48 protein-coding genes and 1 pseudogene (1 of these 49 running past the window's edge) are annotated in these 57,671 nt (G+C 70.2%); 15 read left to right on the top strand and 34 right to left on the bottom strand.

All coding sequences use genetic code 11. From position 1 onward, the window contains the following. The 4 genes in view from E1262_RS15755 to E1262_RS15740 are tightly spaced (at most 4 nt apart) and all read right to left on the bottom strand, a layout consistent with a single transcriptional unit that may run on beyond the window. Positions 1-181, bottom strand: partial view of an HAD family hydrolase gene (locus tag E1262_RS15755; protein ID WP_203453915.1) — the beginning only. The gene continues 509 nt to the left of window position 1, outside the view; 181 of the gene's 690 nt are visible here — the first part of the coding sequence; it begins with the start codon at positions 179-181; its stop codon lies off the left edge, out of view. 4 nt (positions 182-185) lie between these two features. Then, positions 186-692, bottom strand: coding sequence for a GNAT family N-acetyltransferase (locus E1262_RS15750; RefSeq protein WP_132104091.1), 507 nt, complete (start codon positions 690-692; stop codon positions 186-188). Next, positions 689-1,789: a winged helix DNA-binding domain-containing protein gene (locus tag E1262_RS15745; protein WP_132104090.1), complete on the bottom strand. Its 1,101-nt coding sequence runs from the start codon at positions 1,787-1,789 to the stop codon at positions 689-691. Before E1262_RS15745 ends, E1262_RS15750 begins: the two co-directional genes overlap by 4 nt. Positions 1,790-1,792: 3 nt before the next feature. After that, positions 1,793-3,466 carry a DUF885 domain-containing protein gene (locus tag E1262_RS15740; RefSeq protein ID WP_132104089.1) on the bottom strand — a complete coding sequence of 558 codons (1,674 nt, stop codon included), beginning with the start codon at positions 3,464-3,466 and terminating at the stop codon, positions 1,793-1,795. 83 nt (positions 3,467-3,549) lie between these two features. Between E1262_RS15740 and E1262_RS15735 the strand changes: the two genes are divergently transcribed. Both E1262_RS15735 and E1262_RS15730 read left to right on the top strand, forming a co-directional pair. Further along, positions 3,550-4,011, top strand: a complete 462-nt coding sequence (locus E1262_RS15735; protein WP_132104088.1) for a hypothetical protein — start codon at positions 3,550-3,552, stop codon at positions 4,009-4,011. 19 nt (positions 4,012-4,030) lie between these two features. Beyond that, on the top strand, positions 4,031-4,717 hold the full coding sequence (locus E1262_RS15730; protein WP_203453914.1) for a hypothetical protein: 687 nt from the start codon (positions 4,031-4,033) through the stop codon (positions 4,715-4,717). On the opposite strand, the gene E1262_RS15725 is transcribed toward E1262_RS15730, so the two are convergent. After that, positions 4,702-6,192, bottom strand: a complete 1,491-nt coding sequence (locus E1262_RS15725; RefSeq protein WP_132104086.1) for an MFS transporter — start codon at positions 6,190-6,192, stop codon at positions 4,702-4,704. The genes E1262_RS15730 and E1262_RS15725 overlap by 16 nt on opposite strands. Positions 6,193-6,260: 68 nt before the next feature. Here E1262_RS15725 and E1262_RS15720 point away from each other — a divergent pair, with 68 nt between their 5' ends. Beyond that, positions 6,261-6,743, top strand: coding sequence for an MSMEG_6728 family protein (locus tag E1262_RS15720; protein WP_132104085.1), 483 nt, complete (start codon positions 6,261-6,263; stop codon positions 6,741-6,743). 158 nt (positions 6,744-6,901) lie between these two features. Here E1262_RS15720 and E1262_RS15715 read toward each other — a convergent pair whose 3' ends face one another. From E1262_RS15715 to E1262_RS32125, 4 genes and pseudogenes are all read right to left on the bottom strand, one after another. Next, on the bottom strand, positions 6,902-7,336 hold the full coding sequence (locus tag E1262_RS15715; RefSeq protein ID WP_132104084.1) for a MarR family winged helix-turn-helix transcriptional regulator: 435 nt from the start codon (positions 7,334-7,336) through the stop codon (positions 6,902-6,904). Continuing rightward, positions 7,333-7,797, bottom strand: coding sequence for a MarR family winged helix-turn-helix transcriptional regulator (locus E1262_RS15710; RefSeq protein ID WP_132104083.1), 465 nt, complete (start codon positions 7,795-7,797; stop codon positions 7,333-7,335). Before E1262_RS15710 ends, E1262_RS15715 begins: the two co-directional genes overlap by 4 nt. Positions 7,798-7,838: 41 nt before the next feature. Further along, complete coding sequence (locus tag E1262_RS31335; RefSeq protein WP_238992949.1) at positions 7,839-7,988, bottom strand: hypothetical protein; 150 nt, start codon at positions 7,986-7,988, stop codon at positions 7,839-7,841. 83 nt (positions 7,989-8,071) lie between these two features. Beyond that, positions 8,072-8,128: pseudogene (locus E1262_RS32125) on the bottom strand (hypothetical protein); the annotation flags it as partial. Positions 8,129-8,227: 99 nt separating this feature from the next. Here E1262_RS32125 and E1262_RS15700 point away from each other — a divergent pair. From E1262_RS15700 to E1262_RS15690, 3 genes are all read left to right on the top strand, one after another. After that, positions 8,228-9,448 (top strand): sensor histidine kinase, encoded by a 1,221-nt coding sequence (locus E1262_RS15700; RefSeq protein ID WP_162605929.1) that lies wholly within the window; start codon positions 8,228-8,230, stop codon positions 9,446-9,448. 5 nt (positions 9,449-9,453) lie between these two features. Next, positions 9,454-10,143, top strand: a complete 690-nt coding sequence (locus tag E1262_RS15695; protein ID WP_203453913.1) for a response regulator — start codon at positions 9,454-9,456, stop codon at positions 10,141-10,143. A gap of 115 nt (positions 10,144-10,258) precedes the next feature. After that, positions 10,259-12,364, top strand: coding sequence for an MMPL family transporter (locus E1262_RS15690; protein ID WP_132104080.1), 2,106 nt, complete (start codon positions 10,259-10,261; stop codon positions 12,362-12,364). Positions 12,365-13,099: 735 nt separating this feature from the next. On the opposite strand, the gene E1262_RS31330 is transcribed toward E1262_RS15690, so the two are convergent. The 6 genes from E1262_RS31330 to E1262_RS15660 form a co-directional block, all read right to left on the bottom strand. Next, complete coding sequence (locus tag E1262_RS31330) at positions 13,100-15,262, bottom strand: ABC transporter ATP-binding protein (RefSeq protein WP_132104079.1); 2,163 nt, start codon at positions 15,260-15,262, stop codon at positions 13,100-13,102. Positions 15,263-15,272: 10 nt separating this feature from the next. Further along, entirely contained in the window at positions 15,273-16,451 is a 1,179-nt protein-coding gene (locus E1262_RS15680; protein WP_132104078.1) for an ABC transporter permease, read from the bottom strand. Positions 16,452-16,461: 10 nt separating this feature from the next. Next, entirely contained in the window at positions 16,462-17,403 is a 942-nt protein-coding gene (locus E1262_RS15675) for an ABC transporter permease (RefSeq protein WP_132104077.1), read from the bottom strand. Then, positions 17,397-18,710 carry a BNR repeat-containing protein gene (locus E1262_RS15670; protein ID WP_132104076.1) on the bottom strand — a complete coding sequence of 438 codons (1,314 nt, stop codon included), beginning with the start codon at positions 18,708-18,710 and terminating at the stop codon, positions 17,397-17,399. The genes E1262_RS15675 and E1262_RS15670 overlap by 7 nt, the downstream gene beginning before the upstream one ends. Before the next feature lie 64 nt (positions 18,711-18,774). After that, a complete protein-coding gene (locus tag E1262_RS15665) occupies positions 18,775-20,853 on the bottom strand; it encodes an ABC transporter substrate-binding protein (RefSeq protein WP_203453912.1) in 2,079 nt (692 codons plus the stop codon). A gap of 77 nt (positions 20,854-20,930) precedes the next feature. Next, positions 20,931-21,842, bottom strand: coding sequence for a LysR family transcriptional regulator (locus E1262_RS15660; protein ID WP_132104075.1), 912 nt, complete (start codon positions 21,840-21,842; stop codon positions 20,931-20,933). A 174-nt stretch (positions 21,843-22,016) separates the two neighbouring features. On the opposite strand from E1262_RS15660, the gene E1262_RS15655 reads away from it, so the two are divergent. The 3 genes from E1262_RS15655 (at position 22,017) to E1262_RS15645 (ending at position 25,625) form a co-directional block, all read left to right on the top strand. Continuing rightward, positions 22,017-23,153, top strand: a complete 1,137-nt coding sequence (locus tag E1262_RS15655; RefSeq protein WP_132104074.1) for a mandelate racemase/muconate lactonizing enzyme family protein — start codon at positions 22,017-22,019, stop codon at positions 23,151-23,153. 97 nt (positions 23,154-23,250) lie between these two features. Then, positions 23,251-24,333 (top strand): LamG domain-containing protein, encoded by a 1,083-nt coding sequence (locus E1262_RS15650; protein ID WP_132104073.1) that lies wholly within the window; start codon positions 23,251-23,253, stop codon positions 24,331-24,333. A 68-nt stretch (positions 24,334-24,401) separates the two neighbouring features. Continuing rightward, the gene (locus E1262_RS15645) at positions 24,402-25,625 is read left to right on the top strand and encodes a Gfo/Idh/MocA family protein (protein ID WP_132104072.1); all 1,224 of its coding nucleotides are present in this window, start codon (positions 24,402-24,404) and stop codon (positions 25,623-25,625) included. A gap of 111 nt (positions 25,626-25,736) precedes the next feature. On the opposite strand, the gene E1262_RS15640 is transcribed toward E1262_RS15645, so the two are convergent. From E1262_RS15640 to E1262_RS15610, 7 genes are all read right to left on the bottom strand, one after another. After that, the gene (locus E1262_RS15640; protein WP_132104071.1) at positions 25,737-26,516 is read right to left on the bottom strand and encodes an NAD-dependent epimerase/dehydratase family protein; all 780 of its coding nucleotides are present in this window, start codon (positions 26,514-26,516) and stop codon (positions 25,737-25,739) included. Beyond that, positions 26,513-27,361 carry an SMP-30/gluconolactonase/LRE family protein gene (locus tag E1262_RS15635; RefSeq protein WP_162605928.1) on the bottom strand — a complete coding sequence of 283 codons (849 nt, stop codon included), beginning with the start codon at positions 27,359-27,361 and terminating at the stop codon, positions 26,513-26,515. The genes E1262_RS15640 and E1262_RS15635 overlap by 4 nt, the downstream gene beginning before the upstream one ends. A gap of 68 nt (positions 27,362-27,429) precedes the next feature. Next, positions 27,430-28,302, bottom strand: coding sequence for a fumarylacetoacetate hydrolase family protein (locus E1262_RS15630; RefSeq protein ID WP_132104069.1), 873 nt, complete (start codon positions 28,300-28,302; stop codon positions 27,430-27,432). Between the two features lie 99 nt (positions 28,303-28,401). Next, a complete protein-coding gene (locus E1262_RS15625; RefSeq protein WP_132104068.1) occupies positions 28,402-29,649 on the bottom strand; it encodes an RNA polymerase sigma factor in 1,248 nt (415 codons plus the stop codon). Further along, on the bottom strand, positions 29,646-29,987 hold the full coding sequence (locus tag E1262_RS15620) for a YciI family protein (protein WP_132104067.1): 342 nt from the start codon (positions 29,985-29,987) through the stop codon (positions 29,646-29,648). The genes E1262_RS15625 and E1262_RS15620 overlap by 4 nt, the downstream gene beginning before the upstream one ends. Before the next feature lie 98 nt (positions 29,988-30,085). Beyond that, positions 30,086-30,721: a GNAT family N-acetyltransferase gene (locus tag E1262_RS15615; protein ID WP_203453911.1), complete on the bottom strand. Its 636-nt coding sequence runs from the start codon at positions 30,719-30,721 to the stop codon at positions 30,086-30,088. Further along, positions 30,718-31,275 carry a mycothiol transferase gene (locus E1262_RS15610; RefSeq protein WP_132104066.1) on the bottom strand — a complete coding sequence of 186 codons (558 nt, stop codon included), beginning with the start codon at positions 31,273-31,275 and terminating at the stop codon, positions 30,718-30,720. The genes E1262_RS15615 and E1262_RS15610 overlap by 4 nt, the downstream gene beginning before the upstream one ends. A 59-nt stretch (positions 31,276-31,334) precedes the next feature. Between E1262_RS15610 and E1262_RS15605 the strand changes: the two genes are divergently transcribed. After that, positions 31,335-32,294: a helix-turn-helix transcriptional regulator gene (locus E1262_RS15605; protein ID WP_132104065.1), complete on the top strand. Its 960-nt coding sequence runs from the start codon at positions 31,335-31,337 to the stop codon at positions 32,292-32,294. A gap of 89 nt (positions 32,295-32,383) precedes the next feature. On the opposite strand, the gene E1262_RS15600 is transcribed toward E1262_RS15605, so the two are convergent. The 6 genes from E1262_RS15600 to E1262_RS15575 all read right to left on the bottom strand — a co-directional run bounded on the left by E1262_RS15600 (position 32,384) and on the right by E1262_RS15575 (position 41,829). Beyond that, entirely contained in the window at positions 32,384-33,973 is a 1,590-nt protein-coding gene (locus tag E1262_RS15600) for an ATP-binding protein (RefSeq protein WP_203453910.1), read from the bottom strand. A gap of 166 nt (positions 33,974-34,139) precedes the next feature. Next, entirely contained in the window at positions 34,140-35,618 is a 1,479-nt protein-coding gene (locus tag E1262_RS15595) for a class I SAM-dependent DNA methyltransferase (RefSeq protein ID WP_203453909.1), read from the bottom strand. A 60-nt stretch (positions 35,619-35,678) separates the two neighbouring features. After that, on the bottom strand, positions 35,679-36,611 hold the full coding sequence (locus tag E1262_RS15590) for a GIY-YIG nuclease family protein (protein ID WP_132104062.1): 933 nt from the start codon (positions 36,609-36,611) through the stop codon (positions 35,679-35,681). Continuing rightward, positions 36,611-37,885: a restriction endonuclease subunit S gene (locus tag E1262_RS15585; protein ID WP_132104061.1), complete on the bottom strand. Its 1,275-nt coding sequence runs from the start codon at positions 37,883-37,885 to the stop codon at positions 36,611-36,613. The genes E1262_RS15590 and E1262_RS15585 overlap by 1 nt, the downstream gene beginning before the upstream one ends. Further along, complete coding sequence (locus E1262_RS15580) at positions 37,882-40,701, bottom strand: type I restriction endonuclease subunit R (protein ID WP_132104060.1); 2,820 nt, start codon at positions 40,699-40,701, stop codon at positions 37,882-37,884. Before E1262_RS15580 ends, E1262_RS15585 begins: the two co-directional genes overlap by 4 nt. A 135-nt stretch (positions 40,702-40,836) precedes the next feature. Continuing rightward, a complete protein-coding gene (locus E1262_RS15575; protein ID WP_203453908.1) occupies positions 40,837-41,829 on the bottom strand; it encodes an aldo/keto reductase in 993 nt (330 codons plus the stop codon). Between the two features lie 104 nt (positions 41,830-41,933). Here E1262_RS15575 and E1262_RS15570 point away from each other — a divergent pair, with 104 nt between their 5' ends. Next, positions 41,934-42,794 (top strand): helix-turn-helix transcriptional regulator, encoded by an 861-nt coding sequence (locus E1262_RS15570; RefSeq protein ID WP_162605936.1) that lies wholly within the window; start codon positions 41,934-41,936, stop codon positions 42,792-42,794. Here E1262_RS15570 and E1262_RS15565 read toward each other — a convergent pair. Further along, entirely contained in the window at positions 42,760-43,713 is a 954-nt protein-coding gene (locus E1262_RS15565) for an ArsR family transcriptional regulator (protein WP_132104058.1), read from the bottom strand. The genes E1262_RS15570 and E1262_RS15565 overlap by 35 nt on opposite strands. A gap of 160 nt (positions 43,714-43,873) precedes the next feature. On the opposite strand from E1262_RS15565, the gene E1262_RS15560 reads away from it, so the two are divergent. Continuing rightward, positions 43,874-44,158 (top strand): hypothetical protein, encoded by a 285-nt coding sequence (locus E1262_RS15560; RefSeq protein WP_132104057.1) that lies wholly within the window; start codon positions 43,874-43,876, stop codon positions 44,156-44,158. A 46-nt stretch (positions 44,159-44,204) separates the two neighbouring features. Here the strand turns inward: E1262_RS15560 and E1262_RS15555 are convergent, their stop codons facing one another. Further along, on the bottom strand, positions 44,205-46,847 hold the full coding sequence (locus tag E1262_RS15555) for a replicative DNA helicase (protein WP_203453907.1): 2,643 nt from the start codon (positions 46,845-46,847) through the stop codon (positions 44,205-44,207). A gap of 366 nt (positions 46,848-47,213) precedes the next feature. Here E1262_RS15555 and E1262_RS15550 point away from each other — a divergent pair, with 366 nt between their 5' ends. Continuing rightward, positions 47,214-48,551 (top strand): MATE family efflux transporter, encoded by a 1,338-nt coding sequence (locus E1262_RS15550; RefSeq protein WP_203453906.1) that lies wholly within the window; start codon positions 47,214-47,216, stop codon positions 48,549-48,551. A gap of 254 nt (positions 48,552-48,805) precedes the next feature. On the opposite strand, the gene E1262_RS15545 is transcribed toward E1262_RS15550, so the two are convergent. After that, positions 48,806-49,783, bottom strand: coding sequence for a helix-turn-helix domain-containing protein (locus tag E1262_RS15545; RefSeq protein WP_132104055.1), 978 nt, complete (start codon positions 49,781-49,783; stop codon positions 48,806-48,808). 128 nt (positions 49,784-49,911) lie between these two features. On the opposite strand from E1262_RS15545, the gene E1262_RS15540 reads away from it, so the two are divergent. Both E1262_RS15540 and E1262_RS15535 read left to right on the top strand, forming a co-directional pair. Continuing rightward, positions 49,912-53,265, top strand: coding sequence for a S8 family serine peptidase (locus tag E1262_RS15540; RefSeq protein WP_132104054.1), 3,354 nt, complete (start codon positions 49,912-49,914; stop codon positions 53,263-53,265). A gap of 80 nt (positions 53,266-53,345) precedes the next feature. Next, a complete protein-coding gene (locus E1262_RS15535; RefSeq protein ID WP_132104053.1) occupies positions 53,346-55,328 on the top strand; it encodes an ABC1 kinase family protein in 1,983 nt (660 codons plus the stop codon). A gap of 4 nt (positions 55,329-55,332) precedes the next feature. On the opposite strand, the gene E1262_RS15530 is transcribed toward E1262_RS15535, so the two are convergent. The 3 genes from E1262_RS15530 to E1262_RS15520 all read right to left on the bottom strand — a co-directional run bounded on the left by E1262_RS15530 (position 55,333) and on the right by E1262_RS15520 (position 57,583). Continuing rightward, positions 55,333-55,638: a thiamine-binding protein gene (locus tag E1262_RS15530; RefSeq protein ID WP_132104052.1), complete on the bottom strand. Its 306-nt coding sequence runs from the start codon at positions 55,636-55,638 to the stop codon at positions 55,333-55,335. A gap of 18 nt (positions 55,639-55,656) precedes the next feature. Next, positions 55,657-56,757: a hypothetical protein gene (locus tag E1262_RS15525; RefSeq protein ID WP_132104051.1), complete on the bottom strand. Its 1,101-nt coding sequence runs from the start codon at positions 56,755-56,757 to the stop codon at positions 55,657-55,659. A gap of 187 nt (positions 56,758-56,944) precedes the next feature. Next, complete coding sequence (locus tag E1262_RS15520) at positions 56,945-57,583, bottom strand: response regulator (RefSeq protein WP_132104132.1); 639 nt, start codon at positions 57,581-57,583, stop codon at positions 56,945-56,947. Positions 57,584-57,671: the final 88 nt, after the last annotated feature.

Raw genomic sequence — 57,671 nt, 5'->3', positions numbered from 1 at the left:
CCAGGCCGTCGCGCCAAGCGGCGAAGTGCAGGTCCTGCAGCTCGAACCAAGCCGCGGTCAGGTCCGGGGTGGCCGGGCCGTGGAACGTAGCCAGCCAGGTGCCGAAGCCGCGGGCGGCGGAGCCGGAATGGTCGAAGAGCGTGTCGTCGAGGTCGAACACCACAGCCGCGAGCTCAGCCACGTCGTCACCCTACGACGGGCCGGATCCAGAGCCGCTCACCGTCGTCGAACCGTTCCGTCGGCCGAAGGCCGGCGCGCTCGGCGACGGTCATGGACGCCTGATGCTCGGGGTGCACGTGCGCGGTGATGGTCCGCACCCCGCGCTCGTCGAGCCATGCGACCAGGGCGACGGCCGCCGCGGTGGCGTAGCCCTGCCCGTGGAACGCGGCGCCGACGACCCAGGCGATCTCCGCCTGCCGGCCCTCGTCGGTGACGGTCGCCTGGACGGTGCCGACGGCGCGGCCGTCGGGCGTGCGGCGAATGATCCAGTTGAGCCACTCCTGCCGTCCATCGGGCGACCGGCCGGCGACCAGCCGGGAATACCGCGACCGCAGCTCCGGCAGCGACGGCGGCGTACCTCCGATGAACGTGTAGAGCGCGGGGTCGCTCAGCACCTCGACCATGTCGGCCGCATCGTCCACGGTGAGCGGGACGAGCTCGAACCGGTCGGTCGCGATGAGACCGGCGCTCACAGCACGCTCACCGCGACGACAGCGCGTGCTCCCAGGAACCCGCCCAGTTCGTCGGCCGCGTCCTGTAACGACCGCGACTCGGCGACGTCGAACGGCCGGTACAGCACGGCATCGACGATCACCTCGTCCTTCCGGACGGTGCGCTTCCACCGGCCGGCCACCTGGGTGTCGACCGTGATGACGCCGTTGGGCAGGGCGAGCTTGTCCGACGCCGCGGCCACCAGGCCACTGAGGTCGAGCAGGTGCTTGCTCCGGGTGTAGCCGACGATGTACTCGTCGTAGGCCTGAAGCAGCCGCACCGACGGCGACGGGGGCGGCGACGGAGGGTCGCCCGGCGCGGACCAGTAGGTGAGGCCGTCGACCTCGGTGCTCTCGAGCGCGTCGCCGGCGAGCGCCAGCCCGGTGGCGATGTCGGCGCGGGTGAGACTGGACCACCACGACAGGTCCTTCTCCGTCGCCGGGCCGTGGCTGGTGAAGAACCTGCGGACCAACTCGGCCAGCGCCACCTCGCGGTCCAGGCTCGCCGCCTGCGGCGCGCGCTCGTCGAGCAGAGCGTAGGTGTGCTGCTTGCCCTTGAGCGGGCCGCTGCAGATCACCCGCTCGAGTTCGGCGTGGATGAGGATGTAGCCGAGCCGGACGCGCAAGGCCGTGATGCCGTTGCGGTTCAGCATTGTCGCGACCTCGGTACGGGTCAGGTGGTTCCCGCCCGCGAGCGCTTCGGCGATCAGGTCGGTGGCGCGGCGCAAGACCCCGGCGTCGAGGTCGGTCACCCGGTAGGCGTAGGCGTTCAGCGCGTGCACCCGCGGCGCGGTCAGCTCCAGTAGCCAGCGGATGTCGGCCGGCGTGACGAAGTGCCACGTCGGGCGCAGCACGTGGGTGCGCAGGATGACGCCGTCGTCGAAGGCGCGGTCGAGGTCGGTGTCGGTGATGCCGGGGCCGAGCCGCTGGGCGACCGCCCACTTGGCCGGGTGGTAGTCCTGCGACTGCAGGGCGCCGAACCAGCCGACCACGTCCGCGGCTCCGGTGAACGGGGCCGGCTGCGCGACACCCAGCCCGACGGTGCCGGCGCGGCGGCGCGCGAGCTGGAGGCCGTCCACGCCTCAGCCCTGCCGCACGGCCCAGGTGCGGACGACCTCGTCGAGAACGCCCATCGGCAGCGGGCCGTTGCCGATGACGACGTCGTGAAAGGCCTTGACGTCGAACCGGTCGCCCAGCGCCGCTGCGGCCTCGGCGCGGATGCGCTGGATCTCCAGCCGGCCGACCATGTACGCCAGCGCCTGACCGGGCGCGGAGATGTAGCGGTCGACCTCGGTCTCGATCTCGACCCGGCTGGTGGCGGTGTTGGCGACGATGAAGTCGACGGCCTGCTGCCGGCTCCAGCCCTTGGCGTGCAGCCCAGTGTCGACGACCAGCCGGCAGGCCCGCATGGAGTCCTCGCTGAGCATGCCCAGCCTGGCGATGTCGTCGGAGTACAGACCCATCTCGTCGGCCAGCCGCTCGGCGTAGAGGCCCCAGCCCTCGTCGAACGCGGTGACGGAGGCGAGCCGGCGCAGCAGCGGCAGGTCGGTGAGCTCCTGAGCGATGGTGAGCTGGAAGTGGTGGCCGGGCACGCCCTCGTGGAACGCGACGGACTCTGCGCTGTAGCGGTCGCGCTTCTCCGCCTCGTACGTGTTCGCGTAGTAGGTGCCGGGACGGCTGCCGTCCATGGCCGGCTGCATGTAGTAGGCACCGGGAGCGCCGGGCGCCTCGGCCGCGGGCACCGCCTCGACGACGCAGCTCTGCGACGGCAGCCGGCCGAACCATTGCGGCGCGACCTGCTCGGCCCGCCGGATGGCCGAGCGCGCGGCCCTCAGCAGCTCGTCGGCGTCGCGCCAGCGCAGGGCGGGATCGGTGCGCAGCCGCCGCAGGATCTCGCTCAGCTCGCCGGTGCCGAAGACCCGGCCGCCGACGGCCGCGTACTCCTCGGTGAGCCCGGCCAGCACGTCGAGACCGATCTGGTGCAGCTCGTCGGGCGTGCGGGTGGTCGTGGTGTGACCCTTGGTGAGCTTGGCGTAGAACTCGTCGCCGCCCGGCAGCCAGCACAGCCCGCCGCGGTCGTCGGGCCGGCCGTGCGGGGCGACGTCGGCGGCGACGGCGTCGCGGTAGCGCCCGACCGCGGGGTGGACGACCTCGGCGAGCAGGCGGTCGCGCTCGGCCCGGAACCCAGCGGCGTCGACGCCGCTGCCGGGAGCCGGCTCGGGCCGGCGGAGTGGGTCGTCGTCGGGGCCGGCGAGGTAGCGGGTGAAGTGCTCGACGGTGGCCTCGGCCAGCCGGCGCACGGGCAGCCGGCCGGCGGCGATGCCGGCGCTGTGCCGCTCGGCGATGGCGTCGAGCAGCGCCGGCAACCCGGCCAGCCGCGCGAGGTAGCCGTCGGCGTGTGCGGGTTCGGTGATGCCGATCATCGGCAGGAACGAGAGCGTGGCGGGCGCGGGCGCGAAGAACGAGTCGGTGACGGTGTACTCGACGCCGCGCACGGCCAGCCGGTCGCGCTCGGTCTCGATCTGCTGCAGGATGACCGCCCGGGTGATGCGGTCGGCGGCGTCGAGCCCGGCTGGGTCGACGGCCTCGGCGCGCGCCGCGATGCCGGCCAGCCGGGCGTCGACCGCCGCCTCGCCCGCCTCGGTGTAGTCGGTCAGCCGGTCCTCGCGGTCGCGGAAGCCCAGCAGCGATGCTTCGAGCGGGGCCGCGTCGAACAGGGCGTCGATGAGCTCGTCGGCGAGCTGGGCGATGGTCATGCGGACTCCCACTGGTCGGCTCGTGGGACGACCGTATCCCGGCGGGCCGACATCGTTCGACGCTGTCGGGGTATGGCCGCAGGATGAGTGCGACTTCGCTCCCACCTGACCGCGCCGGCCCCCGCCACGTGGACCCCGCGACAGTGGTCGCGGTCGGCGAACTGACCGAGGCGCTGGAAACGGTCGAGGTGGCCCGCGGCCACCTGTACGCCTTCCACCAGCTCACCGGGTCCGCGGACTTCAAGGTCGAGAGCGCCATCGCGAAGCTCCGGCAGGCCGGGCATTCCGAGCTGGCCGCGCGGCTGGAGACGGACCTGCTGGGTCGCAACGTGCTGCCCGGCCGCTGGTCGTTCCAGGTCATCCAGGACTACGAGGACACCTACTACGAGCCTTTCCGCGATTTCGAGCGGGCCGGGCGGGAGCTCGTGGGCGGCCGGCGGCATCTCTACGAGGCGTGGCTCAAGCAGCGCCGGCGCAGTCCCGGGCGCAGCGGGCACGAGGCGACACCCGACGAGCCGGCCGCCGGTCCGCCGCCACCGGGCTGACGACATGGCGGGGCGGATCGTGCCGGTCACGCGTCTGGCCGAGCCGGCGGGGGCGGCGCTGGGCGCGCTGTTCGGAGGCATGGCGGCGCTGCGAGGGGGCAAGCCCGTGCATCCGGACGGGCACGTCTACGGCGCGGTCGTCCGGCGCACCGGCTCGCCGCGGCGGTGGGGGTCGTCGTGGCTGGACGACGCGGGCGAGGACCGGGGCATCGCCCGGCTGTCCAGGGCGGCCGGTCTGCCCGAACCGCTCCCGGACGTCCACGGGCTGGCCGTGAGTTTCACCGGCATGGACGGCCGGCGGCACGATGTGCTGCTCGCCACGACCGGCCTGGGCCGCTGGACGCGCTTCGCGCTGCGGCCCACGCGTCGGATCCGGGCGCCGTACGGCTCGCTGATGCCGTACCAGGCACCTCGCGGCCACGTGCTCCTGGCGGCGGTGCCGGTGCCGAGGCCGCTGACGCCGCCCGAGAACGTGATGGCGTTCCGGCTCCTCGCCGCGACGCCGACCGGGCCCTGGCGCCCGTTCGGCAGCCTCGAACTGAGCCGGCGTCCCGGCTCGCCGGTGGACGATCCGGTGCGCTTCGATCCGGTGCGTCACCTGCTGCCGGGACTGCGCTGGCCACCGGTGCTCGCCCGGTTGCGGGAGCCCGCCTACGCCGCCGCCCGCCGCACCGCGGTGTCGCCGGCCGGTCATACGGAGGCCTGAGGAGTCCGCCCGCGGTCCCCGGCCGATCGCCGGGAGAGTGCGACGACGAGGACCGCCAGCACCGCGGCCAGCACCGCGCTCACCGTCGCGGCCACCACGATACCGTCGGTGAACGCCTCCCGCGCTGCTGGGAGCACGGCCTCGGCGCCGGACGCCGGCAGCTCCTCGGCCGCCGCGACGGCCGCGCCCAGCGTGTCCGCGCCGGTGCCGGCGCCGCGGTAGACCGCCGCCACCACACTGCCCAGGACGGCGATGCCCAGCGCGCCGCCCAGTTGCGGCGCCATCGATGACAGCGCCGCGGCGGCGCCGGCCCGTTCCGGTGGGGCCGCGCCAACGACCTGGTCGGTGGCCAGCGCCATCATCGGGCCGAGCCCCGCCGACACCGTCACTGAACCGGCCACCACCAGTCCCAGCCCTGAGGTCGCCGTCAGCTGGGTGAGCAGCACGAAGCCCGCCGCCGACACCGTCAGGCCGGCACCGATCACCACGCCGGGGCGCACCCGGCGGACCAGCCGCGGGGCCAGCAGCGACCCGGCGATCACCCCGAACGCCGACGGCGCGGTCCAGAGCCCCGCGCGCAACGGCGACAGGTCCTGGACCAGCTGCAGGTACTGAGCGAGGTAGTAGTTCGCGCCCCAGAGCACGAAGATGCCGATCGACAGCGTCGCGACAGCCACCGAGAACGCCGGGTCCCGGAACAACCGCACGTCGACCACCGGGTCGGCCAGTCCCTGCTGCCGCACGACGAACACCGTCCCGACCACGAGCCCGGCGACGACCGCCGCGGCGGACGCCCAGCCGGCACCGTCGACGGCGATCTCCTTCAGCCCCCACACCAGCGGCAGTACCGCACCCAAGGACAGCAGCACGCTCACGACGTCGATTCTCGCCGCGGCGGTGTTGCGGTGCTCCGGCAGCAGCACCGGGCCGAGGGCGAGGATCAGCACCATCACCGGGACGCCGAGCAGGAACACCGAGCCCCACCAGAACCGCTCCAGCAGCGCGCCGCCGACGAGCGGCCCGATCGCCGTGCCGCCGGAGACGCTGGCGATCACGATCCCGACGGCGACGGCCCGCCGCCGCGCGTCGCGGAACATCGTCGCCGTCAACGACAGCGTCGACGGCATAAGCGTCGCCCCGGCCACGCCGAGCAGCGCCCGCGCCGCGATCAGCGTCTCGGCGCTGGGCGCGTAGGCGGCGACCACCGACAGGACGCCGTACGCCCCGGCGCCGAGCATCAGCAGCCGCCTCCGGCCGATCCGGTCTCCGACCGCGCCCAGCGCCAGCATCGACCCGGCCAGCAGGAACGCGTACACGTCGACGATCCAGAGCAGCTGGGTACCGGACGGCCGCAGATCGGAGTCGATGGCCGGCAGCGCGAGGTGGGTGACGGTCAGCTCCAGCGACGCCAGCAGCGCGACGACGCAGAGCACGGCCAGCCCGGCCCACGCCCGGCGAGAGGATTCGGAAGTCACGGACTCCAGCAGACATCCTCAACCATTGTTGAGGTCAAGTCGCCGGCAGGATCGGGTACGAGACGCGCATGCAGACGTTCCTGCCGTACCCCGAGTTCAGCGCCAGCGCCGCGGTACTGGACCAGCGGCGTCTGGGCAAGCAACGGGTAGAGGCCCTGCAGGTGCTGCGCGCGCTCGTCCGCCCGGGCTACGGCTGGCGGCACCATCCCGCGGCGGCGATGTGGGCCGGCTACGAGGAGGCGCTGACCCGCTACGGCCTGGCCGTCTGCGCCGCGTGGTGCACGCTCGGCCACAGCGACACCTGTGCGACGACCCTCACCTCCGAGCTCGCCGCGGCGACCGGGATCCGGCATGTACGGGCGCAACCGGAGCTGGCCGCGGCCGCCGAGCTGCCCCCATGGCTGGGCGACGAGCACTTCCATCGCAGCCACCGCTCGGCGCTGCTGCGCAAGGACCCGGAACGCTACGGACGGTTCTTCGCCGACGTCCCGGCGGATCTCCCCTACGTATGGCCGGCGTCGGACCGCTCCCGGCGGCTTCCGCTTTCGTGATCGTCAGGGGTTCCACCGACTGCGGACTCGTGGGTCCTGCTGTCGCCGGCCCGGCTCGGGAAACCCCGGCGTGCGCGTGGTTCGTCGATGGCGCGGGATCCCGAGGGGTGGGCACGTGCACGCCGGGAGTCCGGCGGCGTGCGGGCGCCGGGTCGCCGTCACAGCTGCGACCTCAGCTCCGCCGCCCGCGCCGTGACGGTTGCGAGCACCCGGCGGGTCGTGGCCAGCTCGCTCGCGTCGATGCCGGCGTACAGCTCCGCGGTCACCGCGACGACGGCGGCTTGGAGCTCGTCGTACTGGATCCGGCCGGCCGCGGTCAGCCCGATCTGCTCGTACGTGTCGTACGCCAGGAGGCCGCGCTCCTCCAGGGAGCAGAGCACGGCCGTCGCCTCGGTGGCGTCGACGCCGAGGGCGAGGACGAGGCCGTCGCGCAGGGACGGCTGGGACACCCGGTCGGGCGCCGTCCCGAGGGTGCGCAGCGCGACCCATTCGGCGAGCGTGATGCCCTTGGTGTCGAGGACGACGGCGAGCAGGGCGTGGACGGCCTTGGCGGCGACGCCGATGTCGACACCGGTGAGCGGGGCGATGATCACGGGTTCCTCCCGGGGTCGGGCGGTGGCGGCGCGTCGAGCAGCGTGGTGAGGGTGGCCACCAGCTGGCGGGTCTGTTCGCTGTCGGGCCCGCCGAGCGGCTCGGCGAGCTGGTTCTGCAGCGTCATGACCCGGTCGATGGCGGATTCGGCGGCCTCGACGCCGCGGTCGGTGAGGGTCAGCCGGACGGCGCGGGAGTCGGACGGGTCGGTGGTGCGGCGCACCAGGCCGTTGCCCTCGAGCGTGCGCACCAGCTTGGAGACGAAGACGGGGTCGAGGCCGGTGTGGTCGGACAGTTCCCGCTGGCTGGGCTGCCCGCCGGCCCGGGTGACGCCGTAGAGCGTGCCGAGCACCGAGAACTGCGCCTGGGTGAGCCCGTACGGAGCGAGCGCCCGGTCAAGCAGCGCGCCCCACTTGGTCGCGAGCCGCCAGACCAGGTAGCCCGCGGTCGGATTCTTCTTCATCACGAAAAACTGTACGTGGACACTATGTCCACGGCAACCTTTTATCGGCCTGGATCTACCAGGCAGAACTGCGGGATCGCGATGACGCTCATGCCGGCGTCTCCGATCGGGAAGGTCGCGAGCTGGGTCGGCGGGCCGGCGACGGGGTCGGGCTCGCCCACCGGCGCGTAGGCGACGGTGTAGCCGTGCACGGTGGCGACCCGCCGAGCCGAAGACCCGGCCCAACGACGCCGACGCTCAGCTGGAAGCTCTGCACGCGCTCGGGATGCTTGTGCAGGAGATAGCGGAGGTCGCTGGCGTAGGCGACGGCCGAGGTCAGGGTCAGCAGCACCGGACCATTGTCACCGGCCAGACCGCGCGGTCGGCTGCCACCGCCATCTCGCTCCTGGGAGTGAGGACGCCGACGCCATGCCGCGCCGATACTGTTCGCGTGGCGCGACTGAGCGAGTACGGCGAGCGGCTGGCCGCGTGGGCGCGCGGCCTGCCACCGGTCGCCGTCGACGCCGTCGTGGCCGCGGCCTGCGCGCTCTACGTGATCTTCAACGCGGGCGTGGCGGACAAGCTGTACTGGTGGGTGCCGCTGGCGGCGTCGGTCAACGCGCTGCCGCTGCTGTGGCGGCGGCAGCACCCGTTCGCCGTCGCCGCCATCACCGGCATCTCGACGACGGTGCTGGCCAGCGCGGACATCCTGGCCGACGTCCCGGCGGCACAGCTGGTCGCCACCTACACGTTCGCCGCACTATCGCCGCCGCTGAAGCGGCTGATCGCCGTTGCGGCCACGGTCCTCGGCATCTCCATCTCGATCATCGTCCCGCGTGACGAGGCGCTGAACCTCGGCATGATCGGCATCATGTTCGCGGTCGCCTACGCGCTGGGCACCGCGGCCCGGGCCCGCCGCGACCGCATCGCCATGTTGGAGGAACGCGCGCTGCGGCTGACCCAGGAGCAGGAGACCGCCGCGACGCGGGAGCGCGAGCGGATCGCCCGCGAGATGCACGACATCCTCGCCCACTCGATGAGCCTCGTCGTAGTCCAGGCGGAGGCCGGGCCGGTCGCCGTCCGGCACGACCCCGACCGCGCGGAGCAGATGTTCGACACCATCTCCGTCACCGCCCGCGACGCGCTGGCCCAGCTGCGCCGCGTGCTCGGCGTGCTGCGTGCGGCGGACGACGGCGGCGGCGACCGTGCGCCGCAACCCGGCCTCGGCGCCCTCCCGGGCCTGGTCCAGCGGGTCAACGACGCGGGGCTGGCGGCGACGCTCGCCGAGGACGGCGCGCCGCGGCCGGTCCCGGCGGACGTCGCGGCGACGGCGTACCGGATCGTCCAGGAGTCGCTCACCAACACCGTCAAGCACGCCGGGGCCGGCCGGGTGGACGTCCGCTTGACCTGGTCGGGCGACGCGCTGCGCATCGAGGTCGCCGACGATGGCGCCGGCCCGCCGAGCGCGCCCCCGACACCGTCGGCCGACGGAAGCGGGCACGGCCTGATCGGGATGCGCGAGCGGGTCGCCGCGGCCGGCGGGACGCTCGAGACCGGGCCGGGACCCGGTGGCGCGGGCTTCCGCGTGACCGCCTCCGTACCTTTCGATTGCCCCAGGGCCGACCCCCAGGTCCGAGGCGGCGGCGAGCCACACGAGGGAATGGAAAACTAGAGGGCGTGCCCGAGCCGACCATCCGCGTGCTGATCGCCGACGACCAGGCGCTGGTGCGCGGCGGCTTCGCGATGATCCTCGACGTGCAGCCCGACATCGCCGTCGTCGGCGAGGCCGAGGACGGCGCGCAGGCGGTCGCCGCCGCCCGGGAGCTGCGGCCGGACGTCGTGCTCATGGACATCCGGATGCCGAACATGGACGGCATCGAGGCGACCACCACGATCTGCCGCGAGACCGACGCCCGGGTGCTCGTGCTCACCACGTTCGACCTCGACGAGTACGTCTACGACGCGCTGCGGGCCGGTGCCAGCGGGTTCCTGCTCAAGGACATGCGCCGCGACGAACTGGTCGAGGCGGTGCGCGTCGTCGCGTCCGGCGAGGCGCTGCTGGCGCCGTCCGTCACCCGGCGGCTGATCGCGGACGTCGTGGGCCGGGGTGGCGGCCCGCCGGGCGCCGGCCAGGGCGCCGCCGACGGCCGGCTGGACGTGCTGACCGCGCGCGAGGCGGAGACGCTGCGCCAGGTCGCGCGCGGGCTGTCCAACGCCGAGATCGCGGCGGAGCTGTTCGTCACCGAGCACACCGTGAAGACGCACGTGAGCAGCATGCTCAGCAAGCTGGGCCTGCGCGACCGCGTCCAGGCGGTCGTGCTCGCGTACGAGACCGGCCTGGTCACACCGGGCGCGTCTCACTCCTGAGAGGGAGGCCGCCGCTCCTGCGAGCGGGGCCCGAATCCGCTCTTCACGGCGATCCGCCGGCAGGGGTCCGAGGGCCACGATCGACACAGTCCATCGGAGCCCCAAGGAGGCCGCCATGTTGCGCAGCATCACCGGGTTCGCCGTCAGGCGGCCCCTGATCGTCATCCTCGCCTGGGTCGCCGTCGTCGCCGCCGGGTTCGGCATCGGCACCGGCGTGTTCGACCGCCTCACCTCTGACACCGGCATCGTCCCGGGCAGCGAGTCCGCCCAGGCCGAGGAGCGCGTGGACGACGCCGCGCCGCAGCCGGACACCTTCACTGCCGTCGTCACGGGCGCTTCTGCCGGAGCGCTGGAGGCCGGGCTCGCCGACGTCGCGACGCTGCCCGGGATCGCGTCGGTCTCGCCGCCGCTGCCGTCGGACGGAGGCGACGCGGTCCTCGTCGAGATCGCGCTCACGCCCGGGCTGGAGGACGACGGCGAGGGCGAGGCGGCGGCCGCCGCCGAGCGGCTGGAGTCGATCGACGCGGCGTCCGTCGTCGTCGCCGGCGGCCCGCTGTCCGACGTCGAGTTCTCCGAGACCGCCCAGGAGGACGTCGCCCGCGCGGAGATGCTGACCATGCCGGTCGTGCTGATCCTGCTGCTGGTCGTGTTCGGCGGGCTGCTCGCGGCCGGGCTGCCGCTGCTGGTGGCCGGCGTCGGCGTCGGGGCGACGTTCGGGATCCTGTTCGCGTTCAGTCAGGTCACCGACGTGTCGGTGTACTCGATACAGATCACGACGATGCTGGCCGTCGGGCTGGCGGTCGACTACGCGCTGCTGATGGTGAGCCGGTTCAAGGAGGAGCGGCGGACGGTGCCCGACGTGCGAGAGGCCGTGCTGCGGACGGCGACGACGGCCGGGCGGACGGTCGTGTTCTCCGGGCTCACAGTGGCCGTCGCGCTGGCCGGGCTGGTGGTCTTCAACGACCCGTTCCTGCGCTCGATGGGGCTGGCCGGGTCCGCCGTCGTGCTGGCCGACATGGTCGCCGCGCTGACGCTGCTGCCGGCGCTGCTGGCGAAGTTCGGCCACCGGATCTCGCCGACGCGCGAGCGGTCCGGTGATGGCGTGTTCGCCCGGGTCGCCCGCGGCGTGCAGAAGCGGCCGGTCCTCACGCTGGTCACCACGGCGGCCGCGCTGGTCACGCTGGCGGTGCCGGTCGCGGACATGCACATCTCGCAGGGCGACCCGCGGATGCTGCCGACGTCGACGGACACCCGCGAGCTGTGGACGCAGCTGGGCACCCACTTCCCCGAGCAGGCGCGGTGGACCGGCGACATCGAGATCGTGGCATCGGCGCCGACCGGCTCGGTCGAGGGCCTGCGCTCCGCCGTCGAGGACCTGCCCGGCATCGCGTCGGTCGAGGTCGTGCCGTTGACCGACGACCTCACCGGGCTGGCCGCCACCCCAGCCGGCGACGCCGAGGGCGCGGCCGCGCAGGACGCCGTCCGGGCCATCCGCTCGATGTCGCTCCCCTATGAGGTCCAGGTCGGCGGCGACACCGCGGTGCTGGTCGACTACCAGGCGATGCTGGCCGACCGGCTGCCTTGGGCGATCGGGCTGGTGGCGATCGGCACACTGGCACTGCTGTTCGCGTTCACCGGCTCGATCCTGCTGCCGGTCAAGGCGATCCTCACCAACCTGCTGAGCATCGGCGCCGCGCTCGGCATGGTCGTGTGGGTGTTCCAGCAGGGTCACCTCGCCGGTCTGGTCGGCGCCGACGGCCTGGGCTATCTGCACCTCACCGTCCCGATCCTGGTCGGCGCGATCGCGTTCGGACTCTCCGTCGACTACGAGGTGTTCCTGCTGTCGCGGATCCGCGAGCGCTGGCTGGCAGGCGACGGCGCGCACGGCTCGGTCGTGGCCGGCCTGCAGCGCACCGGCGGCATCGTCACCGCGGCCGCGCTGATCATCGGAGTGGTCTTCGCCGGGTTCGTCTTCGGTGGGTTCGCGCCGATCAAGGCGATCGGGCTCGGGCTGGTGCTGGCGATCGCGCTGGACGCCGCCGTGGTCCGGATGCTCCTGGTCCCGGCGACGATGACGCTGCTGGGCTCGCGCAACTGGTGGCTCCCCCGGCCGCTGCGCCGGGTGCACGAGCGGCTGGCGCTCACCGAGTCCGTCGAGGCGCCCTCGGCCACCGAGCCGACGGGACCGGACGGCGAGCGTGAGCCGGTGCTGGTGCGCTGACGTCGGGCCGAACGGAAGGGGCGGGTCCCTCGGATCCGCCCCTTCCACGCGCTCGTTTCAGACTCCCCGACCCGATCCGTGGGTTGGCGAGGTCCGCGGTTCGCCGGGTGTGCCGCGAACGCGCGCCTCAAGTCCGCAACGATCGCGTACATCACCAGGATTACGGGAGCCTCAACACGATTGCAGGCGTGGTGATGCGGGAGAAGTCCTGGTGATGGCTCCCGAATCGCCGTGAAATCTCACACCGTGGACACCAGCGCCGGCCAAACGTCGCGCCGTCGCCAGACTCCCCCGTCCCCTGATAGCTGCCCGTTCTTCGGCCGCGTGCGCGCGGGTCAAGCGGTCCGCCTCGGCGCGAAGCGCCCCATAGGTCCGCTTGAGGCGCGCGTGCGCGGCGAAGAGAATGGGCAGCAGGGGGACGACCAACGTCGCAAACCCCCGGCCAACGCGGCGAAACTCCGGCGAACCCCGGCCACCAAGGCGCGCGTTCAACCGATCCGGCAACTCGGTGATCAAGACATGATCGACCCACGGATCGGGTCGGGCAGCCTCATTTCAGGCTCCTCTACTGCTTCCGTGCGTGGGTGAACCCCAGATCCGGTTGTGGGGACGCTGCCCGTCGCTGATACCCCCAACGCCACCGCGTTGATCTTGGAGTTGTTCGGCCATTTTGGGGTGAAATGTCCGATAGATGGCCGAACAACTCCAAGATCAACAGCAGCTGGGCGGCGAGGCTCATTTCAGGACGAGGTCGCCGGCGTAGTGGCAGGCGGCCAGGTGACCGGCGCCGAGCCGCCGTGGCTGGGGCACGTCCACGGCGCAGATGGAGGAGTCCCGGTGCGGGCAGCGGGTGTGGAACGGGCACCCGGGCGGCGGGTCGGCCGGATCGGGGAGGTCGTCCGCGAGCCGGATCCGCGCACCCTGGCTCCGACGGTGCGGGTCGGGCTGCGGGACGGCGGACAAGAGGGCGGCGGTGTAGGGATGACCCGGCTCGGTGAACAGCGACCGGGTGCCGGCCTGTTCGACGATCTTGCCCAGGTACATCACCGCGACGCGGTCGCAGAGACTCTCGACGACGGAGAGGTCGTGCGAGATGAACAGATAGGTGAGCCGGTACTCGTCCTGCAGATCCCGGAGCAGGTTGAGGATCTGCGCGCGGACCGAGACGTCGAGCGCGGAGACGGCCTCGTCGGCGACGACCAGCCGCGGGCGGGTGATCAGGGCGCGGGCGATGCTGACGCGCTGGCGTTCGCCACCGGAGAAGGCATGGGGATAGCGGCGCATGTACTCCGGGCGCAGGCCGACCCGGCGCAGCATGTCCGCGACCTGATCCTGGATGCTCGAATCGCTCGTGTCGGCGCGGCGGATCCTCGTGAGGGGTTCACCGATGAGCTGGAGGAGGGTCTTGCGCGGGTTGAGTGACCCGAACGGGTCCTGGAAGATCACCCTGACCTGCCCGCGATACGGACGCAGCTGGGCGCTGGTGAGCTGGGCCAGGTCGACGGCGGGCCCGCCCTCGGCGTCGCGGTAGAGAATCCGCCCGCCGGTCGGGTCGAGCGCCCTGGCGATGCACCGGCCAAGAGTGGTCTTGCCGCAGCCTGACTCACCGACCAGTCCCACGGTCTCGCCCTGCCGGATCTCCAGGTCCACGTCGTCGACGGCGCGGACGTGTCCCACGGTGCGACCCAGAATGCCCTTCTTGACCGGGAAGTACATCCGCAGACCCTGCACCGACAGCAACGGCTCGCCGCTCGGCGCCGGCGCGGGCGCCGCGGGCGCCGGGACGGCGCGCGTGACGGCCGGCGCCACCACTGCCGCGGGGACACGGGACGGCGGCGGCGGTGCCGCCACCTCGGCGTCCAGGAGGTGGCAGGCCGCGCTTCGCCGGTCGCCGAGAGTCAGCTCGGGCGGCGAGATGGTGTCGCACAGACCGGGGATCATGCTGGGGCAGCGTGGGTGGAAGGCGCAGCCGGCCGGCCGGTTGCCCGGGTGCGGCACCATTCCGGAGATCGCGTTGAGCCGCCCGCCGGCCGAGAGGCCCGCCGTGGGCATCGACTCCAGCAGGGCGACCGTGTACGGATGCTGCGGCCGATCGAAGATGTCGAAGACACTGCCGCGCTCCACGACCCGGCCCAGGTACATGACGGCGACCTCGTCGGCGATCTCGGCGACCACCCCGAGGTCGTGCGTGACGAAGATCATCGCCATGCCGGTCTGGTCCTTCAGCTCCCGGAGGAGGTCGAGGATCCGCGCCTGAGTGGTGACGTCCAGCGCCGTCGTCGGCTCGTCGGCGATCAGCAGGCCCGGGTCACAGGCCAGCGCGATGGCGATCATCGCCCGTTGGCACATGCCGCCGGAGAGCTGGAACGGGTAGGCGTCGAACCGCTTCTCCGGCTGCGGGATGCCGACGCGGGCGAGCTGCGCGATGGCTCGCTCCCGCGCCTCGGCTGCGGACAGCGGCAGATGCAATCGCATCGCCTGCGTCAGCTGGTTGCCGATGGTGTACATGGGCGACAGCGACGCCATCGGCTCCTGGAACACCATGCCGATCTGCCCGCCGCGGACCCGTCGCATCGCCGCTGCACGAGGATCCAGAGCGGCGAGGTCGAGCGGCTCCGTGGGCGGGCTGGGCCGCCACCAGATGTGGCCGCTCTCGATCCGTCCCGGTGGGTCGACCAGCCCGAGCACCGACCGCGCCGTGACCGACTTCCCGCAGCCGGATTCGCCCACCACACACACCGTCTTGCCGTGCGGCACCGTCAGGCTGACGCCGTCGACGGCCTTGACCACGCCCTCGTCCGTGTGGAAGTGGGTCGCCAGCTCGTCGATGACCAACAGGTCCGACTCGGGAACGTGGGCGTCGGCGATCGTCGGCGTTGCCCTCACGTGCGACGTCATGTCGGTCCCCTCATCGTCGGTACGGGTCGGCCGCGTCGCGCAGGCCGTCCCCGAGGAAGTTGAGTGCCAGGACGGCGGTCACGACCGCGAGACCCGGGAGCAGCAGCCATGGCGCGGTCGAGATCACGCGGATCTGCTGCGCCTCCTGCAGCAACACACCCCACGAGACGACCGGCGCCTGGAGGCCGAGGCCGAGGAAGGACAGCGCCGTCTCCGCGAGGATCATCGCCGGGATGGACAGCGTCAGCGTGGCGATCAGGTGGCTGGTGAAGGAGGGCAGCATGTGCCGGAAGATGACGCCGGGCCGACCAACGCCGTCGAGCTTCGCGGCCGTGACGAAGTCCTCCTCGCGCAGCGACAGGAACCGGCCGCGCACCTCGCGCGCCAGGCCGGTCCAGGCGACGAACGACAGCACCACCGTGATCGCGAAGTATCGCGTCAACGGCCCCCAGTCGCGGGGTACCGCGGCCGCCAGGCCGAGCCACAACGGCAAGGTCGGCAGCGACATGAAGAACTCCACCACCCGCTGGATGACGGTGTCGGTCTTCCCGCCGACGTAACCGGACACGCCGCCGAGGAGGATGCCGAGCACGAACGCCACCGACACACCGATCAGGCCGACGGACATCGAGATACGCGTTCCGTGGATGATGCGGGACAGCTGGTCGCGGCCCAGCCGGTCCGCTCCCAGCAGATGGACCGGCGGCGCGTCGGGGTCGGCTGTCCCGAACAGGTGGATGTCGGTCTCGAACAGGCCGAACAGCCGGTAGGTCTCACCCTCGGCGAACAGCCGCACCGGGATCCGCGTCGCCTCGTCGACGGCGTACCTCAGCTCCAGCGTCTCCGGATCGCGCTCGGCGCGATACCCGTGGACGTAGAGCCCCCAGTCCCAGCCGTCACCGCTGGTGTCCACGATCCGAAGAGTCTGGGGCGGCGCGTACGTGTGCTCGGACTCGAAGGTGCCCGACCCGTACGGTGCCAGGAAGTCCGCGAAGACGGCGACGAAGTAGAACAGCGCGGTCACGATCAGCCCGGCCATGGCCAGCCGGTGCCGGCGGAACCGCCACCACATCAGCTTCCACTGGGACGCGACCGAGACCGCCTCCGGCTCCACGGCGAGGTGCGCACCGTCGGGAGCCGGATCGGCGGCCACACCGGGCCGCTCGGGCGGGGAGTCGGGCTGCAGCATTCCGCGTCACCTACCGGTACCGGAGACGGACTCGGGGGTCGAGCCAGGCCAGGGCGATGTCGGAGATCAACGTCCCGATCACGGTCAGCGCGCTCAGGATCAGGATGATCGACCCCGCGAGATACATGTCCTGGCTCTGCAGCGCACCCAGCAGCAACGGCCCGACCGTGTCGAGGTTGATCACCGTCGCGACGATCACCTCGCCGCCCACCAGGCCGGGCAGCAGCCAGCCGATGGTGGAGAAGAACGGGTTCATGGCCACGCGCAGCGGATACTTGACGAGCAGCCGCCTCTCGGGCAGTCCCTGGGCGCGCGCGGCGACGACGTACGGCTTGCGCAGCTCGTCGAGCAGGTTCGCCCGCAGGATGCGGATCAGTCCGGCCGTGCCGGCGGTGCCCAGGACGACGACGGCGATGGCGAGCGTGACCGCGTTGGGCCGGCCGACCGACAGCCCGAAGGTGCTGAAGGCGATCCACATCAGCAGCAGCGCCAGCAGGAAGTTGGGCGTGGCCAGGCCGAGCAGACCGAGCGTCGTGGCCAGGTAGTCACCGATCGAGTACTGCTTCACGGCCGAGTAGATGCCGATGGGCAGCGCCACCAGCCAGGTGAACAACAGGGTCGCTCCGGCCAGCGCCACGGTCAGGGGCAGCCGGTCGGCGAGCAGCGTCGATACCGGGCGCCCCCACTCGAAGGACTGGCCGAAGTCGAGGTCGGAGACGATCCCGGAGATCCACTTCCAGTACTGGACGTGGAACGGCTCACCGAGTCCGTAGCGGGCTCGCAACGCTTCCAGCTGCACGTTGTCGACCGTCTCGCCCTGCGCCTCCATCTCGGAGGTCAGCGCGGTCAGGTAGTCGCCCGGAGGCAGCTGGATGATGGCGAACGACACGACCGAGATCAGGAAGAGCGTCGGGACCATGTACAGCAGCCGGCGGCCCAGGAAGCTCAGCATCGCTGCTCCAGGTCGATGACGTGCAACTCGCTGGGCTCGCCCGCTCGTCCCGGGGCCCGCTGAGCGTACACGGACAGCACCTGCTCGTCCCGCCAGCGGTGTTCGTCGATGCGCGGCTCGCCGACGAACGCGACCTCGGACCGTTGGACCGCATGCCAGGTCTCCCAGCCGTCCGCCGCCGCGGCGGTGGCGACGTGCAGCGGTCCGCCGGTGTCGAGACCGTGGTAATCGGGCCGGTCGGGCTTGGTGAAGACCAGCACGAGGTTGTCGTCGGCATCGGCGACGAGCGACGGCTTGCGGCCGGCGAACGGCAGCTCCTGGTGCCGCCAGCGGCCCTCGTCGTCACGCCAGTAGTGCACGTAACGCCAGGTGCTCAGATCCGTGGACGCAGTCGGCTCGTCGAGAGACCGCTGCCACAGCACGACGTGGACCCGGCCGCGGCTGTCGACCGTCTGCGTCACCTGGTTCATCAGTCCCCATCCGTGCGGAAGAGCCCGCACGGTGACCCGGGGCGAGGCGAGATGCATGGGTGCTCGCCCGGTGACGCCGATCGAGGCGCCGTCGTTGTTCCGCCAGGTGCGGCCCTCGTCGTCGCTGTAGGCGTATTGCAGGTCGTGGTTGCTGAGCAGCCCAGGGTCCTCCCGCCACAGCCACGTGGTGTGCAGGCGGCCGCCGGGGCCGAAGTCGAAGCCGTTGTGGTAGGCCGAACGCGAGGGGCTGTCGCCGAATCGTCCACGGCGGCTGACGAACTCGCCGTCGACCGACCAGCCACCGCGCTCGGGACGGTACCGCGCGAGATGGCTGTCGCCGTCGCCGCTCCCGCCGATGCGGTAGTACAGCAGCAGGCCGCCGCCGGGTGTCGTGACGAAGTTGGGGTAGGTCAGGCGATCGAGGGTGTGGCCAGGGATCAGCTCGGACGTCGTGGCACCGAACAGGCCGGCCGACCAGTCGGCCCGCGCCGGCGACGTCGCCGCCCCGAGCTCGGAGACGCGGTAGTGCAGCGGGCTCACGTGGTGGTCGAAGGCCAGGTGAATGGTGCCGTCGGCCGGGCAGATGCCGATCACCGGCACGTTGTGCACATCGGCGTGGTCGATCGTGTAGTCGTCGAACGGGACGCTCTGCCACGGCCCGTCCGGGAGTTCTCGGCGCGCCACGCAGACCCGCCGCTTGTGGTCGACGTAGGTCGCGTACTGCCAGCCGCCGAACGTGACCACCGCGTCGATCTGGAACGTCTGACCGTTGAAACACGTACCGAACTGGCCGCGCGCCAGGTTCAACGCGTGGGGTTCCAGAATCGAGTCCCTCATCAGCCTCAGCTCCGAACGCGGCAACGGCAGGACAATGTAGCGAGGTGCGGCCCGACGTCGGTGGTCAGGAGTCGGCGATGAAGTACTGCTCCGGATTGGTGGGCCCAGGACTCGGATACTGCGTGCCGGTCTCGATGAGCGAACTCGGCACGTTCTTGAAGGTGTTCTTCACGATGCAGTAGTCCCCGACGGGCAACACCGTGCCGATCGCGTAGAACTCCTCCTTGGCGATGCGGAGGATCTCGCGGAAGATCTCCGTCTGCCGATCCCGGTCGATGGACTCGATCAGGTCCCGGTAGAGCGACATCTGCTCCTTCACCGGCTCGGGCGGCTCCTCGCTCACCTCCGCCTTACCGACGAACCAGTTCGCCCAGGGGATCGCGTAATCGGAGAAGATGTTGTTCGACGGGAAGTAGCACCGCGGGTCCAGCATCGCGTCCTTCAGGCCGGCGCTGCCGAACCAGACGGCGGCGTCGTGCTCGTTGGCTTCTTTGCGGGTGAGCAGCAGTGATCGGTCTTCGCTCTCGGTCCGCATGTCGATGCCGACCTCCGCCCAATACACCTTGATCAGTTCGAGCGAGTCGATCCATGCCGGCTCATGGTTGGACACCTCGACCGAGAAGCGAATGCGTTCCCCGTCGGGCCGGAGCCGGAAACCGTCGCCGTCGCGTTGGCTGTAACCGGCCCGGTCCAACCGGCGGTTCGCCTCGTCGGGGTCGTACTCGGTGTACTGCTTCGCCAGCTCTTCGTCGTAGAACTCGGCCTCCTTGCGCGGCGCGATCTGCCACGGCTCGCCCTGGTCCTGGTACACCGCGGCGATGAGCTCTTCCCGGTCGATCGCGTGCGACAGGCCGATCCGGAAGTCCTTGCTCTGGAAGACCTCACGCAGGGCCGGGTCCTTGTGGGTCAGGTTCAACGAGATCATCATCTGGTTCATCGTCGAACGGACCAGATCGTGGAAGTCGTAGCCGCCGGTCTCGCGGTTCTGCGCGAGCACCGGCTTGTTCGTGAGGTTGTTGATGTGCCGCATGTGCATGTCGAGCTCGCCGTTCGTGGCACGCAGCAGGATGGTCTGCTCGTCGTTCACGATGTCGAAGACCACGCGGTCGATGTACGGCAGCTGGCGGCCGTCGGGGTCGACCTTCCAGTAGTAGGGATTGCGTTCGGCCATCACCCGCTGACCGTCGCCCAGCGGCTGTACGACCACCCAGGGTGTCAGCACCGGACGCTCCGGGTTGCCCCATACGTCGGCCTTCGCGTCGAACAGCGCGACCCAGTCGGCATGTCCTTCGTCCGCCGCGAGCTGGGCGACGTCGGGGTTGTAGGTCGGATGGAACTGCTCCAGATAGTGTCGTGGGCCGGCCACGAAGGAGCCGCCCGAGGCGAGGTACTGCTCGAGCAGGCCGTTCGGGGCCGCGAACTCCATCACGACGGTGTACTGGTCGGCTTTGCTCACGACCGCCGGAGTGCCGTCGGCGGTGGTCAGTTCCGTGGGAACGACGATGGTCGGATAGCTCTCGTTCAGCAGGACGTCGTTGTACCAGAAGACGACGTCGTCAGCGGTGAGCGGGGCGCCGTCGGACCACTTCATGCCCGCACGGAGCGTGACCGTGAAGCGGCGGCCGTCGTCGGTGGCCTCGACGGACTCGGCGACGTTCGGCTGTGGAACGGTGAAGTCCATGTCCCACCGCATCAGCTGGTCGTAGCCGATCGTGCGATCGAGCCACGCCGAGTCGGCCGCGCCGAGGATGGCGGTCCTCCACTGGCCTCCGTACACGCCGATCTGCTCCACCGGCTCGACCACGAGCGGCCGTTCGGGCAGCCGCTCGGCCAGTGGTGGCAGCTCGCCAGCGGTGACCCGCTCCGAGAGCATCGGCGCCTCCAGCGGCTGGTCCGACGGCGCCGACATACCGCCGCGCGGCTCTCCGTCGTCGCCACCGGAGCACGCCGCCACCGCCGTGACCAGGATGGTGGCTCCACCGGCCTGCAACAACTGACGCCTGGAGATCTCCAACCCCGCGCCGGCGACGCGCTCGCGTGGCTTCATCAGCGACTCCTTCCAGATCTGGCCGAATGTCGTGACGTCGACCGTCCCGGTGACGCCGCTGACGGCGGGAGTGCCGGCTGAGTCGAGTGTTGCCATGGTGTTACGGCGACACGTTCAAGTCCAGACAATGTTCGTGATGCTGATCATCAGAGTTCTTGATGCGAGTCACGGCGCTAGTCGAGGCGGGTCAGGCCCGGCGGACGCGGACTCTCCCGGATGAAGGCCAGCAGCGCCCTGGCCGCCGGTGAGTGCGTCCGGCCGCGCAGCCACCACACGGCGACGTCCCGGTACGCGACGGCGGAGTCGATGTCGCGGATGTCCAGGCCGTCGGTGGCCGAGACGTTGAGCGAGAGTTCGTTCGTGACGCCGACGCCCAGTCCGTGCCGCACCAGTTCGATCAACGACTGGGGCTGGGTGACCTCGTAGGCGAGCTCGGGATAGCGCCCGAGGTGATGCCAGAGCGGATGATCGGGACTGGCCAGCTCGCCGTGGCCGGTCATGATCAGTTCGTGCTCGGCCAACGCCTCCAACGGCAGTGCACCGGCCTGTTCGGCCAGCGGATGCGCCGGGTGGAGCACGACTTGGTAGCGCTCCCGCCACAGCGGCTTGCTGCTGAACGTCGCCTCGGAGAGGGGCGGCGTCGTCGGCCGCAGCATCAGCTCGATCTGGCCGGACAGGGCGGCCCGGGCGAGGTCGTCGGCCCGCGCTTCCAGCAGCTGGACGGTGACGCCCGGATACTGCGCGTGGAAGCTCTCGAGCAGATCGGGGACGTAGCCGGCCGTCGCGCTGGCGTAGGCGCCGAGCGTGACCGTTCCCCGTCGCAGCCCGAGAACCTCCGCCACGCTGCCTCGGGCCGCCTCGACCTCGCGGGCCAGAGCGCGCGCGTGCGGCAGGAAGGCCATCCCCGCCTGCGTCAGTTCGACCGGGCGGCGATTGCGGTGCAGCAGCGACGCGCCGAGCTCACGCTCGAGCGCCGCGACGTGGTTGCTGACGGTCGGCTGTGAGCAGTGCAGCAGTTCCGCCGCTCTGCCGAACCCCCGATTGTCGACGATCGCCAGGAAGGTCGTCACCCAGTGCAGCTCCATCGGCGTCCCACCCTTCCATCAGGATTCCTGATGATCAGTATCACTATTATCGCCTGGACTTGACCATGTCGCTGATCCACGATGTCAGGAAGTTGGGCCGCCGAATCATCTGAAGACGGCAGCTCGAAGGCGAGCCCCGGCCCGTTCCGAACTGACCTGTGAAGGGGACGTCGCGTGACTTTGATCAGCCACATCGAGGCGGCAACGGCGGTCGTGCCGCTTCCCAGGCCGGTGGCGTTCTCCGGCCGGACGGTGAGCGACCGGTGCTACACGTTGGTCCGGGTGACCGGTGACGACGGCGTCAGCGGGATCGGCTTCTGCTATCCGGGGCACCGCGCCGGCAACCTCGCGACGTCGGCCGTCACCGATCTGCTCGGACCGGTGCTCATCGGCTCCGACGCCCATCACGTCGAGGACAGCTGGGCGCGGATGTACCAGGAGAGCCTCCTCCATGGTCGAGCCGGCTCGGTGATGCGCGCCCTGTCCGCGCTCGACATCGCGCTCTGGGACCGCAACGCGCGGGCCGCGGGGCTCCCCCTGCACAAGTACCTGGGCGGACGCGCCGACCAGGTACCCGCCTATGCCAGCGGCGGCTACTACCTCGACGGCAAGGGCCCGGACGATCTCGCGGAGGAGATGCTCGGATACGTCGAGGCCGGCTTCCGCGCCGTCAAGATGAAGGTCGGCCGGCTGGACCCCGGAGAGGACGCCAAGCGGCTGGCCGCCGTCCGCGAGGCGGTCGGCCCGGACGTCCTGGTGATGCTCGACGCCAACAACGCGTTCCGTGACCTGGCCGAGGCCGTCCGCGCGTTGCGGGCGTGGGAGCCGTACGACCCGTACTGGATCGAGGAGCCCTTCGGCCCCGACGACCTGAGCAGCCACGCACGGCTGGCGCAGTCGACGTCCGTTCTGGTGGCGACGGGCGAGATCGAGGCCGGTCGGTGGCGGTTCAAGTCGGCGATGGACGCTGCCGCCGCCGTCATCCTGCAGACCGACGCCGCGGTCTGCGGCGGCATCACCGAGTTCCGCAAGATCGCGACGATGGCGGACTCCTATGGCATCACCGTGTCGCCGCACTGGTTCCATGACCTTCACGCACCGCTGGTCGGTGCCCTTCCGAACACGCGCTACGTCGAGTACTTCCCCACCGCGGATGTCGCGAACTTCCGGCTGATCATCGATCGCCAACTGCCCGTCGACCGCGGTGTGCTGCACCTTCACGACCGGCCCGGGCTGGGCTTCGACTATGCCGAGGAATCGTTGAGCGGCTACCTGGTCGAGCCCTGGCGCCGGATCTCCACCACCGTTTAGCGGCGCAGGTATTCGCGTCGTCGTCATGGCGAGCTGCGGGGGATTCGTCTGCTGATCGCGGTCCAGATGAACGGAAGTTCCTCGAGGAGGAGGAATCATGACACCCCACCAGCACCCGGACACCCACCGTTCACCGGTTCTCGGACGTCGCCGCCTGCTGGGTCTTGCGGCGGCCGGTGCGGGCGCCGCCATGCTCGGGGCACCGGCGGCAGCCGCCGGCGTCGACCGCCGGCGCGGCCGCATCAAGCCCACCATCGGAGGCGGATCGCTCGAGCGGCCCGCGACGGGACCGGGCCCGGCGTTCAGAGTGGCCGCGGCCGACATGGTCCTGGTGAAGAACTGGGACTTCGGCCACGCGGGAACGATCACCGGCATCAGTTCCATGAACCAGCAGTTCCAGTACCACGACCAGTTCGGCACGATCGGGAACGGCACCAACTACGGTGCTGTCATCGTGGCACCGGATGCCGCCAACGCCCTGCCCGGGCAGCCGATCCAGGACCCGAACAACCCCGTCCGCACCTTCCACCCCTACTCGATGCGCACGTATCTGGTGCCTCTGAACGGCGCGACGACGGTCAGCCCGACCCAGCACAATGCCGGCTCGGGGTCCTTCCAGGCCAAGTGGACCGCTCCGAACGGCGGATCGCTGCTCGGCCGCGACCTGCTCTGGGAGACACGGGTCCGCTACGTCACGCCGCCGTACTTCTGGTTCGCGATCTGGACGTGCGGCAACATCTGGCAGCGCGGCGCGGAGATCGACGTCGTCGAGTCGTTCGGATACGACAACGGCGGGGGCTACACCAACTACGACGGCCGCTACTGGCACAGCGGGGTGATCGGCGGAACGAACTCCGTCTATTACCACGCCGACTGGGGCGCGGCGATGGCCTCGCGCGGCATCACCTCGTTCGACGGCAGCCAGTACCACGTCTGGCAATGCCTCTACAAAGCCGACGACACCTACGAGATCTACGTGGACGGGATCCTCGTGCAATGGGGCGTCATCCACTGGACGGTGGGTGGAGCCCAGGGCGCCGAGCCGATCAACATGAGCTTCATCTTCGACGGCGGCTGGGGCCACACGAAGGTGGCGTCCGTCAACCACCCACTGCCCGCGTCGGAGCTGCAGGGTAAGTACTACGAGTGGGATTACAGCCGGATCTACATGAGCGCCTGACGGGCCGGGCGCGCCATCGATCCCACTGACCGCGACCGCGTTCCCGACAAGAGACTGGACGGTATTCGATGCCCTTCTCGCTCGGAATCCTCGGCTCTGGACAGTTCGCCGGATCGTTGGCGCGCCTGTTCCGGCTGCACCCGGAGATCTCAGAGGTCTATGCGACCGACCTGATCCCAGAGCGGGCCAAGCGCCTGGCCGAGGTGGCCGGCCTTGCCGGGACCATGGCGACGTATGACGAGCTGCTCCGCTCCCCCGTCGACGCGGTCGCCATCTTCACGCAACGGTGGACTCACGGGCCACTCGTCGTGCGGGCGTTGAACGCGGGGAAACACGTGTTCTCGGCGGTGCCGATGGCCGTCACCGCCGAGGAGATCGCCGAGATCATCGACGCCGTGCGCGCCACCGGCCTCACCTACATGATGGGCGAGACCAGCTACTACAACCCGGCGACGGTGTTCGCCCGGCAGAAGCTGGCGGACGGGGCGTTCGGTCGCGTCTTCTACGCCGAGGGCGACTACGTCCACGACATGGACCTCGGGTTCTACGAGGCGTACCAGTACAGCGGTGGCGACGGCTGGAAGGCGACGGCGAGCTATCCGCCGATGCTGTACCCGACGCATGCGGTGGGTGGTGTGCTGGGCGCCATACCCACGCATGCGGTGAGCGTGAGCTGCATCGGTGTTCCGGACACGCGTGGTGACGGCGTGTTCGATCGCGACGTCAGCATGTTCGACAACGACGTGTCGAACGCGACGGCGCTGTTCGAGCTGGCCGACGGTGGCGCGATGCGGACGAACGAGATGCGGCGGGTGGGCTATCCGTCCTACCTGCGCGAGTCCCGGTTCCGCTTCTTCGGCACCGAAGGGAGCTTCGAGCAGCTGGCCACCGTCAGCGTGTGGCAGGACAAGACGGGCGTCACCGATGTCTCCGAGCTGCTGGAGACGCGCCCGACGCTGCCGGCGGACGCGCCGGAGCTCGCCGGGCTGGACCCGGATCTCGTCGCGGCGTTCGTGTCCGGGCACGCCAAGATCCACGATCACGCCCGGTTGCCGGAGGCATTCGCCGGTGCGTCGAACGGGCACGAAGGGAGCCACCAGTTCCTCGTCGACGACTTCGCCCGCTCGGTGGCGACGGGCGCGCTGCCACCGGTCAACGCCTGGGCGGCGGCCCGCTACACGCTGCCCGGGATCGTCGCCCACGAGTCGGCCCGCCGCGACGGCGAGCGGCTGCGGATCGACGACTTCGGCGCCCCGCCGGCTAGTCATCCGATGTCGTCGGGCCGGCCATAGCCCCAGCAACGGTCGCCCTGGCTCGACGCCCCGCACCGACGACATCGAGGAGACCTCCGGCCCCCTCTCATCGCCGGTCTGCCGGGCCCTCCTGGTCCCCGCCGGCGGGCGTCACCACACGCCACCGCGGTAGGACGGATCGGCGAACGCACCGCCCTGCACAATCGGCGCGGGATCGTCCGGCGTGAACCGGCCGGCGAACGCCTCCGCGTCGTCGCGGGGAACGTAGCCGATGACGGCCGCGTCGTCGTTGTCCCACCAGCCGCGCGTGTTGGCCGAGACTCCGTAGACGACCGCGAACCCGACGCCGGCAGCCAGCACCGAACGCCGGAGCAGCTCCACTCCGTCGCGGTGACTCAACCACGCGCTGAGCTGGCGGACGTCCTCCGGCTCCGGCCGGAAGCAGCCGATGCGCAGGCTGACCACCTCCAGACCCCACTTGTCGTGGTACAGCCGCGCCAGAGCCTCACCGAAGACCTTGCTGACCCCGTAGTAGCTGTCCGGCCGCACCGGATCGGCCGGGCCGACGCGCTGAGTCACCGGATAGAAGCCGATGGCGTGATGCGAACTGGCATACACGACTCTGCGCACCCCGGCCCGCCGCGCCGCCTCGAAGACGGCGTAGGTGCCCTCGATGTTGCTCTCCAGGATGTCGGCCCACGGAGCCTCGTCGGCGACCGCCGCGAGATGGATCATGACATCCACGCCGCGCATCGCCTCAGTCATGGCGTCGAGATCGCTGAGCCGGCCATTGACGATTTCCTCGTGCGCGTGGAGCACGGGCACCTCCTCGCGCACGAAGAGGACCACGCGCTCGAACTCACCGGCCAGGCCCGCGCGAAGCACCGTTCCCATGCGGCCGGCGGCTCCGGTGTAGAGAACGCTCGTCATCGGCCCTCCTCCTCGGCGACAGCGACCGCGAGGTCGACCGTCAAGATCGAGCTGGTGTCGGACTCGGTGACATAGACCTGCCCGGTGCGGTCGATGCAGACGTTCGTCGTCGCCCGCCCACCAGGCGCCTCCAACGCGACCCTGGGTATGCCTCGCTCGTCGTACACCCACACGACACCCATGCCGAGATGCGCGACGAGCAGCGTCCCGTCGTCCGCCAGGGCGATCCCGTCCGGGCCGATCCCGCCCGACAGCTGGACGAACCGGCCGACCTTTCTGGGTCCGGCCGGCCCATACGGCACCCGCCAGATCGCGTTGTCGCGGGTCACAGCCAGGTAGATCGCGCCGCGCGCCTCGTCGAGCGCCAGCCCGTTGGGGCTGGGTATGGCATCCAGCACGGTCTCGAGCCGGCCGTCGGGATGGAACCGATAGAGCTTGCCCGATGGGTCGTGCAGCCCGGTGTCGCCCTGGTCCGTCACGTAGATCGAGCCGTCGGAGCCGACGACGAGATCGTTCAGTCCGCGAAAGGCCCGGCCGTCGTCGCCGTCGAGCAGCACCCGCAACCGCGGCGCCGCGCTGCGCACCTCCTCGACCACGACCAGACCGCGCCGGAAGTCCGCCACGGCCAACGTGTCGTCGTTCAGCCACGCCAGCCCGTTCGGTGCTCCGTCGTACTCCAGCAGCACCGAGAACTCTCCGTCCGCCGTCATGCGGAGGATCCGTCCCCACGCCACGTCGACCAGGTAGAGCCCGCCGGCGCCGTCGGGAACGGGACCCTCGAGAAAGCACAACGGCGCGTCGACGCCGCGCTCCATCCGCGCCCAGGGCGAAATGCGTCCGGCCACCTCCATCGTGGCCGGAACTCGCCCGGCAACCCGCAACGGATGGATTCTCGGAACGGAAAGCGAGGCGATCACGAGCGCCCGGAATTCTGGGCGCGGACCGGATTCAGCAACGGAAGCAAACCGTCGACCCGAGCCTCAGCCACAACGCCGGGCTGAATGACACCGGCACCGGGTGTTCCGGTGGAGATGAGATCGCCGGGAAAGAACGGCATCATCTGACTGTGAAAACTGATCAATTCGGCTGGTCGATGGGTCATGTTCGCCACGACATTCCGCCGCACCGGCCTACCGTCCACGTATGTGGATATCTCGACGTCGCTCAGCTCGCGACCGTCCAGGAACTCGTCCATCGTGACGATTTCCGGGCCGAAGGAGAAGAACGTCGGGAAGTTCTTCGACCGGGTGAGGTAGCGCGGGTTGAGGGCGAGGATGTCCTCGGCCGTCTGGTCCAGCACGGCGCACACACCGAAGACGTGATCGATGGCATCGGCCCTGCTGACCTCGGTTGTCGTGCGGCCGATGACCAAGCCGAGCTCGGCCTCAGCCGTGGTGCGCGCGCTCTGCCGCGGGATGACGATGTCGTCTCCTGGGCCGATGATGGTGTGGTGACCCTTGATGAACGACGCGGGTTGCTCGGGCGTCTCCTCATGCAAGTCGGCGGCGTGGTCGCCGTAGTTGAGTCCGATGCCCCAGACTTTGTACGGCCGCCGGTACGGCGCCCGATAGACGGCATCGACCGCCGGGATGAGCCGATCGTCCGGTAGCGCCTCGGCACGATCCGCCAATTCCTTCAGCTCGTCCGCGCCGCGCTGCTGCTCGATGAGCACGAGCAGGTCGCCGGACAATGCCGGATCGAGCCGATCCAATGGCGCCCATTGGTTGTCATGGCAAGCGACAGCGGCTTGCTCGTGGCCATCGATATCGATCGTGGCGAAGCGCAATGTACGTCTCCTCGGGCAATCGGCGACTTCGCTCCAGAATACGGCTGAACGGCCCGGAATGACAGTCTCATAATGCGCTGACGAAAGGACGACCGGCGACTACGGCCGATCGGCGGCCACGTCGCCGAGGCGGCGCTCGAGGTAGCGCCGCTCGGGCTCGGTGCGGGCGACGGCGACGGCCTCGCGGTAGGCGGCGGCCGATTCGCGTCGCCGTCCGGCCCGGCGCAGCAGGTCGGCGCGGACGGCGGGCAGCAGCGGGTAGTCCGCCAGCTCGTCTCCGCGCTCGTCGACGGCGGCCAGCCCGGCCTCCGGACCGTCGCGGAAGCCGACCGCGACCGCCCGGTTCAGCGCGATCACCGGCGACGGGCGCAGCGCCAGCAGCGCGTCATAGGCGATGACGATGCGGGCCCAGTCGGTCGCGCCCGCGTCGGCGGCGGTCGCGTGCAGCCCGGCGATCTCGGCCTGCAGCCGGTAGTAGCCCGGCGGCCGGCCGGTCGCCCGGGCGGCGGCGAGCGCGGCCAGCCCGGCATCGATCTGATCGTGGTCCCACCGTGCGCGGTCCTGGTCCTCCAGCGTGACCAGCTCGCCGCCGGCGTCGGCTCGGGCGGCCCGGCGGGCGTTTTGCAGGAGCAGCAGGGCGTGCAGGCCGAGCGCCTCGTCGTCGTCTGGGAGCAGCTGCGCGACCAGCCCGGCCAGCTGCACCGCCTCGGCGGCGAGGTCGTCGCGGAACGGCTCGCCCTCGGTCGGCGCATAGCCCTCGGTGAAGATCAGGTAGACGACGGCGAGGACGGCGGCCGTGCGCTCGGCCAGCCGGTGCGGCGCGGGCACCCGGAAGCCGATGCCGGCGTGCTCGATCTTGTTCTTCGTACGCAGCAGCCGCTGGCCCATCGTCGCCTCGCTGACCAGGAACGCCCGGGCGATCTGCCGTGTCGACAGCCCGGCCACCGACTTCAGCGTCAGCGCCACGCGGCCGGCCATCGGCAACGCCGGGTGGCAGCAGGTGAACAGCAGCTTCAGCCGGTCGTCGCCGTACGGGCCGGGATCGTCGCCGGTGAGGTCGCGGGCGAGCTCGGCCAACGCCTGCGCCTCCCGCAGCTTCGTCCGCTCCTTCTGCCGACGGCGTAGCACATCGATCGCGCGCCGCCGGGCGGTCGTCGTCAGCCACGCGCTGGGGTTGTCCGGGATGCCGTCGACGGGCCAGCGTTCCAGCGCCCGTTCGACGGCGTCCTGGAGGCAGTCCTCGGCCAGGTCCCAGTCGCCGGTGACCTGGATCAGCGAGGCGACGATACGCAGCCGTTGCGCGGCCACCGCGTCGGCGACGGCCGCCGCTGCGCGGGCGTCCGTCATTCGTCGTCGAGCGGCCAGAACGGCCTGAGCTCGAGCCGGCCGGTGTACGCCATCGGGTGCTTCGCCGCGACCTCGATCGCCTGGTCGAGGTCCTCACACTCGAGGATGTCGAAGCCCGCGATCCATTCCGTGGTCTCGGCGAACGGGCCGTCGGTGACCAGCAGCTCGCCACCCCGCACCCGCAATGTCGTCGCGTCGCTGACCGGACGCAGCCGGTCGCCGGTGATCCGCAGGCCCTTGCCGTTGACGTACTCGAGCCACTCGTCGATGTCGGGGGCGGCCGCGACGTCGGCCTCGGTGTGGTCCGGGTCACAGGCAACGAACAGCAGGTACTTCATGGGACTCTCCTTCGCTGGATGGGGTCATCTTCGCGGTACGCCCGCACGACGAACGGGACATCCGCGATCCGACACACCTCGCGAAGAAAGCTTCGCGCTCAGCCGGGCGCGAAGTCGATCCGCATCACGGCGCGGCGCTTGCTGGGGTGGCTGACCTGCGTGAGCCCGGCCTCCTCGAACACCTGCCGGGCGCCGACATGCAGCTCGCCCCAGGTGATCTCCTTACCCGCCTCGGTGATCATCGAGTACGCCTCCAGCGCCCGGGCGCCGCGGTCGCGCGCGTAGCCGACGGTGGCCGCGGCGAGGTGGTAGGTCAGGCCGCGGCCGCGGTAGCCGCGGCGGACGATAGTGCAGGTGACGGCCCAGACGCTGGCGTCGTCGCGGTCCTCGTCGCGGCCTTTCCAGGGCACCGGGCTGCTGCCCGTGATCAGCTTCGGGTAGGCTGTACGTGGCTCGACGGCGACCCAGCCGGCCGGGTCGCCGTCGACGTAGGCGACCAGCCCGCTGGTCCGCTCCGCGTCCGGCTCGTCGCAGTGGGTCTGCTCCTGCTGTAGCTCGACGCGCTCGTCGAACGTGGTGTCGCGCCAGAACCAGCCGTCGATCTTGAACCGCTGGCAGCGGCACCGCGCCGCGTAGTCGGCCGTCCCGAAGACCAGCGTCAGGTCGTGCCACGACGCCTGGTTGGCCGGGACGACCGTCACCTGGTCGGCGCGGATCGGTTCCTTCGCGGTCACGGCTTCGGCTGCGGCGGGTCCTCGCCCACGAGGCCGTCGATGTTCTCGCGGAGCAGATCGGCGTGCCCGGTGTGGCGGATGTAGTGCTCGACCGCGTCCACGAGGACCCGCCGGAGGTTCGGGTGGTCGCCGGTCTCCGTCGTGAAGATCGACGGCTGGTCGAGGCCGCCGGTCGCCAGCACTCTGGCCCACGCGGCGCGGGAGCGTTCCACCGAGGCGCGCCAGAGCGTGTACAGCTCTTCGGGCGTGTCGTCGGCGGCCGAGTGCCAGTCCCACTCGGGGTCGGCCTCGAAGTTCTCCTGCTTCCACGGCTCGGGCATGGGGTCGCCGGTGAGGTACTCGGCGATGCGCAGGTCCTCGCAGAGCGCGACGTGCTTGAGCAGCCCGCCGAGCGTCATGGTCGACGGCGGCAGCCGCTTGCTGAGAGCGTCCACGTCCAGGCCACCGCACTTCCAGGTGAACTGCGCCCGGGCGCGATCGAGGGCGAACATCAGCATCTCGACCTCGTCGCCCGCCTTCGACTCCTCGATCACGGTCATGTCCTGTAGGTCCATGGAAAGGCACGCTAGAGTTTGTTCCGGACGTTCTGCTTCCGGATTGCGGGAGAGTTGTCGTGCCGGTCGATGCGAGCCCGACGGCGCGGGCGCTGCTGACGCTCGAGCTGATCCAGGGTGCGCCCGGCATCACGGCCGACCGGCTCGCTGACAAGCTCGGCGTCACCGAGCGGGCCGCCCGCCGCTACGTCGGCATCCTGCGCGAGGCCGGTCTGCCGATCGAGTCGATCCGCGGGCCATACGGCGGGTACCGGCTCGGCCGCGGCGTCCGGCTGCCGCCGCTGCTGTTCAGCGCCGCCGAGGTGCTCGGCCTGGTCATGGCCGTCCTCGACGGTCACCACGACGCCTCCGACGCCACGGACCCCGTGGGCAGCGCGCTGGGCAAGCTGCTCCGCGCGCTGCCCGAGCCGATCGCCGAGCAGGCCGAGGCGGTCCGCCGCACGACGGCACCGGCGCCGGACCGCGCGGCCGCCCGCCCCTCGCCGGAGCTCGCGACGGCGCTGGTCCAGGCCTGCGCGGACCGCCGCATGGTGCACCTCGGCTACCGGTCCGAGGCCGGCTCCGAATGGTCCGCCGACGTCGAGCCCTGGGCCGTCGTCGTCCGGCACGGCCGCTGGTACCTGCTGTGCTGGTCGCCCGGCTCCGCCGCGCGGCGCGCCTACCGCATCGACCGCGTCACGTCGGTGTCCGTGCTGGCGGCGTCGTTCTCGCCGCCGCCCGAGCTGGACGCCGTCGCCGAACTCGAGGCGCATCTGGCGAAGGGCTGGGAGTTCGACACCGAGGTGATCATCGAGGGGCCGCTGGAGAAGGTGCGGCCGTGCGTGCCGCCCATGCTCGGGACGCTCGAGGCGCTCGACGCCGAGACGACGAGGTTGACCGGCAGCACCAGCAACCCCTGGTGGTACGCCGAGCAGCTGGCCAGGCTGCCGGTCCCGTTCCGCATCCTCAAGTGCGTCGAGCTCCAGCACACCGCTCGCGTCGTCGGCCAGCGCCTCGTCGACGCCGCGGGCGAGGAGTAGCCGGCCAAATCCTCTGTCGAGATGCCAGGAATTGGCGCCCTTGGGCGTCAGCCGCAACGCGCGTCCTCCCTCAGCAGCTTCATGAACGGTCAGGAACGCGCCGTGTAGTACGTGCCGCGTCGCTGCCCGTGCCGTTCGATTTCACCAGACTCCACCATCGAGGTGAGGAGCGCCAACACGCGATCACGTTCGAGCCCGGTGCGCTCCCTGACCGCTTCGTTCGTCACCGGCCCTTCCTGTGTCATCGAACGAACCAGGGCGCGCAACTCGTCATCTGCAAGTTGCAGTCCTGCCGGTGGTCCGAGCTCCTTTGCAAGAAGATAGGCAGCGCCGCCTCGCTGCCCTGTCTGACGGAGGTATCCCTGATTCCGGAGACGATGGAGTGCCGCCCTGGCATGCACACTATCCACGCCCAACAGTGCACGGGCAGACGTGTTCGTGAGCACCACGCCGCGTGCAGCATGCAACAGTAGGACCCTGTCATGCTTACGGAGGTGACCTCTCTGCTCGACCTCCGCGATCCAGGCACGTTCACGTGCGGTAACGGTGCTTCGCAACCAGAGGATCACCTGTACGTGCGCATCATCAGCCGTGAACTCCGGCGGCTCGAGGAGCGCCGCCTCCATGGAGTCCTGCATGACGTCGACTCCCATGCCGGCATCCTCGGCGAGTCGAAACCGACGTAGAACCTTGATGACGTGGACGTTGCGGGCTGCGTTCTGCTCGCGGATATTGGCGAGCGTTACTGGCTCCGGCAGACCGCCCGGGGAGCGGACGACGATGCGGTCGGGGCGGATCTCGACCCGGACGGGCTGTCGAGAGTTCTCATAGGTCCGGTGGGCGATCGCATTCGCAATGGCCTCACGAAGTACGGCTTCGGGAACTCGGGGAAGCTCGTGTCGGTGCAGGCCCAGGACGACGACGTCCGAGCCTAGTTCGTCCATCAGCGCCGTCGTCGTTCGTGCGACCTGCTGGTCGAGTGGACCATCGATCTCGAAGCGTCTGTCGTAGACGTCGCTGATGTCGCGGTAGCGGAACACCTCAACATAGGACTTGCCGAGGACGTCGGCCGGTCGACGCAGCAGATAGAGCGCGCCAGCAACAGTGAGGCGGGCGGAGTCGCCATATCCGCTGACCAGCCCCTGGTCGACCAGACGCTCAGCCACGTTCTCGGGATTCCATCCGTAAGCAAAACTCAGCCGTTCGACGAGCTCCGAGTCTGCATCGGCGAGTTTGACGTCGAGTTCGGTGGTCTCGAAGCGGGACAGGGCATGCTCAGCCACGAACCTGCTCAGCTCCGTCCCGAACAGCGCGGTGTTCATAGCTCCGCGACGAACCAGGATTCGCCCGTCGCGCAGCTGCGTAAACCCCTCGCGCCGTTTGCTGACGGCGATGACTAGGACGCGCTTGTCCCCGACGAGCAGTTCGTGTATCTCGTAGCGGCCCGGATCATGAATCGTACTGACCAGCCGGTGGATCCTTGCCTGCATCTCACCGTCCGTCGAGATCCCCAGCGGCACTCCGTCGTCGCTCACACCTGCAAGCAGGACGCCCCCGTCAGTGTTGGAGAAGGCCGTGATCGCCTCAGCGACGCGGTCAGCAGAGACACCTTGCTTGAACTCGATGTAGGCACCCTCAGCAGGGAACGCGCCCGCGAACTCCTGGAAGCTCATCAGCATGGGCAGACTGCCGGGCCCACGCTCGTGGAAGATCGGATATGCCAAACTTCTCATCCCTCCAGACGGCCCGTGAGAAGTTTGGCATAACTCACCGCGCCGAGGTCGGACCGGCGCACGCACGGGTAGGCGGGGGCTCTACTCGTCTGCCTACCAACGAGGCCGTATATCAGGGTTCGTCGGGGTTCTCCAGCGCAGCGGCCACCGCAGCGAACTCTTCCAGCGCGGCGGTCAGGTCCTCGACGATCTCACGAGCGATGATGTTTGGTGCTGGGAGGTTGTCGAGGTCCTCGAGGGACTCGTCGCGCAGCCACGTGATGTCAAGGTTGACCTTGTCGCGGGCGATCAGATCGTCGTAGGCGAATGCTTTGAACCGTTCGGTCTCCACGCGCTCGTCGCGCGGCTTCCCCGGGGCGGCGCAATCTAGGAAGTCGTCGAGGTGCGCACGTGTCAGCGGATTCTGCTTCAGCGTGAAGTGCTGGTTGGTGCGTAGGTCGTACACCCAGAGCTTGCTTGTCCACGGCGATTCTGAGGCTGGCCTCTTGTCGAAGAACAGCACGTTGGCCTTGACACCCTGGGCGTAGAACACGCCCGTCGGCAGGCGCAGCAGGGTATGCAGGTCGAAGTCGTTCAAGAGCCGTCGGCGCAGCGTCTCCCCGGCGCCGCCCTCGAACAGCACGTTGTCCGGCAGCACCACAGCCGCTCGTCCGTTGATATCCAGGATCGTCATGATGTGCTGCAGGAAGTTGAGCTGCTTGTTGCTCGTCGTGACGACGAAGTCCTGACGTTCGATCTCGCGCTCCTCGCGGACCTCCTTGCCGTCAGCGCCGACCATCGTGATCGAGGACTTGGTGCCGAACGGCGGGTTGGCGAGTACCACAGACCATCGTCGGCCAGGGTCGGCGATCAGTGCGTCTTTGACCTCGATCAGCGATGCGCCGTTGGCGTCTCCGATGCCGTGTAGCAGCAGGTTCATCGCCGCCAGTCGAGCGGTGCCATCCACAAGCTCGACGCCATGCACAAACGTATCGCGCAGATGGTCCCGCTCCGGCGGCGTCATCGATCCGGCGTCACGGGAGGCGTACTCGTGCGCCATCAGGAGGAAACCGCCGGTGCCGCACGCCGGGTCGACAACCGAATCTCTCACCGTGGGCCGCACGACGTCGACCATTGCGGAGATGATCGACCGCGGCGTGAAGTACTGGCCCGCCCCGGAACCCTTGTCCGAGGCGCCCTTGGCGAGCAGCGATTCGTACGCGTCACCGTTGATATCGGTGCCGGACTGCGACCAGTTCTCCTTGTCGATCAGGTCATGGATCAGCCGCTTGAGCTTGGCGGGATCCTGCACGCGGTTCTGCGCCTTGCGGAAGATCGTGCCCAGCGTGCCCGGCTGGCGCCCCAGCCCCTGCAGGATCAGCGTGTACTCCGTCTCCAGTGCCGCACCGTCGGCGTCTAGCAGCCGCCACCACGAGTAGTCCTCGGGCACGATCTGCTCCGGCCTGAGCTTCCTGTTGGCGCGCTCGTGTGCCATTTTAAGGAATAGTAGATACGTCAGTTGTTCGGTGTACTCGATGACGCCGACGCCGTCGTCGCGCAGCACGTTCGCGTACGACCAGAGCTTGTCGACCAGGCGCCGAGCGTCCGTCACAGCGCTACTTCCTTCCGTTCGCGAGGCCGCAGCCTCCCAGATTCCGGTGGGCATTACGCGTCACTCAACGCCGCGGTCCTCCCACTCGCCAAACCTGGTGCCGTCCTCGGTCACCCATGCGGTGCGCCCGTTTGCGGTGCCATGTCCCTGCACGACAGCGGCTGCCGCCGATGGCGACGTGAAAACGTAATCCCGGGTCAGGGTAACGGTCGTACCGCCGGGGTTCACGACAGCATCGGCAACGACCTTCTCGTGGACAGCACTGCGAGCCACATAATGCCTGAGTGTGCTGTGCGACCCACGCGCAGGCTTGTGCATCTCCGCCCGGATCACGGAACCAGCAAGAACGGTGAACTCGCCATCGATCTGCTGAGCATTGGCGTCCACCCCAGCCTTGTTAGTGAAACGGAAGGTCGGACTCACTACCCCGTCGTCCGGCTTTGGGATCGCCTTCTGATCTCTAGTATCACGCAAGGTGAGTTGCCGATCACGGCCGCGGAAGATGTCGACGCCCAGAACCGGCAGGAGGATCCGCACCTGATCGATGAAGTAGTCCATGTCTGACGCGTCGGCCTCGGGCAGATCAGCACCACCCGATGGCTCGTTCCCGTTGGACAGCGGCACTCGCCCGATCGACTTCGCCAGTCGGATCAGCCGCGACTCCAGGTAACGCACGTGGGCAGTCGTGAGGTTGTTGTCCTTCGACGTGATGACGACGACCTCATCCCAGAAATCCTTCTTGGCATCGTGGTGGGTGAGCCGGTTCGCGACGTCGTCGCTCTGCCCGATGTAAGCCCGTCGGCCACCAGTCGCTTCATCCTCGCCGAGCAGAATATAGACACCGACCTTCTTTGCCTCCGCGCGGCCTCGGATTTCGCCGAGCTTCTCGCGCTTGCCCTTCAGGACATGCCCAGTCCAGTTCATGATCTCAGCGGTCATCAACCCACCCGGCGTGCCGTCAACCAGGAACAGCCGGACCTGCTTGCCAGCCATCAGGCCATCACTTCCATCAGCTCTTCACGGTCCACATCGAACGTCGTAGCAGTCAGACGCCCAGAGAAGGCAGCTGTGAGAAGAGCGCGTCGGAGCCAGGCTGACCGGCGGACGGTGTGCTCCAGGGACGACTCAAGTGCGCTGATCGACTCCGCCGCCCGAGAAAAAGAAGCGACAACTTCGGACTGTTGATCGGAAACTATGCCGGGCACCTTGATCGAGAGGAGTGCCTTTTGCGAGATGTTGCGCATTGAGTCCTTGGTGCCGGTGGCAATGCCCGAGATTTGGCGTCGGGATCTCGGCGACTGAAGCACCTCATGAAGCCACGCGGCGGAGACACCGGCCTTCGGCACCAGCCTGAGACTCTTGTCGCTAAGCAGAAGGCGGGGTCGGGTCTCACGGACAAGAACGCTAGCGCCGACGTACGCGGCCGTATTCGCACGGCTCACAAGTAAGTCGCCTGCCTTCACCTCATAGCGAGGGTCAGCCTTCTCAGCCGGTATCCGCTTGTTCTCTTCCGGTCGGAATTCGCCCCATGTCATCGCGCTGACCTTGATAATCCCCCACTCGTCAGGTCCGGCCGACGGCGCAGAGCCTCCGAAGGACTTTCCGGCCTCGACTCGATCGACCAGGTCGGCTAGGCTCACATCGTTGGCACGGACTGCGTCCAACACAGCCTGCCGCCATGCCTGACGCAGCGAAGATAGCCGACGCCCTGCAAGTTGAGCATTCCTTATGCCGGCGTCGAGGCGGGATAGGTGGTCCTCCAGCACCTCGACGATCCGCCGCTGCTCCGGCAGGTCAGGCAACGGGATTGGGATGGCACGGATGTTTTTAAGCCCGAGACGAGGCCTGCCGAGCCCGTGCAGGAGGCCCTCTGCCCATTGCCGGGCTTCGGGTCTTTGCAGCGCGTAAAGTACCCATCTGGGGTCTACCGAATCGGAGAGTCGTACTCGGATGCAGTCAGCCTTAACGATGGCTGGCCCGACATGCGCGGGCATTAGGCAGGCGCGCGGCAACGCCTCCCCAAGGGACGCAACAACCAAGTCTCCGGAAACGACCTCGTGCTTCCGCAAGTTTTCGAAGTGCTCCCACGTAATGTGAGCTGGCGAGTCCACGTACACGCCATCACCAATGTTCTGCAGACGTACCACCTGGGGCCCGTCCTCAACGTAGTGGGAACTCTTCAGGTTGGACCCGAACGGGCCATCCGTGATCGATCCCGGTCCGGGCGCTTTGACGTCGTCGAGCGTGACGATGGGCCACGGACTCACGCGGTCAGCTCCTGGTTTAGGGCGTCGAGCAGGTCGCCGGCGGCGTCGCCGAGGTCGCGGAGGACGCCGTCGATGCCGCCCCGCTCCGTGAAGGGCGCTTCGTCGAGATCGTCGGCATCGAGGCCGGCGGAGGAAGCGATCACCGTCGCCATATTGTCGAGCCACCACCTTTGTTGCGCGCTGAATACGACTCCAGCCTGTTCCTGCTGGGCCAGCCAGCCCGCGTAGCGCTCCCTGACCTTCTCCGCGTACGGGACCAACTCGTCGTCGGCATGGAGCGTAAACCGCAGGAGGGAAACCAGGTCGGTGACCTGCGCCTTCGGGTTGTGACGCACACGTCCCACCTCGACCTGCTCGTACGCCGCCCAAATGAGTTCAGGCGTCCACCGATGCGGAGGCCGGGCGATCCGGTCGGCCAACTCCTTCACCTGCTCGAAGGTCACACCTGAGCGCTTCGCCCCGCCGGTCCGGGACTCCTGAAGTACCTGAATGGCAGTGATCTCGTCGCGGTGGTCGTCGAGATACGCCCGCCAGGAGTTGATGACCGCATGAGCCTTGTCGTCGTCGACGACGCCGTAGGCGTCCAGGAGCTGGTCGGGGTTGATCTCGTCGATGATCAGGTCATGCTGGCGGCGCAGCTCCATGATTCGGGTCCGGAGCTCGGGATTCGAGGCGAGTGGTTCGATGGCGGCCTCGATGAGCTCCTCGACGACCTTCTGGCGGAGCTCTGGCGATTCATCGACACTCTGCTCTGCGCACGCGCGGGCGACTGCCTGGGCCTGCAGCTCGGGGTCAACGCCATCGACCAAACAACGCACGATCACCTTCAGGCTTTGCCCTGCGACGGTGTCGAGTTCGGTGCGCTCGGTCGGGATGAGTTGCAGCTCAAGAGCCGACAGGCGCGAGGCAAGAGTGGCGGCCTCACTCTCGGTGATGGTCAGGCTCGCGGCCTTTTTCAGCAACTGCTCCAGAGAGATGGATCTCTCGCGGTTGAGCGGTGGCTCGACGAAGTCGTGATCGGTCACGCCGACGGCGTCCACGATTACGAATCGGGTCTTCGCCCGAGCACTCGGGCTCAAATCAGGGGTAACGGCCTGGAAGTCCGCCGGCGCGATCGAGCGCGCACCACGACCCTTCATCTGCTCGAAGTATTGAGCGCTGCGCACGTCGCGAAGGAAGAACACGCACTCGAGTGGCTTCACGTCCGTGCCGGTCGCAATCATGTCAACCGTCACGGCGATACGCAGCGTGGCGGAGGTCCGGAAGGCCTGCAGCTGTCCCTTGGGATCCTTCGCCTGATAGGTGATCTTGGCGGCGAAGTCGTTGCCCTTGCCGAACACCTGGCGTACTTGGGTGACGACCTCCTCCGCGTGGGCGTCGTCCTTGCAGAAGATCAGCGTCTTGGGCACCGTCGTGCGACCAGGGAAGATCTCCGTGAGCAAACGGTCCCGGAATGTCTCCAGCACCAAACGGATCTGATTGACGTTTGTCACCGCACGGTCCAGCTGGGATTTCTTGTAGTCCAGCGTCTCGTCGATCGCCTCGATGCGCTGGGCCCGGGTACGGCGGTCGACCTTGGGCACGTGCGTGCCTGCCTCGATCGTCGCCCCGCTCTCTGAGATCTCGGTCTTGATCCGGTAGATGTCGAAGTCGACGTTCACCCCGTCCGCAACGGACTCGGTGTACGTGTACTCCGAGACCAGGTTCTGCTGGAAGAACGCGAACGTCTGCTTACCAGGGGTGGCGGTCAACCCGACGACGTGCGCATCGAAGTACTCCAGCACGCCGCGCCACACCCCGTAGATCGAGCGGTGCGCCTCGTCCACGATCACCAAGTCGAACGACTCCGGCGGCATGTGTGGGCTGTACTGCACGGTCACTGGCTCATCGGGCACCCAGTCATCGAGCTGCGGATCGTCACCTTCGGGAGCATCGTTGCCACGCAGCACCGAGTAGACCCGCTGAATAGTGGAGATCACCACATCCGAGCTGGCCAGCATGCCAGCCGCCGCGAGCTTCTGCACCGAGAAGATCTCGGTGAACCGGCGCCCATCGTCCGGGGTCGAGTAGTTCGAGAACTCCCCTGCAGTCTGGTCGGCCAGGTTGTTCCGGTCGACCAGGAACAAGATCCGCTTGAATCCCGCATGCTTCAGCAGTCGGTAGGACAGCGTGACCGCCGCATGGGTCTTGCCTGCACCGGTGGCCATCTGTACCAGTGACCGGTCAAATCGCTGCTCGGCCAACGACCGCTCAGTGTTCGTGATCGCGTCGATCTGCGCGGGCCGCAACCGCTCGACATCCAGCGGCGGCATGACGCGGATCTTGCCCCGCCAGGTCGGCCAAGCCGGGTCCGCGTCAGCGTCACGCAGGATGCGTGACAGCGTCGACGGCTTGGGGAAGCTAAAGATCCTCCGGGCCCGTGGTTCCGGGTCGTATCCGTTGGTGAAGTGCGTCTCCGTACCCGACGCCTCGAAGACGAAGGGCAGCCGATCACCCACCACGTGTGCACGCTTCTGGTGGCGCTCAGGCAGCCCGCCCGCGTACATGGCCGACTGCCACTCCACACCGGAGAGCGTGGTTCCCACCGGCTTGGCCTCGATGACCCCGACCACCTTCTTGTCCACGTACAGCAGGTAGTCCACGCGACCGTGTCCCGCCGCCATTACAACCTCGCGCACCGCGATGCCGTCACCGGCGAACAGGTTAAGGTTCTTGCCATCCTGAACCCGCCATCCCGCGCCCTCGAGCTGAGCGTCGATGAGCACGCGGGCACGTGCTTCGGCCGGCAGGCGATCGGCGGCGTCCGGGCTGGTCATAGTGCTCACGAGTGTAGAGCGCCGGTCGGACACAACCTCGGTACCGCCATATCGACAAGGCCGCCGTGGCGAGTCCGACCGAGATCGTGACAGTGGTGACCTTCTCGAGTGGTTGGCATGATGAGGTCGGGGATCTCACCGCTCGCTGTCGAGGTCGGCCATGAACTGCGCCGGGTAGCGATCGCCGCGGGCCGCGCCCGGCGGGATCAGCGCGTCGATGCGGGCGAGGTCGTCGCCGTCCAGCGTGATTCCGGTGCTACCGATCATCGACGCCACCTGCTCAGCGCGGCGCGGCCCGACGACCGGGACGATGTCGTCGCCCTGGGCCGCGACCCACGCGATAGCCAGCTGCGCCAGCGACGAGCCCTTCGCGTCGGCCATTCCCTGGAGCCGGGCGACGAGCGCGTCGTTGTGCTCACGGTTGGCGCCCTGGAAGCGCGGCTGGATTGCGCGGCCACCGTCGTTCGAGCCGCTGCCGCCGATCAGGCCGCGGGAGAGCACACCGTAGGCGGTGATGCCGATGCCGAGCTCCCGGCAGGTGGCCAGGATCTCGTCCTCGATGCCGCGGCTGAGCAGGGAGTACTCGATCTGCAGGTCGCTGATGGGCGCGACCGCCCCGGCGCGGCGGATCGTCTCGGCGCCGACCTCGCTCAGCCCGATGTGGCGGACGTAGCCCATGTCCACCAGCTCGGCGATCGCGCCGACGGTGTCCTCGATCGGCACGCTGCGGTCCAACCGGGCGGGACGGTAGATGTCGACGTGGTCGGTGCCGAGACGCTGCAGCGAGTACGTGAGCGAGTTCCTGACGGCGGCCGGCCGGCCGTCGAAGCCGGCCGGAAAGCGGCCCGGGGCGAGGACCGCGCCGAATTTCACCGAGAGCACGACATCGTCCCGGTTGCGGTGGCGCAGGGCCCGGGCGATCAGCTGTTCGTTGTGGCCCGCGCCGTAGAAGTCGCCGGTGTCGAGCAGCGTGCCGCCGGCGTCGAGGTAGCTGTGGATGACCCGGACGCTCTGGTCGTCGTCCGTGCGGCCGTAGGCGCCGGACAGGCCCATGCAGCCCATGCCGGGCGAGGTGACAGCGGGTCCGGTGCGGCCGAGGATGCGGGTGTCGAGTGTTGCTGTCGTCATGCGATCCAGCGTCGGCGCGTCCGAGCCACGTGTGCAGGCGCAACGTATCCAGGGACTCGCTCTCCCTGGATACTGTCGCGGCCGGGCCGCACCATGGAGGCGTGATCGATCGCCCCGGACTCGCCGACTTCCTCCGCCGCCGACGCGAAGTGCTGCGCCCGGCCGACGTCGGCCTGCCCGAAGGCGTCCGCCGTCGTACGCCTGGCCTGCGGCGCGAGGAGGTGGCGCAGCTGGCCGGCGTCTCCACCGACCACTATTCACGGCTGGAGCAGGCCCGCGGCTCCGCGCCGTCCGCGGCCGTCGTGGGAGCGCTCGCCCGTGCGTTGCGGTGTGACCTCGACCAGCGCGACCACCTGTTCCATCTGGCCGGCCTGTCCGCGCCGCCGCGGCGGGCCGGGCGCCACATCAGCCCGGGACTGATCAACCTCGCCAGCCGCCTCGACGACGTCCCCGTCTGCATCTACACCGACATCGGCGAGGTGGTGTGGAGGAACGCCCTCCTCGCGGCCCTCATGGGCGAGAAGGACGCCCGCCCGGGTCGCGAGAGCAACACCATCTGGCGCTGGTTCACCGATCCAGCGGTCCGCGACCGATTCCCGGAGGAGGACTGGGCACGCCTGTCCGCGGTCGCCGTGAGCGACCTGCGCTCGACCTACTCGCGCCGCGCCGGCGACCGCGACGTCACCGAACTGGTGCACGACCTACTCGACCGGAGCGCCGAGTTCCGCTCGCTCTGGGAACGCCACGACGTCACGGTGCGCCGCTCCGATATCAAGAACCTGCTGCACCCCGAGGCCGGGCTGGTCCGCCTGCACTGCGAGGTGCTGCTCACCCCCGACGAGGACGTCAAGCTGCTGGCCTTCTTCCCCGTCGAAGGCACCGACGCCGCCGAGAAGCTGGAGCTCGTGCGCGTGATCGGCACCCAGGACTTCACCCTGGAACGTCCCCGCCCCTGGACGCTGTGACGACGTCCAGCCCCAACGGCGTGAGCGAGTGCACCATCGCCTTTCCCCGACGCTGGCTGACGACCAGGCCGGCGCGGCGCAGCGCCGAGGCGTGTGCTGAAGCCGATGACGGGCTGAGCGCCACAGCACGGGCCAACGACGTCGTGGTGTGCTCGTCGACCAGTGTCTGCAGCACGGTGGCGCGCGTGCCTCCGAGTGCGGCCCTCGCGCCGTCGTAACCGGCGTTCGTCTCGGCCAGCCAGATGGCATAGGGAATCGGATAGACGAGCGTGGGTTGGCTCCAGTCCAGAGCGACCCCAGGGCGGGGCCACACGGAAGGCATCACCCGAAGTCCGCGGCCCGACAGATCGACGTCAGCATTCATCGGACCGGCGACCTCGAGGACGCCTGCGCGCCACCGAATCGCCGGATGCAGGCTGTTCAGCATGGTGGCGATGCCCTCTGCCGCGATCTGGCGGGTGCGGTGGCTCAGCTCGGCCGTCACTACGCGGGTGTGGACCGACGACAGCGGCGCCATGACCCGGTCGTGATACGCGCGCATCGCTACTCCCAGCTCGTGCCGCGCCTGTGTCCGGCCCCGGCAGAGGTCCTCGACCCACGCGGACGGCCGGGTTCCCCGCCCCACAGTCACCTCGGCCCGGATCCGTGCCGCGGGCGTCGACTGCACGATGTCGATCGCCTCCTCGAGGTCGTCCACCATCTCCGGTGCCAGGAACAGGGGGACGTCTCCCCGCGCCGGGACGAGCTCCCACAATCGGCCCGCCTGACGGGGGAGCCTGCCCGTCGCCGAGCGCCACATTCGTCGATAGGGATGTCCGACCAGTTGTAGCGCCTGCATGCTGACTGGCAGTTCGCAGAGGCCTGGCGCCGCGAGCCGAGTACGGGCGATGTCCTCGACGCTCATCCGAAGCCGCAGCATGTCTCGCACCCCTGTGACCACATCGATTCGGCGAGAACCGAATCGTTCGCACCTTGGACGCCGCCGCCCTTACGTTCGGCGGGTCGTTGACGGGTGTGCGGTGGCAGCTGGTCGCGCCGCGCCCACCGCCACTGAAACAGTAGCTGAGGAGGCCGAAGCCATGCGATTGATCAGTGCCGCGCTCGCGCTGGGCGGAGTTGCCCTCGTCTCGCTCCCCGCGGTCGCCGCCGCTGACACGCCGGCGAACCCGAACTGCCTAGGGGTGGTCACGGCGCAGCGAGCGGTGGCTCACCACGATCTCGGTGACCATGCGTCCTCGCAGGAGGAGCCTCGTCTGGGCCTGGGCAATGTCACTCGTCTGATCCTTGGAGAGGACGCCCACATCGGTGACTTCGGAGCGTTCCTCGGGGAGATCGACGGCGACGACGCCACCCACTGCCCGTAGACCAGCCGACCACACCGGCGCACAGCGGCATGAGCTAGTCGCGGTGTTACTGAGCCATGTCGACGAAGCGGCTGTAGTGGCCCTGGAAGGCGACCGTGATGGTGGCAGTGGGGCCGTTACGGTGCTTGGCGACGATGAAGTCGGCCTCGCCAGCGCGCGGCGACTCCTTCTCGTAGGCGTCCTCGCGGTGCAGCAGGATCACCATGTCGGCGTCCTGCTCGATGCTGTTGTGAGTCGCGACGCCGTCGGCGATGAAGTTGTGGGTACCCATGACCGTCGCGTCGTAGACGTCCTGTTCGCCGAGCGGCTCGATGGCGACGACCTCGTCCCAGAGGAGGTCGTTGGTGGCGTACATCTCCAGCTCGGCGCTGCCGAGGATCGCGGCCACCCGGCTCAGGCGTTCCCGGCTGGGCGCATGCTTCCACATCGCGCTGCCGCCGAACTTGGTGTTCATGGCGGCAGCGAACGCGTGCTGCGACATGCCCTGCTCGGCCAGGATCGTGCGAACGTCCTGCCAGACTTCGCGCGGCACGGTGTCGACGTTGGCGTTCGAGGTACCGGCCTCCAGTGCGGCCAGCAGGCGGGCGCATCCCGCCGACCGGGCACCGTGGCAGCCGATCTCGCGCAGGAACCGCAGCTGCTCGTCGCGACCGGAGACGTCGAGTGTGTACTGCGGCCGGTAGCCCGCCTTGGGCGTCACGGTACGGAGGCGGGTCGAGATGCCGTAGCGCAACAGCAGCCGCGAGACGCCGTCCAGGAGGCGCCGGCTGGTGGAGGCGAAGTAGATGCGCCCGGATCGGCCGTTGCGGTTCACCGTCACGGAGCCGTCGGTGGCCCACAGGTGGCGCAGGAACATCGTGATCTGCGCCTTCGGCAGGCTGAAGACCGCGTCGGGAACGAACGTCTCATATGAGCGCAGTCCGAACAGCCCGAGCCCGTCGAGCCAGGCGGCGATCGGGTTCCGACGGCCACGGGCCAGCCGGTAGGGCGCAGGCATCCGCAGCGTCGTCACCCGCGCGGCCGCGTAGTCGTCACGGATGGCGGTGATGCCGAAGTGCCGCGCCGCCTCGGTGACCGCCACCAGGTTCTCCTCGTCGACTGACGCGTAGCGGATCGGCTGGCGCCGTATGAACGAGCCGTCGCCGATGAGGTGCGCGAGCATCACCACCTCGGCGTCGGCCCACTGCTGGGTCACCAGCGGTGCAGGCACGTGCCGCGGCACGGCCAGCCGGGCGCCCACCGGGAGCTCGCCCAACGGCCGCCACCCGTCGTAGGTCAGGAACGGGTGATTCGCCGTCGCGTCGATCTGCTTGCCCGAGGCGAGCCGGAGCCGGAACGTCTCTTTGCGACCGCTCGGGAACGCGTGCGTCATGGTGCGCGGGACGTACCGGAGGCTGTCGTCGAGACTCCAGACCGGGACGTCGCGCGCCCCCGACGCGAGCAGCTCCCCGATGGTGATCTCCGCACCGGTGTCGGCCCGCATGATCCGGGTCGATGCCGGGAGGCAGCCGGACTCGCGCAGGTCGGACAGCATCGGTTTCTTGTCCTGCCTTTGTTCCGGACCACGGTTCAGCTGGCTCATCGCGATCACCGGGACCTCGAGCTCCTTCGCCAGCAGCTTCAGCGCCCGGGAGAACTCCGCGACCTCCTGCTGACGGCTCTCGACGCGCTTGCCGCTGGTCATCAGCTGCAGGTAGTCGATGATGACGAGCCTGAGATCGCTGCGCTGCTTGAGCCGCCGGCACTTGGCCCGGATCTCCATCATCGTCATGTTCGGCGAGTCGTCGATGAACAGCGGCGCGCTGGAGACTTCGCCGGTGCTACGGGCGATGCGGTTCCAGTCGTCGTCGGTCATCTGGCCGGAGCGCATGTGGTGCAGCGGGACCTTGGCCTCGGCGGAGAGCAGCCGCATGGTGATCTCGTTGCGGCCCATCTCCAGCGAGAAGATGACCGAGGTCAGCCCATTCTTGATGGACGCCGCCCGAGCAAGATCGAGGCCGAGCGTCGACTTGCCGACGGCCGGTCGAGCGGCCAGGATCACCAGCTGACCAGGGTGAAGGCCGTTCGTAAGCGAGTCGAGGTCGGTGAAGCCGGTGGGGACGCCGACCATCTGGCCGCCGCGGGAGCCGATGGCCTCGATCTCGTCGAGCGTGCCCTCCATGATCTCCGAGAGTGGGTGGTAGTCCTCGGAGGCCCGCTTCTCGGTGACGGCGTAGACCTCGGCCTGGGCGCGGTCGACGATGGCGTCTGCGTCGCCGTCGTCGCTGTAGCCGAGTTGGACGATGCGGGTGCCGGCCTCGACGAGGCGGCGCAGGATGGCCCGCTCGCGCACGATCTCGGCGTAGAACCCGGCGTTGGCGGCCGACGGCACGGAGGAGACCAGGGTGTGCAGGTACGGCGCGCCGCCGACCCGGCCGAGCTCGCCGCGCTTCTGCAGCTGGGCGGCGACGGTGACGGCGTCAGCGGGCTCGCCGCGGCCGTAGAGGTCGATGATCGCCTCGTAGACGGCCTCGTGCGCCGGACGGTAGAAGTCGTTGCCGCGGATGATCTCGACGACGTCGGCGATGGCGTCCTTGGACAGCAGCATGCCCCCGAGCACCGACTGCTCGGCGGCGACGTCCTGCGGCGGCGTACGGCCGTAGTCAGCAGGCGCCTCCTCCCGGCGATCGGGCAGCTCAGCGACGCTCACGCGACCCCCTCAGGCACCGGCTGGTCCATACATACGTTCTAACAGCCGCCACCGACATTCCTCGCCAGGCAAGCACTCCCCGACTGCTGTGTCGCGAACCTACGGCCCGCCTTGGCGCGTCGCCAAGCCCGTGATCCACAGGCGCTGTGGACGGCCTGTGGAGGCGCCCCGTAAACGATCATCCCCAACTGTGGACAACCCTGGGGACGGCGACCCGGCGAGCTGTTCACAACCCGGACGTCGCCCCAGTTCACCCCCGAAATTCGTCATCCACGGGGTGTGGACGGAGATCCACAGGCCAAGATTCTCAGATGGCGAGACGCCCGTCACGCGATGACAGGTGTCACCCCTACCGTCGGTGCTGCCATGAAGCGACATCCGTTCCGCCGGCACCCGGCCGACGGCGAGATCCTGCGGCTCGCGCTGCCCGCCCTGGGCGCGCTGGTCGCCGAGCCGCTGTTCCTGCTCACCGACTCCGCCATCATCGGCCACCTCGGCACGCCCGAGCTGGCCGGGCTGGGCATCGCGTCGACGGTGCTCGCGACGCTGGTGAATGTGTCGATCTTCCTCGCCTACGGGACGACGGCGGCGGTGGCCCGGATGCTGGGCGCGGGCGACCACGCGGGCGCCCTGCGCTCCGGCATCGACGGCTGCTGGCTGGCCGTCCTGATCGGCGTCGCCACCCTGGCGGCCGGCTGGCCGCTGACGCCCTGGGTGGTGTCGCTGTTCGGGCCCGGCGACGACGTGGCCGGGCACGCCGAGACGTATCTGCGCATCAGCTTCCTCGGCATCCCGTCGATGCTGCTCGTCCTCGCCGCCACCGGCGTGCTGCGCGGCCTGCAGGACACGAAGACCCCGCTGTACGTCGCGGTGACCGGGGCCGTGGCTAACGTCGCCCTCAACGTCGTGCTGGTGTACGGGCTCGACCTGGGCATCGGCGGCTCGGCGCTGGGCACGGTCCTCGCCCAGACCGGCATGGCCGCAGTCTTCGTCCGGGTCGTGGTGCGCGGCGCCCGGCGCGACGGGGTGAGCGTCCGGCCGGACGCTCGCGGCGTCGCGCAGGCGTTCGGCGCCGGCATACCGCTGATCGTGCGGACGGTCGCGATGCGGGTCGCTCTCATCGTCATCACCGTGGTGGCGGCCGGGCTGGGGACGGCCGAGCTGGCCGCGCACCAGGTGGCCTTCACGACGTGGACGCTGCTGGCGCTGATCCTCGACGCGGTCGCGATCGCGGCCCAGGCGCTGGTCGGCCGTGCGCTCGGCGCCGGCGACGCGGACGGCGCGCGGTCGATCACGCGGCGCATGGTCCAGTGGGGGGTGCTGTCCGGGTTCGCGCTCGCTCTCGTCCTGCTGGCGGTCGGCAACGGCTACGCCCGGCTGTTCACACCGGACGCCGAGGTGCGGACGCTGCTGTTCGCCGCGCTGGTCGTGGCCGCGGCGATGCAGCCGATCGCCGGCTGGGTGTTCGTGCTCGACGGCGTGCTGATCGGCGCCGGCGACGGACGGTACCTGGCGTGGGCGTCGGTGCTCTCGGTGGCGGCGTTCCTGCCAGCCGCCTGGGCGGTGGCGGTCTCGGACGTGACCGGGCGAGCCGGCTTGATGTGGCTGTGGGGCGCCATCGGCGTCTGGATGCTGGTGCGGCTGGTCACGCTCGCGCTGCGCGAGCGCCAGGACACCTGGATGGTCACCGGCGCCGTTCGCTGACCTCGATACTCCGCCAGTGATCCGATGCCCATTCCCTTGGCCGCGCGGCCTAATCATGAGGTTTTCTGGTGCATCACCACGCCTGTAATCGTGTTGAGGCTCGGGTGATCCTGGTGATGTACGCGATCCTTGATGATCATCGCTGTCCACAGGCAGCAGGGGGACGGCGAAGGTTGCGACCCCGACGCACGTGAACTCCGCGGACGGCACGTCAACTCGCCCATGGACCGGGCCGACGAGCCTGACTTCCGGGGTCAGGCCCAGCCGCGCTTCGCGGCCTGGAAGCCCAGCTGCAGCCGCGTGTCGGCGCCGGCGGCGTCCATGAGCGCGCGCACCCGGCGCTGCACCGTCCGCAGCGACATGTCCAGCATGTTCGCGATCGCCTGGTCGGTCAGCCCGGCCAGCAGCAGCCCGAAGATCCGGGCGTCCAGCGCGGTGAGCCCCGACGGCGGCCGCTCGGCCAGCGCCCCACCGGCGCCGAGCACCAGCGGCACTGCCTCGTCCCACACCTTCGCGAACAGGGCCATCAACGCGTCCAGCAGCCCGCTCCGGTGCACGAGCAGCGCGCCGATCGCCCGCGACTCGCCGGACACCAGCGGCACCAGGGCGAGCTGCCGGTCGACCACGAGCAGCCGGATCGGCACCTCCGGCGCGACCCGCACCTCCTCGCCGTCGGCCAGCGCGGCCTCGGCGGCGGCCGCGAAGCCGGGCCGGTCGAACGCCGCCCGCTCGAGGACGACGCGGAACCGGACGCCGCGCTGGACGGCGGCCTCCTCGGCGGTGTTCTCCTCGCCGGAGATCGCGACGACCTCGGCCTTCGTCAGCCCCAGCACCTCGGACCGGGCCGACGCCTGCAACTGCATGAACCGCTGCGCCACCGCCTGCGCGCCGTAAACGACGTCGACCACGTCGCCGACGCTGCGATCGGACTCGGTGCGCCGGTACGCCTCCGTCAGCGCGGCGATCTCGACCTCGGCGCGGCGCAGCTCCTCCTGCCGGTCGACGACGAGGGCGGCGAGCGCGACGGACGGCGGCGAGGCGACGTAGTGCTCCGGGCTGGCGCTGGACCGGGCGGCGAGCCCACGGCGCTCCAGCGACGCCAGCGCCGTCGCCGCCTCGCCGGGCCGGACGCCCAGCCGCGCGGCCAGCGCGGCGACGTCGGCGGACGGCACCGCGACCAGCGCGCGATAGGCGGACTCCTCCACCTCACCCAGCCCGAGCACATCGAACACGATGCCTCCTCTGCCCGCGTGTCGTCGCTGGCGGATACCGGCCATGACGCATTCGCGTCACATTGCATTGTCCCGGATCGTGGCAGATTTACGAATGGTCTGTCTCCTCACGAAAGCGGGGCCGTACCGTGCCTCCCCTCCGCCGCATCGCCGCCGCGCTGACGTTCGCGCTGGCCGCGCTCCCCCTCACCAGCCAGACCGCCGCGCCCGCGGACGACCTGCCGGTGACGCCGTTGCCGCAGATCCCCGACGGCGTCGAGGCCGGCGGCGTCCGCACCGTCACGCTGATCACCGGCGACGTCGCCGTGCTGACGTACGGACGAGGCGGGACGCCGGCCGTGCGGGTGCAGTCCGACGACCCCGGCGGCTACGACGTGCGCACGGAGGGCGACGGCGTCTACGTCATCCCGGCGTCGGCCGAGCAGGCGCTGGCCGAGAACCGCGTCGACCGCCAGCTCTTCAACGTCACCGGGCTGGTCGAACAGGGCTTGGACGACGCCTCCACCAGCAGCATCCCGCTGATCGTCACCTATGCCGGCGGCGACGCAGCCTCCCGCGGCGCCGCCCTCCCCACTGGCACCGAACGGACCACCAGCCTGCCGTCGATCGGCGCCGACGCGATCGATGCGGCCAAGGCCGCCACCGAGGCCGTCTGGAACGCCGTCGTGCCGCAGAGGACGACGTTCGGCCGGCAGGTCGAGAAGATCTGGCTGGACGCGAGGGTCGCGCCGGTGCTGGACGAGAGTGTCCCGTACGTCGGCGCGCCGGAGGCCTGGGCGGCCGGGCTCGACGGCACCGGCAGCACGGTCGCCGTCCTCGACACCGGCATCGACGCGGAGCACCCGGACCTCGCTGAAGCCGTCGTCGCCGCCGAGAACTTCACCACCAGCCCCGACGTCACCGACCACGACGGCCACGGCACCCACGTCGCGTCGACGGTGCTCGGTTCCGGCGCCGCGTCCGGCGGCAGCCACCGGGGCGTCGCGCCGGGCGCGGACCTCCTGGTCGGCAAGGTGCTCGGCGACGACGGCTTCGGCGAGCTGTCGTGGATCATCGCCGGGATGGAGTGGGCCGTGGCCCAGGGCGCCGACGTCGTCAACATGAGCCTGGGCAACACCGAGCTGGGCGCCTGCGACGACCCGATGGCGCAGGCGGTCGACGCGCTGTCGGCGGCGTCGGACACGCTGTTCGTCATCGCGGCCGGCAACCTCGGCGGGCCGGCCGAGACCGTCACCAGCCCCGGCTGCGCCGCCAGCGCGCTCACCGTCGCCGCCGTCGATCTCACCGACGCGACGGCGAGCTTCTCCGGCCGTGGCCCGGTGCCGGTGACGCACGCCGTCAAGCCGGACATCGCCGCGCCGGGCGTGGGCATCACCGCCGCCCGCGCCGGCGGCCGCGGCGACGCCGCGTACACGGACCTCAGCGGCACATCGATGGCCACGCCACACGTAGCCGGCGCGGCCGCCGTGGTCCGGCAGGCGCACCCGGACTGGACCGGCGAGCAGGTGAAGGCCGCACTGCAGAGCACGGTGCGCGCCGGCAGCGACGTCGACGTCTACGAGCAGGGCGCCGGCATCCTCGACGTCGCCACGGCCGCGGCCGCCCACCTGAGCGGGCCGGGCACCGTCGACCTCGGCACGCTGGCCTGGCCGCACGACCCGTCCGAGGCCGTCACCACCGGCGTCGTCTACACGAACACCGGCACCGCCGACGTGACGCTGACGTTCGCGCTGGACGCCCGCGGCGAGAACGGCGCCGAGCTGCCGGCGGCGGCGACCGTCCTCGGCGCCACCGAGCTGACCGTCCCGGCCGGCGGCACCGCCGCACTCCCCGTCACGTTCGACCCGTCCGATCTCGACTACGGGCACTACGGCGCCGTCAGCCTCCGGCTGGTCGCGCGGGCCGGCGACGCGACCGTCGTCACCCCGATCGGTGCCTACGTCGAGCCGCAGCATGTCGACGTCACGTTCCGTGTGCTCGGCCGCGACGGCATGCCGGCCAGCGGCCTCAGCACGCTGGACGTGTTCGACCTGGACAGCATCGCGGCGCAGCGGATCGGCCTCGAGGGCACCGACGTCACGCTGCGGCTGCGCGCCGGGACGTACTCCATCGCCGCGACCGTCGCCACCACCGACCCGGAGACGTTCCAGGTCACCGAGGCGGCGTTCCTGGCCGAACCGGAGCTCGAGCTGATCCGCAACCGGACCGTCACGCTCGACGCCCGCCGCGCGCTGCCGGTGCGGGTCCGCACCGACGAGCCGCTGCGGCTGCACAGCGGCAGCGTGTCGTACGCGCGCATCGTCGACAATTGGATCCTCTCCAACACCAGGTACTTCCGCGACGACCTGCGGACGCTGTACCTGGGCCGCATGTCGGACGTGAGCCGAGGCGACTTCGACGTCACGGAGTCGTGGCTCTACACGACGCCGGACGGCGCGGCCGAGCCGGCCGACTACCACCTGGTCTACCCGCACAGGGGCACGATCACGACGCGCGACGTCAACCACCGCGTCCAGCGAGACCGGCTGGCCCGCATCGACTCGACCTACCACACACCTGGCGCACCCGACCGGTACACGCAGTACGTCGACGCATACAGCACCCAGCGCGAGGCCTACGTCCCGCTCGGCGACGTCGTGCAGTTCCCGGCGCCCGGTACCCGGACGGCGTACGTGACCGCCGACGTGCCGGTGCGGCAGACCGTGGTGCACCCCGACGGCACGCAGTGGTACTGGGGCACGCCGATGTCGTCGGCGACCCGGCCGCTGGAGCCGGGCAGCCGCACCGCGGAGACCTGGTACGGCGCCGGCCTGCGGCCCGCAATCCCGGGCGGTGCCCATGGCCGGTACGACCCGACCGGCCGGGCCGGGAACGTCATCTGGGCGAACCTCCCGGCGTGGGCCGACAGCCAGCCCGGCCACTACGCGTGGAACGGCCTGAACGACCTCGGCAGCACCGAGCTGTTCGCCGACGGCCAGTCGCTGGGCCGGTGGGGGTTCTACGGCCAGGGCCAGTGGGACGTGCCGGCCGCCGAGACCGAGTTCGAGCTGGTCTACGACCTCGTCCGGTTCGACCGCAGCTTCTCGACCTGGACCTCACCGCTGTTCACGCAGACCAGCTGGCGGTTCACGTCGTCGGCGCGGGAGGACGGCGGCGCGCTGCCGCTGCTGTTCCCCGCCTACGACCTCGACGTCGATGCCCAGAACCGGGCGGCGGCGGTGAACGGCTACCGCGTCGAGGTCGGCGTCGAGGCGACACCGTCGTACGCGCGGGGCGCGCTCACCGCGGTAGCCGCCTGGGTCTCCTACGACGACGGCCAGACGTGGACGGAGGTGCCCGCGGCACTCGACGGCGACACCGTCGTCGCGACGGTCGACAACCGGCCGGCCGCCGGCGGTCACGTCTCGTTCAAGGTGGAGCTGACAGACGCTAACGGCGTCGGCGTGACCCAGTGGACGCAGCGGCTCTACGGCGTCGTCTGAGGCCGGATGCCAGGCCGCTCGGGATTCGCCTGCGACACTGTCGCGGACAGTGAGCGCAACCCCGAGGGGCCCGACCCGCCATGGAAATACTCACGTTCCCGATCGTCGCGACCTTCTCGGTCCTGACCGCGCTGGTCTTCGGGCTGATCGCCCAGCGGCTGCTCGGCGTCCGGCTCGGGCTGTTCCGGCTGCTGCTGACCGGTGCGTTCGCGCTGTTCGTCGGCCCGCTGATCATGTACGCGCTGCTCGACCAGTTCACCCTGTCGCCGCGCGGGCTCGCCGACCAGAGCGACGGCCCGGTCGCGTTCTGGTTCGCGCTGCTCGCCGGCGTGCTGACGATCCTCGCGTCGATGGTGCTGCTCGTCATCATCGAGGCGTTCGTGCCGATGGGGTCGCTGCCACCGGCGCTGGTGTGGGGCCGTGGGTTGCTCGGCCGGCTGCGGCGGGCCCGGCGGTACTGGCAGATCGTCGGCATCGCGATGCGGCACGGCCTCGGGTCGTACCTGCGCGGCACCCGCGACCGCGCCCTGGACGCGCCGTCGGGCCGGGCGCAGCTGGGCCGGGCGCTGACGAACACGCTCAACGCCGGCGGCGTCACGTTCGTCAAGCTCGGCCAGATCCTGGCGACACGCCGCGACGTGCTGCCGGCCGAGGTGGCCGACGAGTTGGCCCGGCTGCAGGACGACGCCGCTCCGGTGCCCTGGCCGGACGTCGAACGCGTGCTGGTGGCTGAGCTGAACGCCCCGGTCGAGGACGTCTTCGCCGAGTTCGACCGCGAGCCACTGGCGGCAGCGTCCGTCGGCCAGGTGCACCTCGCCCGCCTGCACAGCGGCGCCGAGGTCGTGGTCAAGGTCCAGCGGCCCGGCATCCGGCCGGTGGTCGAACGCGACCTCGACATCGCCGCGCGGCTCGCCGCCCGGCTGGAGTCCGGCACCCGGTGGGGCCGCCGCATGGCCGTCCGCCCGCTGGCCGCCGGCCTGGCCGAGGCGATCCGTGAGGAGCTGGACTACCGCATCGAGGCGGAGAACATCACCGCCGTGGCGACGGCGCCGAGCCGGCAGCCCGACGTCGTCCTGCCCGAGCCGCACCTCGCGCTGTGCACCGAGCGGGTGCTCGTGATGGACCGGCTGCAGGGCACGCCGCTCAACCGCGCCGACGCTGTCATCCGGCGGCGTGACCTCGACCGCGACGCGTTGGCGACGACGCTGCTGGACTGCCTGCTGCGGCAGATCGTCCTCGACGGCATCTTCCACGCCGACCCGCACGGCGGGAACATCTTCCTGCTCGACGACGGCCGGCTCGGCCTGCTCGACTTCGGCTCCGTCGGCCGGTTGGACGGCGCGCTGCGCGACGCCCTGCAGCGGCTGCTCGTCGGCGTCGACCACGGTGACCCGCTCGCCGTCAGCGACGCGCTGCTCGAGCTGGTGCCGCGCCCCGACGAGATCGACGAGCAGCAGCTGGAGCGCGACATCGGCCGGTTCATGGCCAAGCACACGTCCGGGGCGCCCAGCACCGGCGTGCGGATGTTCGGCGACCTGTTCCGGGTGGTCGCCGACCACGGCCTGGCCATCCCGCCCGAGATCGCCGCGGTCTTCCGGGCGCTCGCGACGGCCGAGGGCACGCTGACCCGGCTCACGCCGAGGTTCGACCTGATCGGCGGCGCCCGCGCGCTGGCCAGCGGCTATGTCGAGGAGCAGTACGGGCCGGAGCACCTCAAGCAGGCGGTCGCCGACGAATTGGCGGCGCTGCTGCCGATCCTGCGCCGGCTGCCGCGCCGCGTCGAGCGCATCGCCAGCGCCGCCGAGCACGGACGGCTGGGCCTCAACGTCCGGCTGCTGGCCGACGAGCGCGACCGCGCCGTGCTCACCACGATGCTGCACGAGGTGCTGCTGACGTTCCTGGCCGCCACGACCGGCATCATGGCGGTGCTGCTGATCGGCACCGATGGCGGGCCGCAGCTCACCGACTCCGTCGGCCTGTACGAGCTGATCGGCTACAACATGCTGGTGATCAGCGCGATCCTCGCGCTGCGGGTGCTGGCGCAGATCTTCCGTCGCGGCTGAGCGGCTACTGCTCGTGCTTGCGGGCCAGCGCGGCCTCCAGGCGCTCGACCTTGCCGGTCATCTCACCGGTGTGGCCGGGCCGGATGTCGGCCTTGAGCACCAGGCTGACCCGGTTGCCGTGCCGGCCGACCGCCTCGCAGGCGCGTTTGACGACGTCCATGCACTCGTCCCACTCGCCCTCGATGGTGGTGAACATCGAGTCGGTGCTGTTCGGCAGCCCGGACTCGCGGACGACGGCGACGGCGTCGGCGACCGCTTCGGACACGGACTCGCCGGTGCCGGACGGTGCGACGGAGAAGGCGATGAGCATGCCACGATCGTAGGCCGGTCAGCGGGCGCCGCAGTCGGCGCACCGGCCGCGGCGGCGCAGCCAGTACGCGAGCGTCCCCCAGCCCAGCGTGACCCCCCACAGCGGCCACAGCAGCGCCGGCCCGACGGCGGCCCACTCCGCCGAGATGATCAGGTCCTCGGCGAGGCCGACCTTGATCAGCCCCAGCCCGCCCGACGTCGCGAGCACCGCCACCACCGACGCCGGGGCGACGGCCAGCCCGACGGGAACCCGCCGGCCGCGCAGCACCGGCACCCAGCGGGGGAACACCTCACCCCAGCCCTGCACCAGGCCGAGCGTCAGCACCGTCCCGACCAGCGCGAACGAGGCCAGCCAGGCGCCGGCCCAGAGCGAGCCGCCGGCCCGGGCCTCGGCGTACTGCTGCTCATCCATGCCCATCGGCACGCCGGCGACCCACACCCACCGCGTCGCCGCGTAGAGCGCCGGGATCGCGGCCGCGACGTACACGGCGACCCGGCCCCAGCGCCGCACCGTCGCCACCCGTGACGTCCGGTCCGACCGGCCACACCGGGCGCAGCTCCCCGCGGTCCGCCGCGCATAGGCGACGGTCGCGGCCGCCCAGAGGAACCCACCGACGAGCGCGACCACCTGGTGCACGTGGTCGACGCCCAGCGCCGCGGCGACATCGGCCCGGATCTCCGCATCGAAGGGTGCGCGGAAGACGATCACCGGCAGGTAGCCCACCAACGCCAGCAGCCGGGTGGTCGGCACCACCACCAGCAGGACCGCCGCCAGCGTCCCGCCGAACCCCACCGCGAACCGCCGCCACCAACGCGGCGCCCGGGCGCCGCGCCGGTCACGTGCCATGACGGCGCCAGTGCCGGCGGCGGCCAGCGCGACCGCGGCGAACAACGGCGCGCCGACGTCGGCCGGCACGTCGCCGAGCAGGGCCATCGCGCTGTTGGGATCCGCTGGATCGATCGGGTAGCCGACGCCGGTGAGCGTCCAGCCCAGCGCCGTCAGCCCGTAGCCGAGCGCCCACAGGGTCGCAGCCCACGGCGCCCACTCCGGCCAGCGCCGCAGCACACCACGGCGGACCGGGATCGCCGGAGCCGGCGCCGTCATCGTCGTCTGGTTCATACGTCGACGATCGCCCGCGGACGGCGGTCCGGGCCTCCCGCCATCCGGTGAACCGTATCCCCCACCCGAGGGACCGCCCTTCCCTCACCCGCCAAAGTTGATCTTGGAGTAACCGTGGAGTTGCTGGGTGATATGTCCGATGAATACCCCGGTTACTCCAAGATCAACTTGGGTGTGGGAGGAAGGGTCAGCGGGGGCTGATGAAGCCGGACTCGTAGGCGGCGATGACGGCCTGGGTGCGGTCGCGGACGCCGAGCTTGGTGAGCACGTTGCCGACGTGCGTCTTCACCGTCTCGACGCCGACGACCAGTTCGGCGGCGATCTCGGCGTTGGACAGGCCGGCCGCCATCAGCCGCAGCACCTCGGCCTCGCGTTCGCTCAGCCCGGCACCGGCCAGCGCGTCGCTGCCGTTCGTGCCGTGCGACGCGGCGAGGCTGCGGATGGCGGCCGGGAACAGCAGCGAGTCGCCGCGGGCCACCGTCCGGACCGCCTGCACGATCTGCTCCGGCCGGGCCCGCTTGAGCAGGAACCCGTGCGCACCGGCCCGCAGCGCCTCGTACACGTAGTCGTCGTTCTCGAACGTGGTGACGACGAGGATACGCGGGGGGTCGTCGCGGCGGCTGAGCAGGCGGGTCGCCTGGATGCCGTCGACGGCGGGCATCCGCACGTCCATCAGCACGACGTCCGGGCGGGACCGGCTCACCAGCGGTCCTACCTCGGCGCCGTCGGCCGCCTCGTCGACGACACGCAGGTCGGGCTCGGCGTCGATGATGGCTCGCAGCCCGGCCCGCACCAACGGCTCGTCGTCGACCAGCAGCACGGTGATCCTGTTCCCTTGAGGGCCTCGCGGTTGCTTGGGACCTCGCGGTCGGCCTTGGGGCTCGAGCTCGTCCGTCACCGGCCCTCCCCCGCCC

The organism is Jiangella aurantiaca, assembly GCF_004349105.1.
GTDB lineage: Bacteria > Actinomycetota > Actinomycetes > Jiangellales > Jiangellaceae > Jiangella > Jiangella aurantiaca.
Note: the sequence above shows the minus strand (reverse complement) of the source record. Positions and strands in the feature narration are given on the sequence as shown.

Coding starts and splice junctions, on each gene's coding strand:
- E1262_RS15650 (WP_132104073.1), top strand. CDS start 23,251: ATGACACCCCACCAGCACCCGGACACCCACCGTTCACCGGTTCTCGGA.
- E1262_RS15690 (WP_132104080.1), top strand. CDS start 10,259: ATGTTGCGCAGCATCACCGGGTTCGCCGTCAGGCGGCCCCTGATCGTC.
- E1262_RS15610 (WP_132104066.1), bottom strand. CDS start 31,275: ATGGACCTACAGGACATGACCGTGATCGAGGAGTCGAAGGCGGGCGAC.
- E1262_RS15670 (WP_132104076.1), bottom strand. CDS start 18,710: ATGAGGGACTCGATTCTGGAACCCCACGCGTTGAACCTGGCGCGCGGC.
- E1262_RS15665 (WP_203453912.1), bottom strand. CDS start 20,853: ATGGCAACACTCGACTCAGCCGGCACTCCCGCCGTCAGCGGCGTCACC.
- E1262_RS15525 (WP_132104051.1), bottom strand. CDS start 56,757: ATGAACCAGACGACGATGACGGCGCCGGCTCCGGCGATCCCGGTCCGC.
- E1262_RS15645 (WP_132104072.1), top strand. CDS start 24,402: ATGCCCTTCTCGCTCGGAATCCTCGGCTCTGGACAGTTCGCCGGATCG.
- E1262_RS15565 (WP_132104058.1), bottom strand. CDS start 43,713: ATGCTGCGGCTTCGGATGAGCGTCGAGGACATCGCCCGTACTCGGCTC.
- E1262_RS15600 (WP_203453910.1), bottom strand. CDS start 33,973: ATGCTGATGAGCTTCCAGGAGTTCGCGGGCGCGTTCCCTGCTGAGGGT.
- E1262_RS15640 (WP_132104071.1), bottom strand. CDS start 26,516: ATGACGAGCGTTCTCTACACCGGAGCCGCCGGCCGCATGGGAACGGTG.
- E1262_RS15535 (WP_132104053.1), top strand. CDS start 53,346: ATGGAAATACTCACGTTCCCGATCGTCGCGACCTTCTCGGTCCTGACC.
- E1262_RS15740 (WP_132104089.1), bottom strand. CDS start 3,466: ATGACCATCGCCCAGCTCGCCGACGAGCTCATCGACGCCCTGTTCGAC.
- E1262_RS15550 (WP_203453906.1), top strand. CDS start 47,214: ATGAAGCGACATCCGTTCCGCCGGCACCCGGCCGACGGCGAGATCCTG.
- E1262_RS31330 (WP_132104079.1), bottom strand. CDS start 15,262: ATGACGTCGCACGTGAGGGCAACGCCGACGATCGCCGACGCCCACGTT.
- E1262_RS15530 (WP_132104052.1), bottom strand. CDS start 55,638: ATGCTCATCGCCTTCTCCGTCGCACCGTCCGGCACCGGCGAGTCCGTG.
- E1262_RS15575 (WP_203453908.1), bottom strand. CDS start 41,829: ATGACGACAGCAACACTCGACACCCGCATCCTCGGCCGCACCGGACCC.
- E1262_RS15620 (WP_132104067.1), bottom strand. CDS start 29,987: ATGAAGTACCTGCTGTTCGTTGCCTGTGACCCGGACCACACCGAGGCC.
- E1262_RS15735 (WP_132104088.1), top strand. CDS start 3,550: ATGAGTGCGACTTCGCTCCCACCTGACCGCGCCGGCCCCCGCCACGTG.
- E1262_RS15625 (WP_132104068.1), bottom strand. CDS start 29,649: ATGACGGACGCCCGCGCAGCGGCGGCCGTCGCCGACGCGGTGGCCGCG.
- E1262_RS15660 (WP_132104075.1), bottom strand. CDS start 21,842: ATGGAGCTGCACTGGGTGACGACCTTCCTGGCGATCGTCGACAATCGG.
- E1262_RS15560 (WP_132104057.1), top strand. CDS start 43,874: ATGCGATTGATCAGTGCCGCGCTCGCGCTGGGCGGAGTTGCCCTCGTC.
- E1262_RS15590 (WP_132104062.1), bottom strand. CDS start 36,611: ATGGCTGGCAAGCAGGTCCGGCTGTTCCTGGTTGACGGCACGCCGGGT.
- E1262_RS15720 (WP_132104085.1), top strand. CDS start 6,261: ATGCAGACGTTCCTGCCGTACCCCGAGTTCAGCGCCAGCGCCGCGGTA.
- E1262_RS15580 (WP_132104060.1), bottom strand. CDS start 40,701: ATGACCAGCCCGGACGCCGCCGATCGCCTGCCGGCCGAAGCACGTGCC.
- E1262_RS15680 (WP_132104078.1), bottom strand. CDS start 16,451: ATGCTGCAGCCCGACTCCCCGCCCGAGCGGCCCGGTGTGGCCGCCGAT.
- E1262_RS15710 (WP_132104083.1), bottom strand. CDS start 7,797: ATGAAGAAGAATCCGACCGCGGGCTACCTGGTCTGGCGGCTCGCGACC.
- E1262_RS15675 (WP_132104077.1), bottom strand. CDS start 17,403: ATGCTGAGCTTCCTGGGCCGCCGGCTGCTGTACATGGTCCCGACGCTC.